Annotated in this window: 60 protein-coding genes, 1 tRNA gene and 4 pseudogenes (2 of these 65 cut by a window edge); 38 read left to right on the top strand and 27 right to left on the bottom strand. The window is 61.5% G+C overall.

What is annotated here, in order from left to right; all coding sequences use genetic code 11:
- Positions 1-682, bottom strand: partial view of a sugar phosphate isomerase/epimerase family protein gene (locus ACSHT2_RS10115; protein ID WP_440641435.1) — the 5' portion only. The gene continues 149 nt to the left of window position 1, outside the view; only the first 682 of its 831 coding nucleotides appear in the window; its start codon is at positions 680-682; its stop codon lies beyond the left edge, outside the window.
- Here ACSHT2_RS10115 and ACSHT2_RS10110 point away from each other — a divergent pair.
- The 7 genes from ACSHT2_RS10110 (at position 681) to ACSHT2_RS10080 (ending at position 6,712) form a co-directional block, all read left to right on the top strand.
- A complete protein-coding gene (locus ACSHT2_RS10110) occupies positions 681-872 on the top strand; it encodes a hypothetical protein (RefSeq protein ID WP_440641434.1) in 192 nt (63 codons plus the stop codon). The two genes, ACSHT2_RS10115 and ACSHT2_RS10110, sit on opposite strands and share 2 nt — an antisense overlap.
- 396 nt (positions 873-1,268) lie before the next feature.
- On the top strand, positions 1,269-2,528 hold the full coding sequence (locus ACSHT2_RS10105) for an aromatic ring-hydroxylating oxygenase subunit alpha (protein ID WP_440641433.1): 1,260 nt from the start codon (positions 1,269-1,271) through the stop codon (positions 2,526-2,528).
- Complete coding sequence (locus ACSHT2_RS10100; RefSeq protein ID WP_440641432.1) at positions 2,525-3,019, top strand: aromatic-ring-hydroxylating dioxygenase subunit beta; 495 nt, start codon at positions 2,525-2,527, stop codon at positions 3,017-3,019. The genes ACSHT2_RS10105 and ACSHT2_RS10100 overlap by 4 nt, the downstream gene beginning before the upstream one ends.
- Positions 3,020-3,031: 12 nt before the next feature.
- Positions 3,032-3,826: an enoyl-CoA hydratase/isomerase family protein gene (locus tag ACSHT2_RS10095; RefSeq protein ID WP_440641431.1), complete on the top strand. Its 795-nt coding sequence runs from the start codon at positions 3,032-3,034 to the stop codon at positions 3,824-3,826.
- A 9-nt stretch (positions 3,827-3,835) separates the two neighbouring features.
- Positions 3,836-4,588 carry an SDR family NAD(P)-dependent oxidoreductase gene (locus ACSHT2_RS10090; RefSeq protein ID WP_440642810.1) on the top strand — a complete coding sequence of 251 codons (753 nt, stop codon included), beginning with the start codon at positions 3,836-3,838 and terminating at the stop codon, positions 4,586-4,588.
- 1 nt (position 4,589) lies between these two features.
- Positions 4,590-5,522 (top strand): alpha/beta hydrolase, encoded by a 933-nt coding sequence (locus ACSHT2_RS10085; RefSeq protein ID WP_440641430.1) that lies wholly within the window; start codon positions 4,590-4,592, stop codon positions 5,520-5,522.
- On the top strand, positions 5,519-6,712 hold the full coding sequence (locus ACSHT2_RS10080; RefSeq protein WP_440641429.1) for an acyl-CoA dehydrogenase family protein: 1,194 nt from the start codon (positions 5,519-5,521) through the stop codon (positions 6,710-6,712). Before ACSHT2_RS10085 ends, ACSHT2_RS10080 begins: the two co-directional genes overlap by 4 nt.
- A gap of 49 nt (positions 6,713-6,761) precedes the next feature.
- On the opposite strand, the gene ACSHT2_RS10075 is transcribed toward ACSHT2_RS10080, so the two are convergent.
- The 7 genes from ACSHT2_RS10075 to ACSHT2_RS10045 are packed head-to-tail and all read right to left on the bottom strand — an operon-like array spanning position 6,762 to position 14,765.
- Positions 6,762-7,919: an ABC transporter substrate-binding protein gene (locus tag ACSHT2_RS10075; RefSeq protein WP_440641428.1), complete on the bottom strand. Its 1,158-nt coding sequence runs from the start codon at positions 7,917-7,919 to the stop codon at positions 6,762-6,764.
- A 36-nt stretch (positions 7,920-7,955) separates the two neighbouring features.
- Positions 7,956-9,002, bottom strand: a complete 1,047-nt coding sequence (locus ACSHT2_RS10070; RefSeq protein ID WP_440641427.1) for a branched-chain amino acid ABC transporter permease — start codon at positions 9,000-9,002, stop codon at positions 7,956-7,958.
- 4 nt (positions 9,003-9,006) lie between these two features.
- On the bottom strand, positions 9,007-9,879 hold the full coding sequence (locus tag ACSHT2_RS10065; RefSeq protein WP_440641426.1) for a branched-chain amino acid ABC transporter permease: 873 nt from the start codon (positions 9,877-9,879) through the stop codon (positions 9,007-9,009).
- Positions 9,879-11,810 (bottom strand): AMP-dependent synthetase/ligase, encoded by a 1,932-nt coding sequence (locus ACSHT2_RS10060; RefSeq protein ID WP_440641425.1) that lies wholly within the window; start codon positions 11,808-11,810, stop codon positions 9,879-9,881. Before ACSHT2_RS10060 ends, ACSHT2_RS10065 begins: the two co-directional genes overlap by 1 nt.
- A complete protein-coding gene (locus tag ACSHT2_RS10055) occupies positions 11,810-12,604 on the bottom strand; it encodes an ABC transporter ATP-binding protein (RefSeq protein ID WP_440641424.1) in 795 nt (264 codons plus the stop codon). Before ACSHT2_RS10055 ends, ACSHT2_RS10060 begins: the two co-directional genes overlap by 1 nt.
- Positions 12,601-13,449 carry an ABC transporter ATP-binding protein gene (locus ACSHT2_RS10050; protein WP_440641423.1) on the bottom strand — a complete coding sequence of 283 codons (849 nt, stop codon included), beginning with the start codon at positions 13,447-13,449 and terminating at the stop codon, positions 12,601-12,603. The genes ACSHT2_RS10055 and ACSHT2_RS10050 overlap by 4 nt, the downstream gene beginning before the upstream one ends.
- Positions 13,450-13,454: 5 nt before the next feature.
- On the bottom strand, positions 13,455-14,765 hold the full coding sequence (locus ACSHT2_RS10045) for a phytoene desaturase family protein (RefSeq protein ID WP_440641422.1): 1,311 nt from the start codon (positions 14,763-14,765) through the stop codon (positions 13,455-13,457).
- A gap of 223 nt (positions 14,766-14,988) precedes the next feature.
- On the opposite strand from ACSHT2_RS10045, the gene ACSHT2_RS10040 reads away from it, so the two are divergent.
- From ACSHT2_RS10040 to ACSHT2_RS10030, 3 genes are read left to right on the top strand one after another with little or no spacing between them, the layout of a single operon-like run.
- Entirely contained in the window at positions 14,989-15,624 is a 636-nt protein-coding gene (locus ACSHT2_RS10040) for a TetR/AcrR family transcriptional regulator (protein WP_440641421.1), read from the top strand.
- A gap of 3 nt (positions 15,625-15,627) precedes the next feature.
- Positions 15,628-15,795, top strand: coding sequence for a hypothetical protein (locus ACSHT2_RS10035; RefSeq protein ID WP_440641420.1), 168 nt, complete (start codon positions 15,628-15,630; stop codon positions 15,793-15,795).
- 19 nt (positions 15,796-15,814) lie between these two features.
- Positions 15,815-16,321: a cation transporting ATPase C-terminal domain-containing protein gene (locus tag ACSHT2_RS10030; protein ID WP_440641419.1), complete on the top strand. Its 507-nt coding sequence runs from the start codon at positions 15,815-15,817 to the stop codon at positions 16,319-16,321.
- Positions 16,322-16,717: 396 nt separating this feature from the next.
- On the opposite strand, the gene ACSHT2_RS10025 is transcribed toward ACSHT2_RS10030, so the two are convergent.
- From ACSHT2_RS10025 to ACSHT2_RS10005, 5 genes are all read right to left on the bottom strand, one after another.
- On the bottom strand, positions 16,718-17,089 hold the full coding sequence (locus tag ACSHT2_RS10025; RefSeq protein ID WP_440641418.1) for a hypothetical protein: 372 nt from the start codon (positions 17,087-17,089) through the stop codon (positions 16,718-16,720).
- Positions 17,090-17,934: 845 nt separating this feature from the next.
- Complete coding sequence (locus tag ACSHT2_RS10020) at positions 17,935-19,230, bottom strand: glycoside hydrolase family 130 protein (protein ID WP_440641417.1); 1,296 nt, start codon at positions 19,228-19,230, stop codon at positions 17,935-17,937.
- A 34-nt stretch (positions 19,231-19,264) separates the two neighbouring features.
- Positions 19,265-21,547: a glycosyltransferase family 4 protein gene (locus ACSHT2_RS10015; RefSeq protein WP_440641416.1), complete on the bottom strand. Its 2,283-nt coding sequence runs from the start codon at positions 21,545-21,547 to the stop codon at positions 19,265-19,267.
- Entirely contained in the window at positions 21,544-22,479 is a 936-nt protein-coding gene (locus ACSHT2_RS10010) for a class I mannose-6-phosphate isomerase (protein ID WP_440641415.1), read from the bottom strand. The genes ACSHT2_RS10015 and ACSHT2_RS10010 overlap by 4 nt, the downstream gene beginning before the upstream one ends.
- A gap of 725 nt (positions 22,480-23,204) precedes the next feature.
- Positions 23,205-23,384 (bottom strand): hypothetical protein, encoded by a 180-nt coding sequence (locus ACSHT2_RS10005; protein ID WP_440641414.1) that lies wholly within the window; start codon positions 23,382-23,384, stop codon positions 23,205-23,207.
- Positions 23,385-23,739: 355 nt separating this feature from the next.
- Here ACSHT2_RS10005 and ACSHT2_RS10000 point away from each other — a divergent pair, with 355 nt between their 5' ends.
- Entirely contained in the window at positions 23,740-24,057 is a 318-nt protein-coding gene (locus tag ACSHT2_RS10000; RefSeq protein WP_440641413.1) for a co-chaperone GroES, read from the top strand.
- A 139-nt stretch (positions 24,058-24,196) separates the two neighbouring features.
- Entirely contained in the window at positions 24,197-25,837 is a 1,641-nt protein-coding gene (gene groL / locus ACSHT2_RS09995) for a chaperonin GroEL (protein WP_440641412.1), read from the top strand.
- A gap of 173 nt (positions 25,838-26,010) precedes the next feature.
- Here groL and ACSHT2_RS09990 read toward each other — a convergent pair whose 3' ends face one another.
- Both ACSHT2_RS09990 and ACSHT2_RS09985 read right to left on the bottom strand, forming a co-directional pair.
- On the bottom strand, positions 26,011-26,238 hold the full coding sequence (locus ACSHT2_RS09990; protein WP_440641411.1) for a hypothetical protein: 228 nt from the start codon (positions 26,236-26,238) through the stop codon (positions 26,011-26,013).
- Positions 26,239-26,269: 31 nt separating this feature from the next.
- Positions 26,270-26,455: a hypothetical protein gene (locus ACSHT2_RS09985; protein ID WP_440641410.1), complete on the bottom strand. Its 186-nt coding sequence runs from the start codon at positions 26,453-26,455 to the stop codon at positions 26,270-26,272.
- Between the two features lie 440 nt (positions 26,456-26,895).
- Between ACSHT2_RS09985 and ACSHT2_RS09980 the strand changes: the two genes are divergently transcribed.
- Positions 26,896-27,078: a hypothetical protein gene (locus tag ACSHT2_RS09980; RefSeq protein WP_440642809.1), complete on the top strand. Its 183-nt coding sequence runs from the start codon at positions 26,896-26,898 to the stop codon at positions 27,076-27,078.
- A 38-nt stretch (positions 27,079-27,116) separates the two neighbouring features.
- On the opposite strand, the pseudogene ACSHT2_RS09975 reads toward ACSHT2_RS09980, so the two are convergent.
- Positions 27,117-27,338 (bottom strand): annotated as a pseudogene (locus tag ACSHT2_RS09975) (transposase); the annotation flags it as partial.
- Positions 27,339-27,793: 455 nt separating this feature from the next.
- On the opposite strand from ACSHT2_RS09975, the gene ACSHT2_RS09970 reads away from it, so the two are divergent.
- Positions 27,794-27,898 (top strand) — tRNA-Ser (locus ACSHT2_RS09970).
- A gap of 521 nt (positions 27,899-28,419) precedes the next feature.
- On the opposite strand, the gene ACSHT2_RS09965 is transcribed toward ACSHT2_RS09970, so the two are convergent.
- Complete coding sequence (locus tag ACSHT2_RS09965; RefSeq protein WP_440641409.1) at positions 28,420-28,809, bottom strand: DUF1622 domain-containing protein; 390 nt, start codon at positions 28,807-28,809, stop codon at positions 28,420-28,422.
- Between the two features lie 187 nt (positions 28,810-28,996).
- On the opposite strand from ACSHT2_RS09965, the gene ACSHT2_RS09960 reads away from it, so the two are divergent.
- The 8 genes from ACSHT2_RS09960 to ACSHT2_RS09925 all read left to right on the top strand — a co-directional run bounded on the left by ACSHT2_RS09960 (position 28,997) and on the right by ACSHT2_RS09925 (position 37,615).
- Positions 28,997-30,292, top strand: a complete 1,296-nt coding sequence (locus ACSHT2_RS09960; RefSeq protein ID WP_440641408.1) for a DUF2254 domain-containing protein — start codon at positions 28,997-28,999, stop codon at positions 30,290-30,292.
- Complete coding sequence (locus ACSHT2_RS09955; RefSeq protein WP_440641407.1) at positions 30,289-30,954, top strand: hypothetical protein; 666 nt, start codon at positions 30,289-30,291, stop codon at positions 30,952-30,954. Before ACSHT2_RS09960 ends, ACSHT2_RS09955 begins: the two co-directional genes overlap by 4 nt.
- A gap of 32 nt (positions 30,955-30,986) precedes the next feature.
- Positions 30,987-32,039, top strand: a complete 1,053-nt coding sequence (locus ACSHT2_RS09950; RefSeq protein ID WP_440641406.1) for an AI-2E family transporter — start codon at positions 30,987-30,989, stop codon at positions 32,037-32,039.
- Positions 32,040-32,103: 64 nt separating this feature from the next.
- Positions 32,104-34,323, top strand: a complete 2,220-nt coding sequence (locus ACSHT2_RS09945; protein ID WP_440641405.1) for a DUF3141 domain-containing protein — start codon at positions 32,104-32,106, stop codon at positions 34,321-34,323.
- 29 nt (positions 34,324-34,352) lie between these two features.
- A complete protein-coding gene (locus tag ACSHT2_RS09940) occupies positions 34,353-35,315 on the top strand; it encodes a phosphate acetyltransferase (protein ID WP_440641404.1) in 963 nt (320 codons plus the stop codon).
- A gap of 5 nt (positions 35,316-35,320) precedes the next feature.
- On the top strand, positions 35,321-36,535 hold the full coding sequence (locus tag ACSHT2_RS09935; protein WP_440641403.1) for an acetate/propionate family kinase: 1,215 nt from the start codon (positions 35,321-35,323) through the stop codon (positions 36,533-36,535).
- Positions 36,532-37,320 carry an enoyl-ACP reductase FabI gene (gene fabI, locus ACSHT2_RS09930; protein WP_440641402.1) on the top strand — a complete coding sequence of 263 codons (789 nt, stop codon included), beginning with the start codon at positions 36,532-36,534 and terminating at the stop codon, positions 37,318-37,320. The genes ACSHT2_RS09935 and fabI overlap by 4 nt, the downstream gene beginning before the upstream one ends.
- Positions 37,295-37,615, top strand: a complete 321-nt coding sequence (locus ACSHT2_RS09925; RefSeq protein ID WP_440641401.1) for a DUF3551 domain-containing protein — start codon at positions 37,295-37,297, stop codon at positions 37,613-37,615. Before fabI ends, ACSHT2_RS09925 begins: the two co-directional genes overlap by 26 nt.
- Before the next feature lie 38 nt (positions 37,616-37,653).
- Here the strand turns inward: ACSHT2_RS09925 and ACSHT2_RS09920 are convergent, their stop codons facing one another.
- The 4 genes from ACSHT2_RS09920 to ACSHT2_RS09905 all read right to left on the bottom strand — a co-directional run bounded on the left by ACSHT2_RS09920 (position 37,654) and on the right by ACSHT2_RS09905 (position 39,931).
- On the bottom strand, positions 37,654-38,112 hold the full coding sequence (locus tag ACSHT2_RS09920) for a MaoC family dehydratase (protein WP_440641400.1): 459 nt from the start codon (positions 38,110-38,112) through the stop codon (positions 37,654-37,656).
- Positions 38,113-38,126: 14 nt separating this feature from the next.
- On the bottom strand, positions 38,127-38,777 hold the full coding sequence (locus tag ACSHT2_RS09915) for a 3-oxoacid CoA-transferase subunit B (protein WP_440641399.1): 651 nt from the start codon (positions 38,775-38,777) through the stop codon (positions 38,127-38,129).
- A gap of 4 nt (positions 38,778-38,781) precedes the next feature.
- Positions 38,782-39,435 (bottom strand): CoA transferase subunit A, encoded by a 654-nt coding sequence (locus tag ACSHT2_RS09910; protein ID WP_440641398.1) that lies wholly within the window; start codon positions 39,433-39,435, stop codon positions 38,782-38,784.
- A gap of 79 nt (positions 39,436-39,514) precedes the next feature.
- On the bottom strand, positions 39,515-39,931 hold the full coding sequence (locus ACSHT2_RS09905) for a hypothetical protein (protein WP_440641397.1): 417 nt from the start codon (positions 39,929-39,931) through the stop codon (positions 39,515-39,517).
- Positions 39,932-39,983: 52 nt separating this feature from the next.
- Between ACSHT2_RS09905 and ACSHT2_RS09900 the strand changes: the two genes are divergently transcribed.
- The 5 genes and pseudogenes from ACSHT2_RS09900 (at position 39,984) to ACSHT2_RS09880 (ending at position 41,559) form a co-directional block, all read left to right on the top strand.
- Positions 39,984-40,337 carry a hypothetical protein gene (locus ACSHT2_RS09900; protein ID WP_440641396.1) on the top strand — a complete coding sequence of 118 codons (354 nt, stop codon included), beginning with the start codon at positions 39,984-39,986 and terminating at the stop codon, positions 40,335-40,337.
- 82 nt (positions 40,338-40,419) lie between these two features.
- Positions 40,420-40,653 (top strand): hypothetical protein, encoded by a 234-nt coding sequence (locus ACSHT2_RS09895; protein WP_440641395.1) that lies wholly within the window; start codon positions 40,420-40,422, stop codon positions 40,651-40,653.
- A gap of 10 nt (positions 40,654-40,663) precedes the next feature.
- Positions 40,664-40,818: pseudogene (locus ACSHT2_RS09890) on the top strand (alpha/beta fold hydrolase); the annotation flags it as partial.
- A gap of 92 nt (positions 40,819-40,910) precedes the next feature.
- Positions 40,911-41,087: a hypothetical protein gene (locus ACSHT2_RS09885; RefSeq protein WP_440641394.1), complete on the top strand. Its 177-nt coding sequence runs from the start codon at positions 40,911-40,913 to the stop codon at positions 41,085-41,087.
- A gap of 16 nt (positions 41,088-41,103) precedes the next feature.
- Positions 41,104-41,559: a potassium channel family protein gene (locus ACSHT2_RS09880; protein WP_440641393.1), complete on the top strand. Its 456-nt coding sequence runs from the start codon at positions 41,104-41,106 to the stop codon at positions 41,557-41,559.
- On the opposite strand, the gene ACSHT2_RS09875 is transcribed toward ACSHT2_RS09880, so the two are convergent.
- A complete protein-coding gene (locus ACSHT2_RS09875; RefSeq protein ID WP_440641392.1) occupies positions 41,540-42,223 on the bottom strand; it encodes a helix-turn-helix domain-containing protein in 684 nt (227 codons plus the stop codon). The two genes, ACSHT2_RS09880 and ACSHT2_RS09875, sit on opposite strands and share 20 nt — an antisense overlap.
- Before the next feature lie 307 nt (positions 42,224-42,530).
- Between ACSHT2_RS09875 and ACSHT2_RS09870 the strand changes: the two genes are divergently transcribed.
- From ACSHT2_RS09870 to ACSHT2_RS09855, 4 genes are all read left to right on the top strand, one after another.
- Positions 42,531-43,166 carry a response regulator transcription factor gene (locus ACSHT2_RS09870; protein WP_440642808.1) on the top strand — a complete coding sequence of 212 codons (636 nt, stop codon included), beginning with the start codon at positions 42,531-42,533 and terminating at the stop codon, positions 43,164-43,166.
- A 111-nt stretch (positions 43,167-43,277) separates the two neighbouring features.
- Positions 43,278-43,685, top strand: coding sequence for a response regulator transcription factor (locus ACSHT2_RS09865; protein ID WP_440641391.1), 408 nt, complete (start codon positions 43,278-43,280; stop codon positions 43,683-43,685).
- A gap of 468 nt (positions 43,686-44,153) precedes the next feature.
- The gene (locus tag ACSHT2_RS09860; protein WP_440641390.1) at positions 44,154-44,423 is read left to right on the top strand and encodes a hypothetical protein; all 270 of its coding nucleotides are present in this window, start codon (positions 44,154-44,156) and stop codon (positions 44,421-44,423) included.
- A 224-nt stretch (positions 44,424-44,647) separates the two neighbouring features.
- Positions 44,648-44,974, top strand: a complete 327-nt coding sequence (locus ACSHT2_RS09855; protein ID WP_440641389.1) for a hypothetical protein — start codon at positions 44,648-44,650, stop codon at positions 44,972-44,974.
- Positions 44,975-45,013: 39 nt separating this feature from the next.
- Here the strand turns inward: ACSHT2_RS09855 and ACSHT2_RS09850 are convergent, their stop codons facing one another.
- On the bottom strand, positions 45,014-45,448 hold the full coding sequence (locus ACSHT2_RS09850; protein ID WP_440641388.1) for a L,D-transpeptidase: 435 nt from the start codon (positions 45,446-45,448) through the stop codon (positions 45,014-45,016).
- 361 nt (positions 45,449-45,809) lie between these two features.
- Here ACSHT2_RS09850 and ACSHT2_RS09845 point away from each other — a divergent pair, with 361 nt between their 5' ends.
- The gene (locus ACSHT2_RS09845) at positions 45,810-46,472 is read left to right on the top strand and encodes a helix-turn-helix domain-containing protein (RefSeq protein WP_440641387.1); all 663 of its coding nucleotides are present in this window, start codon (positions 45,810-45,812) and stop codon (positions 46,470-46,472) included.
- 61 nt (positions 46,473-46,533) lie between these two features.
- Here ACSHT2_RS09845 and ACSHT2_RS09840 read toward each other — a convergent pair whose 3' ends face one another.
- Both ACSHT2_RS09840 and ACSHT2_RS09835 read right to left on the bottom strand, forming a co-directional pair.
- Positions 46,534-46,746, bottom strand: a complete 213-nt coding sequence (locus tag ACSHT2_RS09840) for an invasion associated locus B family protein (RefSeq protein ID WP_440641386.1) — start codon at positions 46,744-46,746, stop codon at positions 46,534-46,536.
- Between the two features lie 189 nt (positions 46,747-46,935).
- Positions 46,936-47,333: pseudogene (locus ACSHT2_RS09835) on the bottom strand (transporter); the annotation flags it as partial.
- A gap of 140 nt (positions 47,334-47,473) precedes the next feature.
- Here ACSHT2_RS09835 and ACSHT2_RS09830 point away from each other — a divergent pair.
- The 4 genes and pseudogenes from ACSHT2_RS09830 to ACSHT2_RS09815 all read left to right on the top strand — a co-directional run bounded on the left by ACSHT2_RS09830 (position 47,474) and on the right by ACSHT2_RS09815 (position 51,428).
- Positions 47,474-48,160, top strand: coding sequence for a YoaK family protein (locus ACSHT2_RS09830; RefSeq protein ID WP_440641385.1), 687 nt, complete (start codon positions 47,474-47,476; stop codon positions 48,158-48,160).
- The gene (locus ACSHT2_RS09825) at positions 48,157-49,854 is read left to right on the top strand and encodes a SulP family inorganic anion transporter (RefSeq protein WP_440641384.1); all 1,698 of its coding nucleotides are present in this window, start codon (positions 48,157-48,159) and stop codon (positions 49,852-49,854) included. Before ACSHT2_RS09830 ends, ACSHT2_RS09825 begins: the two co-directional genes overlap by 4 nt.
- 208 nt (positions 49,855-50,062) lie before the next feature.
- Positions 50,063-50,949: pseudogene (locus ACSHT2_RS09820) on the top strand (hypothetical protein); the annotation flags it as partial.
- Between the two features lie 53 nt (positions 50,950-51,002).
- Positions 51,003-51,428, top strand: a complete 426-nt coding sequence (locus tag ACSHT2_RS09815) for a hypothetical protein (protein WP_440641383.1) — start codon at positions 51,003-51,005, stop codon at positions 51,426-51,428.
- A 67-nt stretch (positions 51,429-51,495) separates the two neighbouring features.
- Here ACSHT2_RS09815 and ppk2 read toward each other — a convergent pair whose 3' ends face one another.
- Positions 51,496-52,296: a polyphosphate kinase 2 gene (gene ppk2 / locus ACSHT2_RS09810; protein ID WP_440641382.1), complete on the bottom strand. Its 801-nt coding sequence runs from the start codon at positions 52,294-52,296 to the stop codon at positions 51,496-51,498.
- A gap of 43 nt (positions 52,297-52,339) precedes the next feature.
- A complete protein-coding gene (locus tag ACSHT2_RS09805) occupies positions 52,340-52,795 on the bottom strand; it encodes a hypothetical protein (RefSeq protein ID WP_440641381.1) in 456 nt (151 codons plus the stop codon).
- 146 nt (positions 52,796-52,941) lie between these two features.
- Between ACSHT2_RS09805 and ACSHT2_RS09800 the strand changes: the two genes are divergently transcribed.
- Together ACSHT2_RS09800 and ACSHT2_RS09795 are read left to right on the top strand one after the other, a co-directional pair.
- Entirely contained in the window at positions 52,942-53,400 is a 459-nt protein-coding gene (locus ACSHT2_RS09800; RefSeq protein ID WP_440641380.1) for a hypothetical protein, read from the top strand.
- A protein-coding gene (locus ACSHT2_RS09795) for an HlyD family secretion protein (protein WP_440641379.1) crosses the window boundary here: on the top strand, positions 53,393-53,468 show its start. Its footprint extends 1,160 nt past the window's final position; only the first 76 of its 1,236 coding nucleotides appear in the window; its start codon is at positions 53,393-53,395; its stop codon lies beyond the right edge, outside the window. Before ACSHT2_RS09800 ends, ACSHT2_RS09795 begins: the two co-directional genes overlap by 8 nt.

Raw genomic sequence — 53,468 nt, 5'->3', positions numbered from 1 at the left:
CGACGAGCCCGGCGAGGTCGATGCCGCCGTCGCCCGGGAGAAGCCGGGCACACCGCGCCGTGTGGATCAGCTCGTCGTTAGTGGCGGGAATCTGTGCGGGCGCGTCACAGAGCTGGGCGTAGCTCAGCAATTCCCGGGGCAGGCTTGCGATATCGTCGAGCGTGGTGGCCGAGCGCGCGGCGTGCAACGCGTCCACCAGCACTCGTCCGTTCGGCTCGCCGGCATTGGTCACGATGCGAAGGGCGGCCTTGGCGTTCTTCACCGCGGTCCACGGCATGAATTCGAGATCCGCGGTGAGGCCGTAGGGCGCGGCGGCACGGCAGAATGTCGCGAACGACTCCGTCAGGCGACCCTCATCCGGATCGTTGCCGGCAACGAGGATGGCACGCGCCTTCAACCTGTCCGCGGTTTCGAGGAAGGCAGCGAAGTGGTCCGCATTGAAATCCACACCCAACCGCGCGATCTCGATATCGAATACCGGCACGCCGGTGCCGTCGATCCGGCGGATGGTCTTGCGCAGCATCGCGGCGTCGGTCGCGAGCGGCGAGAAATCGCCGCCGGGCGCCGCGGGCGCGATGCGAACCCCGATCGCCTGGTAGCCGAGCTTGTTTGCCAGGGCCGCTGCTTCCGGCGGCGCCAGCGGTACCGAGGTGAGATAGGCGAGCGAATAGATGTGGCTCATGGCGATCGCCTCGATTCAGGCCAGCGGCGAGATGGCGGTCGGCAGCGCCAAGATCGAGCGCATGTCGCCGGTCAGCCAGTCCGGCCCGCCCTTTCCGGCTTCGATGCCCACGGTGCGCACAAGGAACAAACCGGTCGCCCAAGCCGGCAACGGGGCGGATCGTCAATATCGCGTCCGCTGCGGCATTTGACTGCTCCGGCGTCGGAGCCACATTTTACTCGGTCAGCAAGGCTTCTGTCGTTCGGATATCGAGACGCCCGGCGTGCATCGGCCTGCTCTTCGCGCTCGGAATGAGTCTCATCATGGGTATGCTGATCGCTTATGCGGAAATTCCGTCGCTACTTGCTACGCTTGCCATTGCGACCCTTCATCTACGGCTTTGGGCGCGCCCACCTCATAGCCGGCACTGACCCTCGTCTATCTGCCGTCCGATATTGGCTCAGCCGCCGCGCTCCAGAACCCCAATCAGCCTAAGAAAGACTTGCAGGCACGCCGGCCTGTGGTATTATTAGAACGGCCGGTCGGATTATTATTAGAGCCCCAGCAGTATGAAGCTGCAAGGGAACTTAGATTGGGAGATTGTGCGATGAACGTCGCGTTGCGCGCGTCGCAGTGGGATGAGTTGATACGAGCGGACCGGGTGCACGGGTCGCTCTACAGCGATCCGGGGATCTTCGAGGCCGAGCTCCAGAACATCTGGTATCGCACTTGGGTCTATGTCGGCCACGAGAGCGAGGTGCCGAACGCGAACGACTACGTCGTCAAGTCGATCGGTCCCCAATCGGTCATCATGACCCGAGACGAGCAGGGGAAGGTCAATCTTCTTCTCAACCGCTGTTCGCATCGCGGCAACCAGGTCTGCTCCTTCGACAAGGGCAATGCGCGCTCCTTTACCTGTCCATTCCATGCCTGGACCTTCGCCAACGACGGGCGTCTGGCCGGCTACGCGTTTCCCGACGGCTATGAGGGCCAGGATCGTTCGACCCTTTCACTCGGGCGCGTTACGCGCGTGGAGTCCTATCGTGGATTCGTATTCGGCTCTTTCGCGGCCGAAGGCCCAACGCTGAAAGAGCATCTCGGCGGGGCCGCCGAGACGATCGACCGGTTGGTACGCACCTCTCCGGAAGGTGAGGTCGAGATCACGGCGGGTTTCCTCAAGCACCGCGTGAAGGCGAACTGGAAGTTCATCCTGGAGAACGAATGCGACGGATATCATCCAGCCTTCGTCCACACCTCGATCTTCGGGGTCGCGGATAGCCTGATCGGCAAGCTTTACGGCGGTACCTCGACCGCGCTGACGCGGGACTACGGCAACGGCCATACCGAAATCGACCTGCGCCCGGAATTCCGCAAGCGCGACCAGCCGATGAGCTGGTTCGGCACCTCGGAGGAGCGCTTGCCGGACTACGCGGCGCGGATGAAGGCGGCCTACGGCGACAAGACCGCACGTGAGATCATGATCGACGGCACGCCGCATGTGATGATCTTCCCGAACCTCTTCATCGCGGAAATCCAGATGTTCGTGATTCAGCCGCTCGCGGTCGACGACAGCGTGCAGCATGTCACTGCGCTACAATTCAAGGGTGCGCCTGACCTGAACCGGCGCCTGCGCCAGCAGACCATGGGCTCGGTCGGGCCGGCCGGATTCCTGCTTGCGGACGACTCCGAAATGTATGAGCGCTGCCATCGCGGCGTGCTGGCCCGAAATCCGGAATGGGTCTATCTCGGGCGCGGTGAGAAGCGCGAGCGTCGCGACGAACTCGGCTTCATCGTGGGCCATGTCACCGACGAGGTGCCCTCGCGCGGGATCTGGAGCCACTATCGCAGGCTGATGGAGCCAGCATGATGCTCTTACGCGAAAGCAGCGCCACGGTGTCGGCCGTTACCGCCTTCATCTACCGGGAAGCGCGTTTCCAGGACGAACATCAGTATGAGGCTTGGGAAAAGCTTTGGACAGACGACGGCATTTATTGGGTGCCGGCCAACGGCGCCGACATCGATCCGGAGAGGGAGATGTCGATCATTTACGACAACCGTTCTCGGATTGCGCTGCGCGTCAAGCAGCTGATGAGCGGCAAGCACTTCACGCAAACGCCGCAGTCGAACCTGCGGCGGCTTGTCTCCAATATCGAACTGGCCGACGAGCAGCCGGGCGCCGACATTGCCGTCGCCAGCAACAGTCTGATCTACGAGTCGAGCCTGCGCGACGACACGCTGTGGGCGGCCCGCAACGATTACAGGCTGCGCTATATCGATGGCGAATTGCGGATGGCCTATAAGAAGGTCACACTGGTCAACAACAGCAAGGCGATCTACACCTTGTCGTTCCTGGTTTAGGAATTTCGCGCCATGATCGACAAGGGACCAGTGTTACTTGACATCGCTGACGGCATCGCGCGGCTGCGGCTCAACCGCCCTGACGCCGCAAATGGTATGAGTGTCGAGCTGCTTTCCGCGTTGTGCGACGCCATCATGGTCTGCCATGGCCATCCGGATGTACGCGCGGTGCTGCTGTCGGGTGAGGGGACGAATTTCTGCGCCGGCGGAGACGTCCGAGCCTTCGCTTCCAAGGGCGAGAACCTGCCGGAGTATATCCGCCAGGCCACCGCATACCTGCAGAACGCGGTGACCGGGCTGCTGCGTCTCGAAGCGCCGGTCATTGCCTCGGTGCAAGGCTTTGCCGCGGGCGGTGGAGGTTTTGGTCTGGTCTGCGCGTCGGACATCGTGATCGCTGCGGAGTCGGCCCAGTTCCTTGCGGGCGCTACTCGGGTGGCGATGGCGCCGGACGCCGGCGTCTCGGTCACACTGTCGCGGCTGGTCGGTCTCCGCCGCGCGATGTCGATCTTGCTCACCAATCCGGTGATCCCGGCGGCTGAGGCGCTCTACCTCGGCATCGTCAACAAGGTCGTGCCCGACAACGAGCTTGCCGATGCCTCGCTGACGCTCGCCAGGGAGTTGGCGGCCGGCGCACCGAAGGCGCTCGCCGCCACCAAGCGCCTCGTCTGGGCCGGTACCGGAACCTCGATCGAGCAATGCCTGTCGGAGGAGGCGCGCACGGTGGCCGAATTGTCCGGCATGGCCGACGCCCGGGAGGGCCTTGCGGCGGTGATCGAACGACGCAAGCCGAAGTTCACGGGGCGCTGACGCGTGGCGATGCCGGGCCAGCTTCCATTCGGGCGGCTCGACGGCCGGCGCGCCTTCATTACCGGCGGCGCTCAGGGGATTGGTGCGGCGATCGCACGCGAGTTTGCCGGGGCCGGTGCGAGCGTCGTGATCGCTGATCTCGACATGGCCGCGGCGTCCTCACTGGCGAGAGCTACCGGTGTGGCGGCCGCCAGGCTTGACGTCAGCGATGCCACGGCAGTGCGAGCGGTCATTGCGCAGCACGGGCCCTTCGACATCCTCGTCAACAATGCCGGGATCGACCAGCACGCCTTCTTTACCGAGACGGCGGAAGATGATTGGGCGAGGCTGCTGGGCGTCAATCTTGTCGGCGTGCTGGTTTGCACCAAGGCGGTACTGCCGGAGATGCAGGCCAAGGGCTTTGGTCGCATCATCAACATTACCTCGGAGGCCGCGCGGCTTGGCTCGAAGGGTGGTGCGGTCTATTCGGCCGCCAAAGGCGGTGTCATTGCGTTCACTAAGAGCCTTGCCCGCGAGAATGCCCGCTTCTCTATCACTGCAAATTCCATCGCGCCCGGACCCGTCCGCACGCCGATGCTCGAACAGGCGATCGCAAAGGTTGGAGACAAGCTGCTGCGCGCGATGACGGAGGCGACTCTGTTGCGGCGGCTCGGTGAGCCCGAGGAAATCGCGTCCGCGGCGCTGTTCCTGGCTTCCGACCAGGCGGCCTATATCACCGGCGAGACCCTCGGTGTCTCGGGCGGCATGGGGCTGGGCGGCTGACATGGCGGACAAGGACAATCTTGCTGAGACGCCGGTCGACCGCGCCATCGCGCGGATCCGCTCGATTTACGGAAGCTGGACCCGCGACACGTCGCTCACACAGATGCGCCGCGATTGGGACGCGGCCTTTGCCGGCTATACGGCGCGGGTCGCTCGCCAGCAGATCGCCGCGCGCGGCGTCGATGGCGAATGGATCGTGCCTGCTCGTGCGCCAAGGGATCGAGCAATCCTGTATCTCCATGGCGGCGGGTTTCGCATGGGCTCCATGGCCTCGCATCGTGACTTGATTGCGCGGATGGCCGAGGCCAGCGGCTGCCGCGTGCTCGCGATCGACTATCGTCTGGCACCGGAACATCGTTTTCCGGCGGCGCTTGACGATGCGCTGCAGGCCTTTGGTTTCCTGCTGTATCAGGGCCTGAAGCCGAAGCAGATCGCACTGGCCGGCGACTCCGCAGGCGGCAATCTCGTGCTCGCGACCATGCTGGCCGCGCGCGATCGGGGCCAGCCACTGCCGGCGGCGGGCGTCTTGATGTCCCCCTGGACCGATCTCGCCGCAACAGGCGCGAGCTACGAGAGCCGGGCGGAAGCCGACCCGATTCACCAGCGCAAGATGATCCTGGCGCTTGCTAAGAGCTATCTGGGCGAGGAGGGCGATCCATGCCATCCGCTGGCGTCGCCACTCTACGCCGATCTCACGGGCTTGCCGCCGCTTTTGATCCAGGCGGGAGATCGGGAGATCGTGAGGGATGACGCGGTGATGTTTGCCGACAAGGCGAAGGGCGCAGGCATCGACGTCAGGCTCGAGATCTTCGAAGGCATGATCCACGTATTCCAGATGTTTCCCGACATTCCGCAAACGCAAGAAGCGATTGCCGCGATCGCGGATTTTCTCCGCAAGGAACTTCACATCGAGGCCGGGGAGCCCGCCAAATGAATGTCATGCCTGCCGATCCGTGCAACTTCACCGATGCCGAATTTTGCTTCTCCGATCCGCCCGGCCTATCCGAGGAGATTCGGCTGCTGCGTAGCCAGGTCCGGCGCTTCGTCGAGAAGGAGGTGATCCCCAGCGGCGAACAATGGGAACGCGCCGGCAAGATTCCGCGCGAAGTTTTCCACCAGATGGGCGCGCTCGGCTTCCTCGGCATGCGGCATGAGACCGAATACGGCGGGACCGATATGGGGCCGCTGTCCTCCATGGTGTTCGCGGAAGAGCTGGGACGCTCGACCTTCGGCGGCTTTACGTCGTCGACACTGGTGCATTCCGATATGTCGGCGGTCCACATCACGCTGCGCGGCACGCCCGAACAGAAGCGAAAATATCTGCCGGCCATCATCCGCGGCGAAACCATCTGCTCCATTGCGGTGACCGAGCCCGACGCCGGCTCCGACGTCGCGGGGCTGAAGACCAGAGCGAGGCGCGACGGCGACTCCTGGGTGATCAACGGTTCGAAAATGTTCATCACCAACGCGGTCTATGGCGACATCCTGATCGTTGCCGCGCGCACCGATCCGGAGGCAAAAGGCAGTCGCGGGATCTCGCTGTTTATCGTCGAGCGCAATACGCCGGGCATCTCGGCGACCAAACTCGACAAGCATGGCTGGCTCTGCTCGGACACTGCCGAAATCGCCTTCCAGGACGTCCGCGTGCCCGCCGAGAACCTGCTTGGCGAACAAAACAAGGGCTTTTACGGCATCATGGAGACGTTCCAGAACGAACGCATCTGCATTGGCGGCATCTGTGCCGGTGAGTCCGCGAAGGCAATCGAGCTGACGACAAACTATGTGAAGACACGCTTGGCGTTCGGCGGCCCGCTCTGGAACCAGCAGGCAGTGCGGTTGAAGCTCGCGCAACTCGCGGCCAAGGCCGCCGCCGCGCGCCAGCTCGCCTATCACGCCGCCGAGCTCGCCGAGGCCAGGCAGCCTTGCCTCCGGGAGGTCTCGATGGTGAAGGCGCTGTCGCCGGAGGTGCTGCACGAGGTGGTGCACGGTTGCCTGCAGCTCCATGGCGGCACCGGCTTCATGCGTGGCACGCCGATCGAGCGGATGGCGCGCGACGCGCGGGTGCTCACCATCGGCGGCGGCGCCACCGAGGTCATGCTGGAAGAGGTCGCAAAGCGGATGTGAGAGGCGACCCAGCCGCTCGATCCGGAGGCTGACCGGCTTCCGTCCGGCCTCACTTCACCGGCTTGAAGCTCAGCGTCGCCGCGTCGGACTGCATGATCTGTAGCTTCTGGTTCGAGAATCGCACGCCGGGACCGAAGCTGATCGGGGCCATCACGCCGGTTTCGACGTCCTTGGTCTTTTCCAGCTCGGAGATGGTGCAAGCCCAGGTCAGATCCTTGCCGCAGCGCCCGATGGCCGCGAGCAGCACCTTCGCCGCCGCATAGCCGGTCATGGTATAGCGGTTGATGCCTTTGGACTCGGCCTCGGTGACCAGCGGCTTGGCTTTCTCCAGGAAGGTCTTGCCGGCCTCGCTGGCAAACGGTTCGACATAGTCGACGGCATAGATGCCATTACCGGCCGGACCCATCAGCTTCAACACGGGTTCGATGCGGCCGGGCCAGAAGATACCGGTCACCGGCTTGATGTTGAGCTTCTCCAGTTCCTTCATCATCGCGATGTTCTCGGCGATGATTCCGCCGGCGAGAAACACCTCCGCGCCGGAATCCTTGAGCTGCAGCATGTCCGACGAGAAGTCCTGCTGGCCCTTCTTGTAGTTGCCGCTGTAGACAACCTTCAGCTTCTTGCTCTTGACCACGGAATCGAAGCCATCGCGCACGGTGATGCCGTAGTCGTCGTCCTGCGTGATCAACCCCCACTTTTTGCCCGGGTTCTTGTCGGCCAGGAAGTTCACCAGATGGATGATGCCTTCCTCATAGGACTGGCCGACGACGAAGACGTTTTTGCGGGCGGGCTCCCAGAGCAGCTTGACAGGCGCGACATCGATGACGGTCGGGATGCCGGCCTTCTCCAGCACGGGCATCACCGCGATCGACTGGCCGGAGCCGGAGATGCCAAGCAGGGCGAAGACCTTGTCAACCTCGATCACCTTCTTGACGCCCTGGATGGTGCGAGCGGTGACATAGCCGTCGTCTTCCAGCACATATTTGATCTTGCGGCCATTGATGCCGCCAGCGGCGTTGGCCTCCGCGATCGCGATCTTGTGGCCGATCGAGGCGGCGACTCCGAGCAGGGCTGGCGGCCCGGTCAGCGGTTCAACGTCGCCGATCACGATCTCAGTGTCGGTGACGCCGGGATCGGCGGCCAATGCCGTGCCCGAGAGCAGTGCGCTTGCGAGCAGCATTGAAGCGGTCGCCAGGTGATTCCTCATTGCCTTTTCCTCCCTTGGTCTTGATTGTTCTGTTTGTCAGTAGCGAAGCGGCCAGTGGACCCAGGCTCGCCTGAGGTCGTGCCAGGCGCCGACCAGGCCGCGCGGCTGGAAGCGCAGGAACAGGATGATGACGAGGCCGTAGAGCATGCTCTTGAGCTCCTGCGCGCCGGTCGTGAACATTGCGTCCATCTGCGTACTCATCAGGCTGAAAGCGAGCCGGGTCGCCTCCGGCAGCAGCACGATCAGGACTGTGCCGAGCACAGCGCCCAGCGCCGAGCCCAGTCCGCCGACGATCAGGATCGCCAGCGCCTCGATCGACAGCAGGAAAGGAAAGCCCTCGACACTGACGAAGGAGAGATAGATGCCGTAGAGCGCGCCCGCGAGACCTGTGATGAAGGCTGACGTGACGAAGGCAAACAGCTTGTAGGCGTGCAGGTTGATTCCCATCGCCCGTGCGGCGATGTCGTTGTCGCGGATCGCGACAAAAGCGCGACCCACGCGGCTGCGGCGGATGTTGAGGGTCGCGAACAGGGTCAGCATGGCAAATACGAGGCAAAGCTGCGTGAAGGCGACGTCGCTGTCGAAGCTGATGCCAAAGATCTCCGGCCGTAACACTGCGATGCCGCGGGCGCCGTTGGTGAGCCAGCGCGCCTCGAGGATCACGGTGTTGATGATGAAGGAGAACGCGAGGGTGGTGACCGCGAGGTAAAGGCCTTTCAGCCGCAAGGACGGCGCGCCGACGATGAGGCTCGCCAGCGCCGGCACGATGCCGGCGCCGAGGAAGCCCACCAGCGGTGGCAGATGGTACTTGGAGACCAGGATCGCATATGCATAGGCGCCGGTGACGAGGAAGCCGACATGGCCAAGCGAGATCAGGCCGGTATAGCCCGTCAGGATATTGAGGCCGAGCGCGCCGACCGATGTGATCAGGATGATGGTCAGGAACGACAGGGCGTAGGCGTTCAGGGCGTAGGGTACGACGATCAACGCGAGCACCAGAACCGTCGACCACAGCCAGACCGGCGGTGAATCGATCAGCGCGACGAGCTCGCCATAGCTTTGCTTGTAATCGCCCGTGCGCATGGCGCTAAACCCTCTCGATGTCGCGTTCGCCGAAGATGCCGAAGGGCCGGATCATCAGCACCACGATGATCATGGCGAAGCCCGCGACCTCCTTCATGCCGGAGCCGATATAGCCGCCTGCGAAATTCTCGGTGAGACCGATCAGAAGTCCGCCGACGCCGGAGCCGAGCACCGCATCCAGGCCGCCGAGGATGGTTGCCGGAAAGGCCTTCAGCCCGAGCTGGAACATGGCCGGCGACAAATCGTAGGACAGGGCGAAGAACACGCCGCCGATGCCGGCGATGGCAGAGGATGCTGCCCAGGCCAGCGCGTGGATCCTGGTGGCGCTGATGCCCATCAAGAGCGCGGTGCGATCATCGGCCGCGACCGCGCGCATGGCAACGCCGATCTTGCTGTAGCGGAAGAACGCCCAGATCGCCGCAAGCAAAAGCAGCAGTGTGATGATCACCGCGATCTGACCGGTGCGGACCCCGATGCCCGCGACGCGCACGATGTCGCGCCCCATGCCGATGTCGAGGCCGTGCGGATAGGCATCCCAGATGAAGTTGATCGAGGAGCGCAGGATCACGGCGAGCCCGATCGTCACCATCACGGTTGCGAAGATCGGCTCCCCCAGCATCGGGCGCATCACCACGCGTTCGATCACGAGGCCGAGAACGATAGCGGACAGGATTGCCGCCAGCGAGACGATGACGACGTTGCCGCTGATCGTGGTCGACACCGTCCAGGCGATATAGGCCACGATCATGGTCATCTCGCCCTGGGCGAAATTGACGAGGCCGGTAGACTTGTAGATCACCGCGAAGCCCATCGCGATCAGGCTGTAGATGGCGCCGATCGCCAGCCCGGAAATCAGGAGCTGCACGAAATACTGCATCAGGCCTCCGGCTTGTAGATGATGGCGAGTTCGCGCGAGAACTTCCTCTCGATCATGGCCCGGCGGACCTTCTGCGTGGCCGTGAGCTCTCCGTCGTCATGGTCGAGCTCCTTCTCCAGGATCGCGAAGCGCCTGATGTTCTCGACCCGGGCGAAGCGCTTGTTGGTCTCGTTCACGATGCGCTCGACCAGTTCGTTGACCTCGGGTAGCTGCGACAGCGACTTGTAGTTGGTGTAGGGGAGGGCGTGGTCGCGCGCCCAGCGGCCGACATTGTCGTAGTCGACCTGGATAATGGCGCCGAGATACTTCTTGGCCTCGCCGACCACGATGGCCTCCTTGATGTATTCGGAGTCCTTCAGTGCGTTCTCGATCTCGGACGGCGCGATGTTTTTGCCGCCGGCAGTGATGATGATCGCCTTCTTGCGGTCGACCACCGCGATCTCGCCGTTGTCGAGAAGCTCGATGATATCGCCGGTGCGCAGCCATCCCCCCGGTTCGAGGGAAGCGGTGGAGGCCTTCTCGTCCAGGAAGTAGCCCTTGAAGACACCCGGGTTGCGCAGCAGGATTTCGCCATCGGCATCGAGCTTCCACTCGGTCTGCGCCATCGGCACGCCGCAGCCGCCGATCCGGTGATGGCTCCCGGTCTGGACAAAGGCGACGCCGCCGGACTCGGTGAGGCCGTAGCCCTGCGAGACGGGTCGGCCGATGATGTCAAAGAAGCGCAGGGTTTCCGGTGAGATCGAGGCGCCGGCGCACAGCCGGTGGCGGCTGTACGCGAAGCCGAGGTGGCGTTGGATATTGCGGAACATCAAGAGATAGAGCGCGGCGTAGGCGAGGCGGTCGCGCCAGCCTGCCTTGCCGGCTTCCCGGCGATCCGACAGCTTGCGGCCCAAGGCAAGACAAGCCCTGGTCAATCTCTGCCTGAGCTTCCCGCTCTCGCCAAGCCTGAACAGAAAACCCTGTTGAAGCTTCTCATAGATGCGCGGAACGCCGACGAAGAAGGTTGGCGCAATCTCGCGGATATTGATCGCGACGGTGTCGATCGATTCGGCGAAGCTGACCACGCCGCCGAGTACGAGATGAGTGACCTCGCCGTAGCAGCGTTCCGCCACGTGGCACAGCGGCAGGTAGCTCACGGCCTCGAACGGCCTGTCGGCGATCCCGACGCTTTCCGCATACGCAAAGGCGGCGTAGACCAGGTTGCGGTGCGTGAGCATCGCGCCCTTGGGCGGGCCGGTGGTGCCGGAGGTGTAGACCATGATGCAGACGTCGTCGGGCGAGGCTTGCGCGATCAGCCGATCCAGCGTCGCATCGGCCTCGGGGGTCTTGCGGACATAGGCGTCGCCGAGCTCGCACAGCGATTCGAACGACATCAGGTTTGACCGGCGATAGTGCCGCATACCCTTGATGTCGACGCAGACGATCGCCTCGACGTCAGGCAGTCCGCCATTGTTGGCCATGGCGTCCATGACCTTGTCGGTCTGCTCCTGGTCGCCGGTCACGACGACGCGGGAGCCCGAGTGCTTGACGATGTATTGTAGTTCGACCCAGGGATTGGTCGGGTAAATGCCGACGGCGACGGCGCCGATCATCTGGGCGCCGAGGTCGGCGTAGAACCATTCTGGCGTATTTTCGCTTGCGATTGCGACGCGGTCGCCGGGCTTAATGCCGAGCGAGAGCAGGCCGAGCGCGACCGCGCGAGCCGTGCGGTAATAGTGGTTCCAGGAGTACGGATTCCAGATCCCGTAGTCCTTCTCCCGTAGCGCGATCGCGTCGCCATGCATGGCAGCACACCGCTGGAGTAGCTGCGGAATTGTGATCGTGGCGTCCTTGAGCGCCGACTGCAATGTGTTCGCCTCGGTGCGTACGGCAGGCACGGCATCGGCCGGCGCGGCAGAATGAACGGTTCGCAGCGTGTCGATGGTTGACATCAGGCGCCCACCTTCAGCCCTCGTTCAGCGCGATGGCCGCCAAGATAGGCCTCTTTCACCGCGGGGTTGTCGCGGATCTCGGCCGGCATTCCCTCCGCGATCTTGCGCCCGAAATTGAGCACATGGACGCGGTCCGAAATGTCCATCACGATTCGCATGTCATGCTCGATCATCAGCACCGTGATGCCGAGCTCGTCCCGGATATCCAGCACGAAGCGCGCAATGTCCTCGGTCTCTTCCTGGTTCATGCCTGATACCATTTCGTCGAGCAGGAGAAGTTTCGGCTCGCAGGCCAGTGCGCGGGCGAGCTCGACGCGCTTCTGCTGCCCATAGGAGAGGGTGCCGACGATGGCATCGCGGATGTGCTCGATCTCGAGAAATTCGATGATGTGCTCGACGCGGCGGCGGGCCTCGATCTCTTCCTTCCGGGTGCGGCCGAAGAAGATGACGGCGTCGAGCACGTTTGTGCGCAGATGGGTGTGGCGGCCGGTCAGGATATTCTCCACCACGGTTCCGTGCTTGAACAGCGCCAGGTTCTGGAACGTGCGCCCGATGCCGACGGCGGGAAAGCGGCACGGCGAAAGGGTGACAAGATCGATGTTGTCGAACACCATGCGGCCGCCGCTCGGCCGCAGCACGCCGGAGATCATGTTGAACAGGGTGGTCTTGCCGGCGCCGTTCGGGCCGATAACGCTGCAGATTTCGCCGGGCACCACGGTGAGGCTGATGTCGGCGAGCGCATGCAAGCCCCCGAATCGCTTGCTCAAGTTTTCGACCGTGAGCAACGCCGTCATGACAGCCACCGCTTGCGCCGCTTGTAGTGCTTGACGTCGCGCAGGCTCTTGCGGCCGGAGGCAGAGACGCCAAGATAGAATTCCTGCACGTCCTCGTTCGAGACGAGCTTCTTCGCGATGCCGTCGAGCACGACGCGCCCGGTCTCCAGGATGTAGCCGTAGTCGGCGATCTCGAGAGCGCGCTGCGCGTTCTGCTCGACCAGGAGAACGGTCATCTTCAGCTCGTCCCGCAGGCGTACGATGACCTCGTAGATGCGATCGATGATCAGCGGCGCGAGCCCAAGCGAGGGCTCATCCAGCGCGAGCAGGACCGGATCGGTCATCAGCGCGCGGCCGATTGCCAGCATCTGCTGTTCGCCGCCGGACATGTAGCCTGCGATCTGGTCGCGGCGCTCGAAAAGCCGTGGGAAGAGGGCAAACACCTTGTCGCGCCGCTCGCGCGCTTCGGCTGTCGTCCTGGTATAGCCACCCATCAGCAGGTTCTCGTCGATCGTCAGGGCCGGGAAGATGCGCCGCCCCTCCGGCGCCTGGACGATGCCGCGGCGAACCAGCTCATCCGGCCTGAGGTGGTGGACGTCCTCGTTGCGGAAGCGGATCACGCCGTTCTCGATCACGCCTTCCTCGGTGTAGAGGATGCCGGACATGCCCTTCAGCAGCGTCGACTTGCCGGCACCGTTGGAGCCGAGCAGGGCGACGATGCCGCCTTCGGGCACTGCGATCGAGACGTCGCGCACCGCCTCGATGGCATTGTCATAGACGATCCGGATGTTGCGGAATTCGAGCAGCGCTGCGCGCTCAGGCGTCGCCTGCGAGCTCGTCGTGTCCGCCTGTACTGTGACCGGCATTGATCTCAAATCCCGACAGCCTGCTTCTTCTGGCGTGACGCAAGTATCGCGTCGGTGACCAGTTTCGCCGTCTCGGCGCAGGCTTGCGTTCCGCCATTGCCATATTCCTTCACGGCATCGCCGACGCACCAGAGGCCAGCGATGCCGGTTTCTCGGGGCAAATCGTAGCCGGCACAGCTCCGCTGCGCCGGCCAGTCGTCGCGCATCACTCGAATGGAGAGAATTCTTGCCTGGTCGAAACTGGAAAACTGCTCGCGCAGGTCGGCAAGCGCCAGCTCGACCTCGGCGTCCGAGTCAAAATCGCCGAGCGCCGGGACCGGCACGGCGTAGGCGACATAGAGGTTCCAGCCTGGAGGGGCGAGCTCCGGGCAGGTCGCGGTCAGGTTCGCCATGTTGCACAGGCGCCGGGTCTTGCCGAAGGTGACGATGCCGGGGTGAACCATCAGCGGTTCGCGGCTTGCGATATTGATGACGATGTTGGCGGCCGGGCGCAGGTCGTGACGGACTCTTTCGACGTAGTCGGGCGGGAATGCCGCTTCTCCAGCGAGCGCCACCGTAGCCTTCGGACCGGCATTGCTGATCACGATCTCCGTGTCGATCCGCATCTGTTTTCCATCGCGCGTCACCGTGACGCCATCGACGCGGCCGTCGATGGTGTGGATCTTCACAGCCGGCGTGCCGAGCCAGATTTCGCCATTGCGCGCGATGGCTGTGCCCAGCGCATTCCATACGCCGATCGTGCCTTGCGGGCAGAAGCCGAACCGCTTGAATGCGCCCTTGCTGGTGAAATAGGTTAGAAACGCGCGCGCCGGCAGCTCGGCCGCATTGCAGGCAAAGATCGCCGCACAGAGATTGCGGAAGAGCGCATGCACCGTTGCGTTGTTGGTGTAGCCCTTCAGCCAGTCCTCGGTCGATTGCCGTCCGTCAGGCAGGTTGCCGGAGCGCGCATCGGCGAATTTTTCGAGGATCCGGGAGGCTTGCTTGGTCAGTTGTCCCAACAGCAGCGACCAGCCGCCGCGACCGACATCGACCAGCTTGCCATCGATTAGGAAGGAGCTCGCCGGCTCGGGCGCCCGGATATTGAGAGAGGCACCGACCGTATTGAAGGTTTCCTCGAAAACCCCGCCGAACTCGATCGCGATCGCGCCGATGTTGACCTTGAATCCGTCGATCTCCTCGGTTGAGGCGCGGCCGCCGAGACGCATCTTGTCGTCGACTACAAGCGTGCGCAGTCCGCCATGAGCAAGCCGCGCAGCTGCGCAAAGGCCGCCTGCGCCGGCCCCGACAACGACGGCGTCGAACCGTTGATCAGCCACCAGAAACCTCCCCGTGCGCCGCCGGTTGATCCCAGCGTCCTTGATTGCTGGAGGGAGGATATTATAATCCGACTGTCCGTTCAAATTATTTTTTGATCTGGATCAAACTGATTTGTCCGGAGACCGGCTGGCCCCGCACGGCGCGCGTTGCGCATTGCATTGGTATACAAGGTCTCCTGTCTGCCGGATTCGCTCGGCGGCAGCTGAGAGGCGAGAGACTTGCATGGCGCGGACGCGATCGGAGAACTACGACGACATTCACCGCGGGATCATGAACGCGGCCTGCGATCTGTTTGCCAACCAGGGATACATGCGGGCTTCGATCGGGGAGTTGGCCGATGCGTGCAAATTGTCGCGCGGCGCCCTCTATCACTATTTCGAGTCCAAGGAGGCGATCCTGTTCGCAATCCTCGACGCGCATGTCCGTCAGATGATCGCGGATGTGGAGACGGCGATCGCCGGCAAATCGACGACGCTCGACCAATTCCGCGCCGCGATCCGCGCGATCGTCGAGCTCAATGCCCGTTCGTCGCAGGAACAGCGCCTTATTCTCAATGATCTGTCTTTCCTCAGCGAAGCGGACCAGCAGACCATCAAGACACTCGAACGTCGGATCGTCGAGATGATTTCCGATCTTCTCGTTCAACTCGACAGGCAAGGCAAGATCGTCAAACGGACGAAGAAGATCTACACAATGATGCTCTTCGGTACCCTGAATTTCAGCCACACGTGGTACGATCCGAAAGGCGGCATCGGGCCGGCCGAATTTGCCGACATGGTGGTCGACCAGTTCCTCTACGGAATCACGACCCAGGCATCGCCGTCGGACTTGTCGGCACGACAGCGGCAGCGAGCGTAAGGCTTGGCCGTCAGTCCCGGTCGAGGCTTTCGCGGCGAACTGCGGAAAGATTTCGGCGACGATCGGTCCATCGCTGCGCCAGGAGTGGCAGCCTTCGATGAAGAATGGGCAATCGGTGACGTCGCGCTGATGTTCGGAGGAATCGCGACCTTCCGGCGTCTGGCCGTATGACATTGCCTGAAACAGCGTGGTGACGCCTGGGCTCAACATCACGCCACAAGGGCGCACAGTCTATGACAATATCAAGAAGGTGATCAGTTGGACGTTGCCCACTAATGCCGGGGAAGCGACGACGATAATCGCCGCACTGTTTCTCGGCATGGCCCTGCCCGTCACAGCGGTGCAGATTCTATGGATCAACCTGATCACCGGAATCACTCTCGGCGTCGCGCTCGCGTTCGAGCCGACCGAAGACGACACGATGAAGCGGGCGCCGCGGTCACGGAAAGAGCCGCTGCTTACCGGTGCGCTGATCTGGCATATCATCCTCGTCTCCGCATTGTTCCTTGCGGCAGTCTTCGGTATGTACACCTATGCGACTGACAGAGGACACGCCCCCGCCCCCGACCTCGCCCGAACCATTGCGCTGAACACGCTTGCCTTGTCCTTGGGGAGTGCAACCATCAGATCCAACAGTGTGAGCTCGCGCGCGAGCGGAGACTCTGGATCTGCTTCGCGGGTAGAGACTTGCGAATAGGGCGTTGCGGCTTTGTGTTCAGCTCGAACTTGAGCTTCTTCGGCAGCATCTCGAGATTCTTGGCCGCGATCCGTTTCGCGGTCATGCCACCTTCATGGATCGCGATGTACCGCCAACCGCCTACGGTCGCAGACAAGTTGTAGAGCGGCAGGGAGCCCTCTGGTGTACTTCGGCAGGTGGAGATCACCGTCGATCTCTACGAAGTAGCCAAGCAACACGAGTGCGTTCTTCAAGCCGCTCGACCATGACCGGGGCCGCTCTACACACTTCGTCATCGCCGCCGATCCGCTAAGAAGCCGCGAGTAGGATGACCGCAAGCCATATACAAGATAAGAAAGGCCGTCCGATCCTGTGATCGGTCATTTCGCTGGATCCCTTCTTTGGCGAACCGACCGCTCAGCTTTTTGTGGCCGTTTTCGAGAGCTCAGCTTCCACGCCGACTGCGCACGCCCTGGCGAATGAATGGTCCATACTCGTGGCGGCAACGGTCTTCACGTATTCGCTGATGAGGTTGTCCCTAGAATAGGACCCCGCCGCCTTGAACTTGGCGACGGCGCCCTCGGCCGCTGTGAACTGCGCCACGCATATCGGGACCAGAACAGACATCCGACCATTGGTCTCAGCCGTTGCGGTCATAGTTTTGGCAGTGCCGCCAGTGACCCAGCCGCCCCAGAAAAATCCGATCGTTATCGCACCAACAGCGCCGAAAGCGATTCCCTGGAGAAAGCGTGTCCGCGCCTCACCTTGCAGAATGTCGGGCATTTTCATGATGGTCTCCTTTTTTGCGCACAAGCCGGTTCGCAGCCGCAGACGCCGCTTGCGTCCGTGCTTGGCAAAACATCCGTCTCTGTGAGATTGCGCCTTCCGATGGCACGCTAGCTGCCGCTACGAGGACGAGCAGCGACTTCGGAAGTCACCGCTTCATGGACAGCTTCAAGGCGAACAACTGCCACCTTGTCGTTCAACAGTAGGGCTTTGTCCTGGTGCTGTACAGCACCATCTTGGTCTCAAGTCCAAAGGTTCGCGCGCCATCGTCTCTGGAGTAAGGTCTCAGGTCGTGATCGCAGTTATCAGCGGCTGAACCGAAAATGCTCTCGTCCACTGGTGGCACAATCAAAAAAGCCTCCGTGAGAGCGACTTTCTACATTTGCAATCATTGAGCGCTATGGGAGGGGCGCTTTTCAGATCCAGGATAACAAGATCAAATAAAACATTCGTGCAGAAGACGTTCGACCCAATCACAGCGGTCTTCTGTCTGTCATTAGTGGGACGACACCTGTTTGATTGGACTTGATTGGACATCGGTTCCTGTAGCTAGCTCAAACGTCCCCACGAGCACCCGATGGTGAACCTCTCCGGCCTGTGCTCAGACCCATGAATAGCCGGGATTTTGCTGGCATCCTCTCGAGGCTGGAGAAGCGCCGTCCGTAGTTATTTCGAACGGGCGACGGAGCTTTTTTGCATCGTCCCAATCTGCCGCCGCACCGGGGCGCGAAGCGGACTTGGTCGGGAGCCGCATTATGCGTCCGCTACGGCCAATAATAGACCATTGATGTAGCCCTGGGATACGGCCCAGGCCGCCCCGCTCATAGGGAAGTCGATTGTCCGCGCAATCAGGACATTGCTTGCATCAGGGCTGCGATATGAATCGTCGCAAAATTGGTATAGGTGTCGGAGACGGCGTAGGGCAGAATAATCAGGTCATGGTGCCGCATCGCGCCACACGTATAGACCACGTTGGGAACGTAGCCCTCGCGCTCGGATGGCTCCGGATGCAGCAAAGGTTCACTTGCACGACCCAGCACCTTGGATGGGTCCTTCTTGTCCAGCAGGGCGGCGCCGATCGAATATTTTCGAACGGGGCCGACACCGTGCGTGAGCAACAGCCAGCCTTCATCGAGTTCGATCGGCGAACCGCAGTTTCCAATCTGCACGAACTCCCAGGGAAACTGCGGCTTCAGGATGGCTTGGCCGCCATTCCATTGGTACAGATCGTCTGAATAAATCAGATAAAGGTTCTCGTTGTCCTGGCGCGCGATCATGGCGTATTTGCCGTCAATCTTGCGCGGGAATAGCGCCATGCCCTTGTTGCGCGCCGCGGTCCCTTGCAGCGGCGACATTCGAAATGACAGGAAGTCGCGCGTTTCGATCAACTCCGACTGTATCGCTCTGCCGGTATAGGCGGTGAAGGTCGCGTAGTACGTCTTGCGATCACCATCGATAAATTCGACGAAGCGGGCGTCTTCGATGCCTTGGGATTGTGATTCCGTGACCGGAAATATCACGCGTTCGCTGATGTCCTGTTCTTCTTTGAACGTGATTTCAACCGTTCCGCCTGATGATCCGGGCATGTGGCGTCCGACCCGGGGACTGGAGGCCAATCGCGCGGTCGGATCGACCGCCAGGCTGCCGTCGGCTGCGATGGTGCCACTGCGAAATGTCAGCGAAGATACGTGCCCTTCGCCAACGGCCCGGAGACTGAGAACAAAGCGCAGGCCGTCTTTCGGCGCGCCTGACTGGTCAGGATGCGGTACGATGCTGGGATTGAACAGGGCAGACGCCTCGAACGAATATTCGTTCAGGAAATAGGCCCCGATCAACTGGCGCTGAATGGTCGAAAAAGCGCCGTGAGCCGCCAACGCCCGCTCCATCTCATCGGCGCGGAACTCGAACGTCTCCAGCAGGTTGCGGTGCCGGCCCTGAAAGTTCGCCAATACGTCTGCCAAAAGGTTGGCGGTGACTTCCGGGTCCAGGGCCAAAACCCGTTCTACGATGTGGTTGGCGCGGGTCTTGTCGGTCGGGTTGAGATCGCGCGGTTCAGTTGCCGGCTTGAACGGGCGTACGATCACGCGCGCAGGATCGGGGCGCAGATAGAGCGCTTGCCGATGCAGGAATCTGGCTTGCGACAAGATGTCCTCGGACCGCTGGAGGGGCAACTGAAGTTCAGACGCCGATGACGCGAAGCGCCACCGGCGGTGTCACGCTGACATTGACGCGCGCAAGCTGACGAATATCCGCAAGACCGAGCAAATAGGACACGACGGACTCGCCGCCGCGGTTTTCGTTGGCTCGGTCGGGATGCAATCCATCCCGGCAGCTGCCGGTCTCGGGATCGACGAGTGCGATCGACAAATCGTTGTGGCCAAGAAACCAGGCGAAAACGTTGGTCGCAATCGCTTTCCATTCGGCGTCGCCTTCCGCGCGCCAGGCGGTCAGGCAGGCCGCGATCGTTGCCGCTGCCTCGACCGGCTGCTGGTCGAACGCGCGAGGCGCTTGGCGCGGCTCACCGAAGCCCGCAGTGCCAACGGGGCGGAAATGTCCGGCCGAAGCCGTTTGCTGCGTCATCAGCCAACGCAAGGATCGCAATCCGGCAGCGAGGTAGTCGGGTGCTTGCGTGGCCATGCCCGTAATAATCAGGGCTTGCGACAGGCGAGCATTGTCATACGCCAGGCCTTCCTCGAACCACGTCCAGCCCGGCGTCTCGACGGAAGCGAAGGCCACCATCAACCTGTCGGCCAGAGCATGCCGGATCTCCCGGGCGCGCGCATCATCGCGAACGACGGCGCAATAGCCGTCCAGACCCAGCAGGGTGAATGCCAATGCGCGGGGCGAACCAAAGGCCTCGACGACAGGCAGTGCCTCGGCAAACAATCCGGCAGCCCATCGGCGTCGTGACGGGCTTGCATCCCTGCGTGCGCACTCACCCAGGGCCCATAATGTTCGCCCGTGGCTGTCCTCGGAGCCGCGGTCTTCGAGCCAGCTTCGATCAAAGCCCATGAAATTGCGAAACCGTCTGGTGTCGGGATTCCACGCATGCTGAACGAACGCGGCAAAACGAGCCGTCAACACTTCGGACAGACGCGTCTCGCCGGGATTGTTGAGGGCGCACGCCAGCAGCAAGGCACGGGCATTGTCATCCACGCAATAGCCGTGAGCCCGATCTGGCACCGAATGGACGGCGTGCTGGAACAGGCCGGTATCGTCGCACATCGAAAGAAAGTGATCCAATTGCATGTCGGATACCGCCGGGCTGTACGCGACCGCGACCGGCCCGGGACGTGCCGCCACCTTGAGCCAGTCACCACGACGCGCATTTTCGAATGAAGCCATGTAACGCTCGGCCGTGCGCTCCCATGTCATCGAGCGGCTGATGGCGTAGGCACGCTCGCGCATCGCCTGCCGGCGAGGGGCATCGGTGAGCAATTGAGCGATTTCCTTGCCGATTGCCACCGCGTTGCCGAAGGGAACAATCACACCACGGCCATCGTTCAGCAACTCAAGCGCGTGCCAGTACGGAGTCGAGACGACCGGCTTGCCCAATCCAAAGCTGTAGGCCAGCGTCCCCGACGTCATCTGCGCTTCATTGAGATAGGGCGTGACGTAGATGTCGCTCATCGAAATGAATTCCAGCAACGTCGCCTGATTGACGAATTGGTCGAGGAATACGACATGGTCCTCGATGCCAAGCTCCCGTACGCGCGTCATCAGACCGTGGCGATAGGCCTCGCCCTGGTCGCGCACGAGATTGGGATGGGTCGCGCCGAGCACGACATAAACCGCGTCCGCACAGCGTTCCAGGATCAGAGGCATCGCGTCGATCATGACCTCGATGCCCTTGCTGGGGGACAGAAGCCCGAACGTCAGAATGACGGAACGGCCGCTGAATCCGAGCTTGGTCTTAGCTGCGTCTGGTTCGACAAACGGAAAATCGGGAATGCCGTGCGCAATAACCTCGATTTTGTCGTCAGGCACGCGATAGACGCTCCGTAACGTCTCGCGTCCCTTGTTGGCCATCACGATGATCTTCGAAGATGTCCCGACGAGGCGCTCCATCACCGCACGCTGGGCGGTAGTTGGTTTGGCCAGCACCGTGTGCAGCGTCGTGATGACGGGCATGCTGAGGCCTGAAAGCAGTTCAAGGATGTGAGCGCCGGCTTCACCGCCGAAGATCCCGAATTCATGTTGCAGGCAAACGACGTCGAACCGGCCCGCGTTCAGGAAGGCCGCGGCGCGGACATAATCTTCAATGGTGTCATCCTTGATCTGCAAGGCGACCGAAGCGGGATAGTCATAGGCCTGTCCGTGGTCGTTCATTGCAACGATGCTGACCTCCAGGTCCGGCCGTGAATTCGAAATCGCCCTTTCCAGATCAGTCGTAAAAGTCGCGATGCCGCAACGGCGAGGCAGCGAATTGCCGATGACGGCGATGCGGCGAAGCGGTGTCAAGTTCGGGCCTCGGCGCTGCCCGCGAATTGCGGAACTGAATGCGTGGCTGGATGAGTAAGCTTGCCCGGTTGCTCATCCAGACTCTGCAACAGAGAATCGATCGGGCGGCTGGCGGGATACGCAATCAACGCGCTCAAGCCATTGTGGCCAACCTCGATGCTGTTGCGGCCGCCGCCAATGAAGATGGCTTCCCCCGTCGATGCCGCGGCCAAACCGATTGCAGCGTGTCCGTTGAGAATGAGCATCCAGGTCTCCGGTTCGGCAAGCAGTGCCCAGCTTGAACCTTCGGGAAGTTCAACGCGCTCAAGCACGAAATGCTTGCTCGCGACGAGAGTCGTCCGGTTGGCGGCGACGGCCGCCGAATTGCCAAGCGTTCGAAGCGGCCATGGATGGGCAACCGCGACGCCATTGTCCTCGTGCAACTCACGCTGCCGACCATAGTCATACAGGCGGAAGGTTGCGTCGCTGCGTTGCTGAATTTCTGCGAGCACGATGCCGGCGCCGATGGCGTGGATGGTGCCGGCCGGGATGTAGATCACATCGCCTGCGGCAACCGATTGCCAGTGAAGGAGTTCAGCGATCGAACCGTCCTGGATCGACGTACGCAATTGCTGCGCCGTTACCTGATGTTTTAATCCAGCGCCGATCTGCGCGTCGGGCTGGGCCGCGAGGATGTACCATGCCTCGCTCTTGCCGTTCGGCATCCCCATCGCGCGCGCGAACGTGTCGTCTGGATGAACCTGGATGGACAACGGTTGACTGGTGAACAGCAGCTTGAGCAGCAAGGCGGGCGTGGGCGCGCTCTCGTCGGCGCGCTCGAACCACAACTCGCCGACGGCACCACGAGACCCGTCAATATTGCTCCATGGTCTGAGATCGCCGACGCCCCAGGGCTTTTGGACGACCCGCACGGCGGCATGTTCGATAGGCATAAGTGATCCTGACCCGTGACGCACACGTCGGGGCGACGTGCCGTTGACCGATTTCGTCGATAGGATTTGGCCTGGCTAAGGCGTCGCGAATCCAGATAGGCGCTCAAGGCGGTCGGATGCCGAGTTGTTACGTGGCTACTCCACCACTCGAGTACAACCTCCCGCAGGGCGTTTTACTTGCTTCTTCTTAGTCAGCAGCGTCCGTCTCATTTGCTGCATAGCGTGCCCCGGCGCATCCAAGGGGCCAAAAAGTACCTGGCTTCCGGAATAGAAAACCGCACGCGACCGCAAGGTTCGAGCCGGGCTGTTGAGCAGGTATCGATTTGCCGACGCCATCTAACGGTCGAACAGCAAGACAGTCATGTTTGGGCGAGGGTGGATGTTCGGGCGTCGGACTTCGGTCCCCAAGATGGGCGAGCCTCAGTCCATGCGGCGCATCCCATTCGATCTCTCGCATACGGCGGTCCTCATCTCCAACCCTGACAAAGACGACGGCCGCGTCATCAAGCAAGACAGGTCCTGTACTCCTGTTCGATGGTTGATCACTATCGCTCCGCAACAGCGGTGAGCACGACGCAAATTGTAAATTGAAGCCTCTCCCGGTCCCCGCAAGCGGGCACATAGTGCCTCACACCGCGGCCACTGAGATGATGCCGGCGGGATTGCCGTCGATCATCGCCGCTCGCCTCCGTCCATTTCCGGTACGGGCAGCTCCAGAGATCGGGTCATTTCCGCTTGGCCGCCGGCGGAGGATTAATCTCCGCGATCTTGCGAAGGCAATCGGCCTCCGATTCATGAGGACCGGACACAAACGTTCCACTGACTTTGGTCGAATACCATCCGGACACCACGCCGAGCCGAACGGACTCTTCCAACCTGACGTGCCGCGGTGAGAGATTCTGCATGAAGTGCTTTCTGTTGAGAGCCCGGAAGTGGGCTCCTATTCCTTAGACACCAGCTCGTGCTCGCCCAGCTCTCGCCGGCTTGCGGCGTGAAATCCGCAAGTAGCGGGGCGGGCAGATGCCGTCATGACATCCGCGAGCGACAGCACGACCGTACAGGAGGAGTAAGCCGCTTTTCGGCCCTTGAGCGACCGTGCGCGCTTTCCTGGTAAATAGCTATCGGTTTCTCACGCAGACACGGTCACCGGCGAATATCGCTCCGGCAATACCTTGTATGTCGCTCGCGCGGACATAGTTGCAGAAGGTTGGCAGTCTCGAGAGACGACTGCTAGGACCGAAAATAGAAACAGAGGGCACCATGAAGTTCCGTCCGCTCCACGACCGAGTGGTGGTCAAGCGCATCGAAGCCGAAGCAAAGAGCAAAGGCGGCATCATCATTCCTGACAATGCCAAGGAGAAGCCCTCACAGGGCGAGATCGTGGCCGTCGGTGCGGGAGGCCGCGACGAAGCGGGTAAGCTCATCCCGATCGACCTCAAGACCGGTGACCGCGTGTTGTTCGGCAAATGGTCGGGCACCGAAGTCGTGCTCGATGGCGAAGACCTCCTGATCATGAAGGAGAGCGACATCATGGGCGTTCTCACCGTTGTTTCGCACGTCGCGAAGAAGGTCGCGTAATCTGCCGTTGTCCGATCCCGTCCTGAGCAGCCGGCGCAGCCGTCATCTCGCAGGACGAGGTTCAAGCCTACCTGATGATCTCATTGCCCAGACGCCCTCCGGGCCAGTCGCATGAGCATCGGTCCCAAGGGAGATCACAATGTCCGCCAAGGAAGTCAAATTCGGCGTCGACGCGCGCGATCGCATGCTTCGCGGTGTCGACATTCTCGCGAACGCCGTCAGGGTGACACTTGGTCCGAAGGGCCGCAACGTCGTGCTCGACAAGTCGTTTGGCGCACCCCGCATCACCAAGGACGGTGTCACCGTCGCCAAGGAGATCGAGCTCGACGACAAGTTCGAGAATATGGGCGCCCAGATGGTGCGCGAAGTCGCCTCCAAGTCCGCTGACGCGGCCGGCGACGGTACCACCACCGCGACTGTTCTAGCGGCTGCGATTGTCCGCGAGGGCGCCAAGTCGGTTGCGGCCGGCATGAACCCGATGGACCTCAAGCGCGGTATCGACCTCGCGGTCGAAGCCGTCGTGGCAGATCTTCAGAAGAACTCCAAGAAGGTCACCTCGAACGACGAGATCGCCCAGGTCGGCACTATCTCCTCGAATGGAGACGCCGAGATCGGAAAATTCCTGGCCGATGCCATGAAGAAGGTCGGCAACGAGGGCGTGATCACCGTCGAGGAAGCCAAGTCGCTGGAGACCGAGCTCGAGGTGGTCGAAGGCATGCAGTTCGATCGCGGCTACATCTCGCCGTACTTCATCACCAACGCCGACAAGATGCGCGTTGAAATGGAGGATGCCTACGTCCTCATCAACGAAAAGAAGCTGTCTCAGCTCAACGAGCTTCTCCCGCTGCTCGAAGCAGTCGTTCAGAGCGGCAAGCCGCTGGTCATCATCGCCGAGGACGTCGAAGGCGAAGCCCTCGCGACCCTCGTCGTGAACCGCCTGCGCGGCGGTCTGAAAGTCGCGGCCGTCAAGGCTCCGGGCTTCGGCGATCGCCGCAAGGCCATGCTGCAGGACATCGCGATCCTGACCGGCGGCCAGGCGATCTCGGAAGATCTCGGCATCAAGCTCGAGAACGTCACGCTCAACATGCTCGGTCGCGCCAAGAAGGTGATGATCGACAAGGAGAACACCACGATCGTCAGTGGCGCCGGCAAGAAGGCTGACATCGAGGCGCGCGTCAATCAAATCAAGGCGCAGATCGAGGAAACCACCTCGGACTACGATCGCGAGAAGCTCCAGGAGCGTCTCGCCAAGCTCGCGGGCGGCGTCGCAGTGATCCGCGTCGGCGGCGCGACCGAGGTCGAGGTCAAGGAGCGCAAGGACCGCGTTGACGACGCGATGCATGCAACCCGTGCTGCTGTCGAGGAAGGCATCGTCCCCGGCGGCGGCGTCGCCCTGCTGCGTGCCTCCGAGCAGCTCAAGGGCCTGCGCACCAAGAACGACGACCAGAAGACCGGCGTCGAGATCGTGCGCAAGGCATTGTCTTATCCAGCCCGCCAGATCGCGATCAATGCCGGCGAAGACGGCTCGGTGATCGTTGGCAAGATCCTGGAGAGCAAAACCTACGCCTACGGCTTCGACTCTCAGACAGGCGAGTACGTCAATCTTATTTCGAAGGGTATCATCGACCCGACAAAGGTGGTGCGTGTGGCGATCCAGAACGCCGCGTCTGTTGCGGCGCTCCTGATCACTACCGAAGCGATGGTTGCCGAAATCCCAAAGAAGAACGCGGCTGGCGGCATGCCTCCTGGCGGAGGCGGCATGGGAGGCATGGACTTCTAAGTCCAACCCTCAGCGCGCACACAGAGGCCCGGCCGCAATGTCCGGGCCCTTGCTGTATTAATCGGTAACTTTCCAACATTCGCCCGGGGGTACTCGGATGCCATCGGGCCGATAGCCGAAGGCGTCAAGCGCGACTTCGGCAAAGGCCAGTCTGCGCACCTGTCCGTGCGGGTTCACCTCTTCTTCGCCCTGGGTTGCTTCTTTGGCACCGGGCCCGCTGCGGCTTCCCGGGCCAGCCGCTCTGCCCTCAGCCGCTCTCGATTCTGAGCAAAAGCCTTCTCGGCGAGCGCGTGCTCGGACAGGGCTTTCTCCGCGTCGACTTGGCGGAAGGCCTTGCGTGCTTCACGCTCCGCTTTACTGATTGGTTTCGGCGGTTCGTATTCACTAACTGTTTTCGTCATCTTTTCCGATCTGATGCTTCGCTCGAGCGAGTCAATTCTTGCTGTTGAACTCGGCATCTCTCGCCAGGCGCTCGGCTCTGAGACGTTTATGGTTTTCCTGGAACTCTGGATCGGCGTGGCTGTCCGCTATCGTTTGCCGCGCTCCAACGGGGTTTTGGGCCTTTCGGTCCGCTTCGTCCGCGACCTGTTGCTCGGCGGAGCGCTTCCGTTTGGTCATTGCCAGATCCTTGCACCCAAGATTGATCCAAGCCTACCAATATCATTGGCTACAAATCATCGTGGAGCCTATGATATGTCTGACAGGCGACGACTTGAAGAGTGCCTGCGTCCAGACCAAGGCTGCAGCGCCCGGATCAATTGCGTCACAGCATGCCTCACGCTAAAGCAGCCGTAGATGATTTCAGAGGTGAACTTATGTCATATGCTTATAAGCTGAATGAAGACGTTCGCCACCAGCCCCAGGGTCCCCAGGGACGTGCAGCAACTGATCCGCCGATGATCTACACCATCATTCAATGTATGCCCATCGAGTCGGATGGACGTCTTAGATACCGTATCAAGAGCAAGTCGGAGAATATCGAGCGAATCGTAACGGAAGATCAACTGTCGTACTCTCAGTGATCTAGCTCGCGTGACAACGGAAGGGGTTTTGTCGTGCTGAATGATCGAGAGAAAATCCTGAATGCGCTCAGAGAGAAGCCGCTCAAGGTCTACGAGGTGATGAAGCGCGCCAATGTCATGAATCAGGAAGCTTGCCAGTCCCTCCTGTTGAAAATGCGGGACGAAGGGCTGGTGAAATTCGATATTCACAAGGGGCGATGGCTGATCGGATCATTGTGAAATGCGGCGAGCGTCTAAGCATCTCTTCGAGTTTTACCGACGCGCCGCCCGCTCTTGCCGGCATGGGCCAGAGCGTTGCGCATGAAGTGGACGCGGCAACGTTGCCAGCTAGCGTTGAGCACCTTGGCCACGGTGGCCTTGATGCCCTCGTCGGCGTCGGACACCACCAGCTTGACACCGCGCAGGCCGCGGCGGGCGAGCTTGCGCAAGAACGCCGTCCAGAACGTCTCGGCCTCGGAGCGGCCGATGTCCACGCCGAGACCTCGCGCCGGCCGTTGAAGACCACCTTGGAGTTGCCTCAGAGCTGAGCATTCGGCAGATCGCCAAGAGACTTAGGAACAGCGGTGACGGCAAAAGGTGGTGTCGGGAGTTTGAGTGGCTCAACTGACTATTCCCCGGACGGATGTGCGAAGTTGCCAATGAATGAAAGGCGCACACAGTCCTATTCGCGTGGCTCGAGCCGTGGCCGTGGGCCACCGGTGATCCTGAAGCGGGAGAGCAGGTCAACGCGGATGGCTCCGCGAAGAACCTTGCCAATTCCATCTCGAGGAAGCTCGTCAAGCGCGATCATGAGGCGAGGGCGTTTGTAGTCCGTCATGGTCTTTGCCACGGCCCGGAGACGTTCCTCCCAGTCAGCGGGAGGATTCTCGACGGCGGCAAGAATGACCTCACCCCGATAGTCCGATGGAATTCCGTGCGCCGAATGCCCATTTTCGGTCGAATAGGTCCATAGGGGCAACCAGTAAGTCATTGATTGTGCTCAGCCCGTAGCTGACTCTTAATCAGCGGGTCCCAGGTTCGAGCCCTGGTGCGCCCACCATTGGAAAATCCTTATTTTCCAAGCCCTTCGCGCAGAAGTCGCCGAGAACAAAATGGATCTCGCGCGATGCTTTTTGTGGACGGACGTGGCACGATCAGATTGCTGTGCGACTTATCCGTTGCTTCCGTGTCTCCACCCATTCGATACAACGCACAAATCCGATGAGACAGGTCGCTTACGTGCTCGTCGTGGAATGGGATACTGGGGCGCGCAAAACGACAGCCGCTTGCAACCGAACAGTCAGTGGCAATTTAGTATGCTTCTCAATAGAGCCCATCGGCCGTGCGGTATCTTTCATCGAGGCCTTAGCCACGGTCATGTGCATCATTGAAAGCGGCGCTTCGACCCGGGCAAAGGTGTCTTCTGCAGCCGTGCCTACAGCCAGGTTCTGCGCCCGGACCGAAGCGTCGAATATGGGAGTGTTCGTTGACCGCGGAAACGGTGACATACCGGACGGTGTCATCGGTCTGATTTGAATGCAGGGCTAGGGAGGCTGCGACCGCCCCACCTCGGGCGCAAGCTCAATGACCTTCTCTGGCGCTCTCGGGCTGATCCGGCTGCCAGGGCCAGCGGCCTTCGATCTCCAGCGTCAGTGTCCAGCTCAGGAAGGTGCGGACCACGACCAGGCCGGCCAGCAGGCCGAGGCTGACGAAGGTCAGCTCGATCGCGATCGTTTTCACGATATCTGCGGCGACCAGCACCTCGAGGCCGAGCAACAGCGATCGTCCGATGCTGATCTTGTAGCTGTCGTAGCGGGACGCGGCGTTTCGCCCAAAGAGGTAGCGGGCCGACCAGATGATCCCGACGACGATAATGAACACGCCGAAGATCTCGATGCCGACGCCGACGAGGAGAATCCACTGGCTGGCGGCAGTCTCGAATGCGGGCGCGTGATCGGCGGCGGAGTTCATGATCAGAGTCTTCTTTGCGCGCACGGCGCTCCGTCGCGATGAGCGTTGCGTCCGCCAGTGAGCCTCATTGATCCAACGCACGCGCCACGCACCCTTGATCAAGATCAACAAACCGTGGGCAATCGCGAAGATGCTGAGCCGACGGAGCCCAGCGCGGCGGAATTCGTGCATTGTGAAAGGAAGTGGCATGCAGCTTTGGCTCATACCCACGCTCTACGCGATTGCAAGTGTCGCCGCCGGCTTTCTGGTGCCGCGCCTGGAATCCACGTTTCTGGCCGCCAGCCTCAATCTGTCGACGTCATCGGCCCAGGCTTACCTGTCGGCGGTGGCCTCGGGCATGATGGCGCTGACCGGCATCGTGTTCTCGATCGCTTTCGTGCTCGTTCAGTTCAATGCGGTGGTCTATTCGCCCCGCCTCGTGGTCTGGTTTGCGCGCGACCGGCTGCTGTTCCACTCGCTCGGCATGTTCGTCGCGACCTTCATGTACAGCCTCTCCACGCTGGCCTGGGTCGATCGCCAGGGGGCGCAGGGCGTGCCATTTCTGTCTGCCGCGATCGTCGCAGCCATGCTGGTAGCCAGCGTGTTGATGCTTGCGCAGCTCGTTCAGCGCTTGAACAATCTCCAGATCATGCGCGTCCTGCAGGCGCTCGGCGATACGGGCCGGCAGGTCATCGTCAGCACGTACCAGGCGGTCCCGTGGCGCACGTCCGGCAATGCCGCGCGAGCGCAAGATTTCCAAGGTACGCCGGAGCTGACGGTCAAGCATGCCGGCAATCCGCAATCGGTGACGTCGATCGATATTGCAAGGCTGGTCGGCCATGCCCGCCGCATGGACGGTCTCATCATGATGGAGTGCGGCGTCGGGGACACGCTGCTCGAAGATAGTGTCATCATGCGCGCCCACGGGACGACCACTCTCGTCCCAGAGAAGGAGCTGAGTGCATGCGTTCATCTCGACGAGCAGCGGACTTTCGAGCAGGACCCGAAATATGCAATGCGGCTTCTCGTCGATGTCGCGATCAAGGCGCTGTCCCCGGCCATCAATGACCCCACCACCGCCGTGCAGGCCATCGACCAGATCGAGGATATGCTGCGGCGGCTTGCCAAATGTGATCTGGAGGCGTGCCTGGCGTTCGACGAGGCCGGCGATCTCAGGGTGATCTATCGGATGCCGACCTGGGAGGACTACCTCGCGCTGGCGTTCGACGAGATCCGGCAGTTCGGATCGACCTCCATCCAGGTGATGCGCCGGCTGCGCGCCGCGCTGGTTGAACTCGCGGCGTGCGTTGATGGCGAGCGGGCGAGACTCGTTCGCGACTACCTCATTCACCTCGATTCCGGGATTGAGCGCTCGGGCTTCGATCCGCAGGACCGCGCGGCGGCCCGCATCGAGGACCGGCAGGGTCTCGGCCTCTCGCACCATCAGGGGGGCGGAGCGGCAAGCCGGGCGCCCTCGGAAGAAATGGGACGGGCGGTCTCGTGATCACGCAAGCAACCGTATGGACGCGTGCGAAATTGCGTGCCCCGCGCGTGGCGGCCGCGGCGGGGATCCTGTTTTCGGTGCTGCTTCTCGCCGTGTTCTGGTTGATGCGGCGGTCAGTGCCGGCCGATCCGCTCGAACCGGGTGCATGGCTCCAGGGCGGCACCGGCAACGTCGCCTTGGCATTGAACCTCGTGCCCTTCGCGGGCGTGGCATTCCTGTGGTTCGTCGGCTTTCTACGCGACCGGCTCGGTACGCGCGAGGATCAGTTCTTTGCGACGGTCTTCTTCGGCAGCGCCATCCTGATGCTGGCCATGTTGTTCGCCGCCGCCGCGGTGATCGGCGCCGTCATTCTGGCCTTCCACGCTGCGCCGAACGTGCTGATCAACTCCGCGACGTTCCATTTCGGCCGCGGCCTGGCATACGGAATGGTCAACATTTATCTCGTCAAGACCGCCTCCGTGTTCATGATGACGACGTCGACGATCGCCCTCTACACGGGTCTCACGCCGCGTTGGCTGGCCTATGGCGGGCATGCAGTCGCCGCCGTCCTTCTCATCGGAAGCTACTACATCGACTGGAGTCTCGTCGTCTTTCCGTTCTGGGTACTCCTGGTAAGCGTCAACATCTGGCTAAAGAAAGACGAGGGCGAGGTGCGCCCGTGAGGTCGTTGCGCCAGCTTTTCCTGGGAGAAGAGTTGATCCGCCTCGTCATCCGCCTCGGGCTATTGGTGCTGCTGATCGTCTGGACGTTCGTTCTGATACGCCCCTTTGGAACGATCCTAGCCTGGGCCATCGTGCTCGCCGTCGCGTTCAACCCCGTCTTCGTCAGGCTCGCAAAGATGCTGGGTGGCCGACCGAAGCTCGCGGCCGTTTTCATCACCGCTATCAATCTCGCGATCCTCATCGGGCCGGCGGCGTGGCTCGGCATCGGCGCGGTGGAGGGGATCAAGGATTTTGCCGGGCAGTTGTCGGCCGGAGAGTTCAAGGTTCCGTCGCTGCCAGAGGCGATCAAGCGCTGGCCGCTGGTGGGATCGCAGCTCTACGAGTTCTGGGACCAGGCATCGTCCAACATTCGCTCGGTGCTGCGCCAGGTGACCCCTTACCTAAAGCCGTTGGCCGGAACGCTGCTGGGGTTTGCGGGCGATGCCGGCATTGGCGCGATCAAGTTTCTGCTGTCTGTCGCAGTCGCCGGATTGATGCTGCCGTACGGACAGCTGCTTGTGGCCGCTGGACGGCGATTCCTGTCGCGGATCGTCCCTGAGCAAAGCGAACACTTCCTGGATCTGGCAGGTGCGACCATCCGCGCGGTGGCTCAGGGCGTGATAGGTATCGCGGTCATCCAGGCTCTGCTCGCCGGTATCGGCTTCAAGCTGGGAGGCATTCCGGTCGCCGGCCTTCTGGCATTCATCGTGCTGCTGCTCTCAATCGTGCAGGTCGGTGCCGCGATCGTCATGCTGCCCGTGATCGTCTGGATCTGGACTGACAAGGACGTCACCACGGCAGTTCTGCTGACGCTGTTTCTGATCGTCGTCGGTCTGCTCGACAACGTCTTGAAACCGCTGCTGATGGGCCGAGGACTCACCACCCCGACGCTGGTGATTCTGGTCGGCGTGATCGGCGGGACCTTCGCGCATGGGATTATCGGACTGTTCATCGGACCGATCGTCTTGTCGGTGGCTTGGGAGCTGACGGTGGCTTGGATTGCCACCGAGCGTTCCGGCGCGGCCCGCAATGCGTCCGACCGTTGACCTAAGTCAACGTATCTCCTCGCCACGGCCTCTCAATGAAGATGCGGACAACAGAGGTCGGAACATGTCGATGGAAACTCCAAATCTCCCAGGTGGTCCCATGTCCGGGCTCGTCGCCTCGGCCGTCGAATATCTGGTCGATGCCGGGCAGCGCAGTGTGCTCTTCCTGGACATCATGCGCCGACGCGGCGATCAGTATCGCGAGCATGTCGCGCAGACGGCGCCCCATGTCCTGCAGTATGCCGCCGAACTGATCATCGACGGCCGCAGGCTCGATGAACCGGTCAATTACGCGCTGGTCCGCATCATTCCGCCGAAGGGGGTCGAAATCGATCCCGAGCGGCGGCCGTTCATCGTGGTCGATCCACGCGCCGGACACGGCCCCGGCATCGGCGGCTTCAAGGCTGACAGCGAGATCGGCGTTGCGATGAAGGCGGGTCACCCCTGCTATTTCGTCGGCTTCCTGCCGGAGCCGATGCCGGGACAGACGATCGAGCGCATCGCCCGCGCCGAGGCGCTGTTCATCGAGAAAGTCATCAGCCTGCATCCGAAAGCCGACGGCAAACCCTGCGTGATCGGCAACTGCCAGGCCGGCTGGGCCGTGATGATCCTGGCATCGTTGCGGCCCGAGCTGTTCGGGCCGATCATCATCGCCGGCGCGCCGCTCGCCTATTGGGCGGGTGTGCACGGCAAATATCCGATGCGCTATTCGGGCGGGCTCCTGGGCGGAAGCTGGCTGACGGCGCTCGCCAGCGATCTCGGCGCGGGCAGGTTCGACGGCGCCTGGCTAGTGCAGAATTTCGAGAACCAGAATCCGTCGAACACGTTGTGGACCAAGCAATACAACGTCTATTCGAAGGTCGACACCGAAGCGGACCGTTATCTCGAATTCGAGCGCTGGTGGGGCGGTCACGTCAATCTGAACGCCGAGGAAATCCAGTTCATCGTCGACGAACTGTTCATCGGCAACAACCTCGCCGCCGGCAAGATCGAGATGTCGAATGGCGAGAGGGTCGATCTTCGAAACATTCGATCGCCCATTCTGGTATTCTGTTCCGAGGGCGACAACGTCACGCCCCCACAACAGGCGCTGGACTGGATTCTCGATTGCTACGCGGACGTCGACGAGATCAGGGCCTATGGGCAGACGATCGTCTATACGGTTCATCAGAGCGTCGGCCATCTCGGCATTTTCGTCTCCGGAGGCGTCGCCAAGAAGGAGCATGCGGAATTCTCCGAGAACATCGATTTGATCGATGTGCTGCCGCCGGGGCTCTATGAGGCAACATTCGAGGCCAAGGACGAGGAGACGACGAGCTCGGATCTGGTCGTGGGTAAATGGGTCATGCGTTGCGAGGCGCGCACGCTCGATGACATCCGGGCCATGGGCGGCAATTCGCCGGAGGACGAGCGGCGGTTCGCCACCGCAAAGCGCGTCTCCGAGCTCAATCTGGCGGCTTACCGGAAGTTCGTTCAGCCCTGGATCAAGAAGGTCGTGAGCCCGCAAGTGGCGGAAACGATGCGCAACCTGCATCCGCTGCGGCTGCAGTATGAGCTCTTTAGCAGTCGGAATCCGCTGATGGCGACGGTCAAGTCGGTCGCGGAGGAGATCGAGGACAAGCGCAAGCCGGTGTCGAAGGACAATCCGTTCCTGGCCTTCCAGGAGCAAATGTCCAAGCAGATCGTCCACGCGCTCGATAGCTGGCGCGACGCAACCGAGGCGCTGAGCGAAACGGTCTTCCTCAACGTCTACGGATCGCCGGCCTTGCAGGCGGCGCTGGGGATCGATCCGAAGTCGGAAGTCTCGCGCCGGCGCGAGATGTCGGCCGAGCACCGGGCAATGCTCGAGAAGCGGATTGCCGAACTGAAATCAAGGGTCGGCGAGGGTGGTCCTCGTGAGGCAGCCATTCGAAGCATGCTCTACATCGGCTCGGCACGCGGAATGGTCGACGAGCGCAGCATCGAGGCGCTCCGCCGAGTGCGGCAGGACTACAGCGGGCCTCGCCTATCGCTCTTCGAGTTCAAGACGCTGGTTCGAGAGCAGTTCTTCGTGCTGCTCCTGGATCAGGAGGGAGCCCTCGCAGCGATCCCTAAAATGCTGCCTGATGACATCAATCAGCGCCGGGCTCTGTTCGAGTCGATGCGGGACGTGCTCTCCGCCAGCGGCGAGCTTGTCGGTGAGCCCGCAAGGCGCCTTCAGCGTATTGCGGCGCTTCTAGGCGTTGAGGCGGGAGAGGGAAGCAAGAGCAACGTTGCCTCTTTCGACCAGGCGAAGGCATCGTAACGGCCGTTCAAAGGATCGGGAACAGCATCATGGCAGCCGAAAGCGGGCAATCGCAATACTCCAGCAAGTATGATCGGCTGATCGCGACAGCAAAGGCCGTCCCTGCGGTCCCAACCGTCGTGGTGCATCCCTGCGACGAGACTTCGCTGCGTGGGGCCGTCGACAGCGCACAAGCCGGGATCATCCGGCCGATCCTGGTCGGTCCCGAAGGCAGGGTCAGAGACACGGCCAGAAAGTGCGCTCTCGACATTTCGGGGTTCGACGTCGTCGATGCCGCGCACAGCGAGGACGCTGCCGCCAAGGGGGTCGAGCTGATCCACGCTGCCAAAGGCGAAATGCTGATGAAGGGCAGCCTGCACACTGACGAACTGATGCGGGCCGTCACCGCGAAGGCCGGAGGCCTGCGAACCGATCGCCGGATCAGCCACGTCTTCGTCATGGACGTGCCGGCCTACGCGGAAACCTTGTTCGTGACGGACGCTGCCATCAACATCTTTCCTGACCTCGACGCCAAGCGCGACATCATCCAGAATGCGATCGATCTTTACACGCAGGCTGGGTTCGGCAAGGAGCCGCGGGTCGCCATCCTGTCAGCGGTCGAAACCGTCACCTCCAAGATTCCATCGACCATCGAGGCGGCTGCGCTCTGCAAAATGGCTGACCGCGGCCAGATCACCGGCGGTGTGCTCGATGGGCCGCTGGCGTTCGACAATGCAATCGACCCTGAGGCGGCGCGCATCAAGGGCATCAAGTCCGAGGTCGCAGGCCGGGCGCAGATCCTCGTCGTTCCCGATCTCGAGGCCGGCAACATGCTGGCGAAGAATCTCGCCTACTTTGCCAGGGCCGATGGCGCCGGCATCGTGCTCGGCGCACGGGTGCCGGTCGTCCTGACCTCGCGGGCTGATACGCCGCGTGCGCGAATGGCTTCTTGCGCGGTGGCTTCGCTTTACGCGAATGCGCGTCGCCAGCATGCTCCAACGATAGCCGCGTAATCCCCATGGATACGATCCTCGTCGTCAACGCCGGCTCTTCGAGTGTCAAATTCCAGATCTTCTCGGTCGAGGGCGAGGGCCGGCTGCGGCGGCAGATCAAGGGCCAGATGGATGGCATCGGCAGCCGTCCACGGCTAAAGGCACGCGGCGCGGCGGGTGATCCCTTGGCCGACCGCGCTTACCCGATCGAGGCGGTGCCGGATGTATCGATTGCAATGGGCGTGGCTGGCGAGTGGCTGCGCGAGGAGCTCAGCATTCACCCGATTGCGGTCGGGCATCGGGTGGTGCATGGAGGTCCGAACTACGATAAGCCGGTCCTGATCGATCATGGCGTGGTGGCTCGGCTGGAGCGCTTCATCAATCTTGCACCGCTGCACCAACCGCATAATCTGTCGCCGATCCGCTCGATCCTGACAAATTTCCCGGCTCTGCCGCAGGTCGCCTGCTTCGACACCGCATTTCATCGCACGCATGGTGCCCTGGCGGACTACTATGCGATCCCGCATCAGCTCCATGCGGAAGGCGTGCGGCGCTACGGCTTTCATGGCCTGTCCTACGAGTACATCGCCAGGACGCTGCCGAGCGTTGCGGTCGAAATCGCAAAGCGTCGAGTGATCGTTGCTCACCTCGGCAGCGGCGCCTCAATGTGCGCAATGAAGGACGGACGGAGCGTCGAGAGCACCATGGGTTTCACCGCGCTGGACGGTCTGCCGATGGGAACACGGCCGGGCCAGCTTGATCCCGGCGTCGTGCTCTACCTCATGGCCGAGAAGGGCATGTCGGCCGTGGGCGTGCAGGACTTCCTTTATCGCCAATGCGGCCTGAAGGGCCTTTCCGGTGTCAGCAACGACATGCGCGAGCTGGAAAAGAGCGAGGATCCCAAAGCAAAGCTCGCGATCGACTATTTCGCCTATCGGGTCGGCCTCAACGCCGGGATGCTGGCAGCCGCTCTGCAAGGTCTCGATGCCTTCGTCTTCACGGCCGGGATCGGCGAGAATTCCGCAACCATTCGCGCCCGCGTAGTCGAGCAGCTCGGTTGGCTCGGAGTCGCGCTCGATCCCGTCCAAAACTCGCGCCACGCGCGGCTGATTTCGCAGCCGAGCAGTCTCATTCCAGTCTACGTGGTGCCGACGGATGAAGAGCTGATGATTGCGCAGCATACACTGTCGCTGCTGATGAACACATCATCGAGCAACCCCAGACAAGAGAGGGTGTCATGATTCCCGTGTATCCGGAGACCAAGGTTGCCCTCAAGGGCAAGAAGGGGCTCGTCGTCGGTATCGCAAACGACCAATCCATCGCCTGGGGTTGCGCCAGGGCGTTTCGCGCGCTCGGGGCCGAGCTGGCGGTCACCTATCTGAATGACCGTGCCAAGAAGCACGTCGAGCCGCTTGCACAGGCGCTGGAAGCACCGATCTTCATGCCGCTCGACGTCATGGTCGAAGGCCAGACGGAACAGGTGTTTGGCAGAATCACGAAGGAGTGGGGACAGCTCGATTTCCTGCTGCACTCGATCGCATTCTCGCCCAAGGAGGCACTGCACGGCCGTGTCGTCGACGTTGGCCGCGAGGGCTTCCTCAAGACCATGGAGGTCTCCTGCTGGTCCTTCCTTCGGATGGCTCATTTGGCCGAGCCGTTGATGAAGAACGGCGGCACGATGTTCACAATGACCTACTATGGCAGCCAGATGGTTGTCGAGAACTACAACATCATGGGTGTGGCGAAGGCGGCACTGGAATCGGCGGTTCGTTACGCGGCAGCCGAATTGGGTCCGAAGGGGATCCGCGTGCATGCAATCTCGCCGGGACCGCTGGCCACCCGTGCGGCCTCGGGCATTCCCGAGTTTGATGAGCTAATGGACAAGGCGCAATCGAAAGCGCCGGCGCGGAGCCTGGTGAGCATCGACGATGTCGGCAACGCTACCGCATTCCTGGCGCTCGACGGCGCCAAGCTCATGACCGGTGGAGTCCTCTACATCGATGGCGGATACCACATCATCGATTGAGCGCGGGCCTGGCCGAGGGATGGATGTAGCATGCGTATCGCCCTTGCTGAGCATGGTGTTGCTGGTCATCGGTTCTGTGGCAGGGCATGCCCAGACCTATGACCCTCGATATCTCGTCATGAAGGTCTACGAAGGATCTCTGGGCGGTGGGGAGTGGATCGATTGCAGCTACACATCGATCCCGCAATGTCGGGCTTCAGCATCCGGCCGCGCGGCCACCTGTGAGATAAACCCGTACTTTGCCCAGACGCAAAGGCCTGCTTTGGGTTATCCCGGCTACCGACGCTCTTACTGACCGGCTTGTGAGGCGAAGGCTCTGGTGCCGATCGTGTCTCAGCGATAATGCAGCGCGATCAGCTCGGCGACACAGGCCGGCTTCGAGCCGCCTTCCATCTCGATCACGAGGTGATAGTTCACGCGCAGGCCATCGGGCGGTACATCCTCGGCTTCCGCGATTGTCACGCGTCCTCGCAGTTTGGATCCTGCCGGCACGGGCGCGAGGTAGCGGATCCGGTCCGCACCATAGTTCAGTGTATTGCGCAAGCCCTTCAGGCCGACCACGGATCGAATGAACAGTGGCGCGAGCGCGAGCGACAACAGCCCGTGGGCGATGGTCTTGCCGCCCGGCATCTCTTTCCTGGCGCGCTCCTGATCGACGTGAATCCATTGCTCGTCACAGGTCGCCTCGGCAAACTGGTTGATCCGTTCCTGGGAGATCTCGATCCAGTCGCTCACCCCGATTTCGGTGCCGACGGCCGCTTTGATGTCCTTGAAGTCGCTGAATATCCGCATGCTGCTCCGCCCGCTCATATCTTCATTTCAGGGACACGGTCGCCGACTATGAGCTCGGCCTCGGTGACTGCCATGACCTCGCCGACGCTGACGCCGGGGGCGGTCTCGAGCAGGGTCGCCTTGCCGTTCGGAAAGCCGATCACGGCGAGGTCGGTGACCACCAGGCTCACCGGCCGGCTGGACGTCAGGGGCAGGTTGCACTGATTGACGATTTTCGATTTGCCCTTCGCCGCGTGCTGCATGGCGACGATGACCCGCTTGGCGCCACTGACCAGATCCATCGCGCCACCCATGCCGGGCACCATCTTGCCGGGGATCATCCAGTTGGCGAGGTGTCCGCGTGCATCGACTTGCAGGCCGCCGAGCACTGTGACGTCGACATGGCCGCCGCGGATCAATGCGAAGGACATCGCGCTGTCAAATGTGCTTGCGCCCGGCAGGGCACTGATCGGTCGGCCGCCAGCATCGGTGAGCAGGGGGTGCTCCAGTCCCTGTTCTGGAATGGGGCCGGTGCCGATCAGCCCGTTCTCGGACTGGAAGAACACCTTCAAGTCGGGCGAGACATAGTTGGCGACGAGGGTCGGAATGCCGATGCCGAGATTGACGAGGTTGCCGGCCTTGAGCTCTCGTGCAACCCGCCGGGCGATGATCTCCTGTGCATCCATGATGTCATCCGTTCGGGTTCGTAATGAGATAGTCCACCAGCGGTGCCGGTGTCACGACGTGGTCGGGCGCGATGACACCCACGGGCACGATGTGCTCCGCGGTCACGATCACGGTATCGGCCGCCATTGCCATCACCGGATTGAAATTCCGGGAGGTCAACGCATAGGAGAGATTGCCGAGGTAGTCTGCGAGGAAGGCGTGCACCAGAGCGAATTGGGCGCGCAGCGCGGTTTCGAGCAGATACGGCCTGCCGTCGACTTCGATTTGGCGCTTGCCTTCCGCGACCAGCGTGCCGACTCCGGTCGGCGTGAGCACACCGCCCAAGCCGCTGCCGCCGGCGCGGATACGCTCGGCAAAAGTGCCCTGCGGAATGAGATCAACCGCGATCTGGTTCGTCAGCATTTGCTGCTGCGCCTTCGGATTGAGACCGATGTGGGAGGCGGACAGCCGCGACACCAGCATTGCGTCAAACAGCTTGCCGACCCCTTTACCGGGCGTGGCCGCGTCGTTGCTGATGATCGTGAGATTGCTCTTCTTCTGTCGGACCAGCTCGTCAAGCAAACGCTCCGGCGTCCCGACGCCCAGGAAGCCGCCGACCATGACGCTCGCGCCGGTCGGGATCATCGCGACGGCTTCTTCGACGGATACGGCCCTCATGATGGAACTCCGATCGGTTCGTCCGCGGAATGTTGGCGGGCGGTAGGCGCAATCCTTTGATTTGGGTCAAGGCCTCGCGTCATTCTCGTTGCGCGAAGTAATGCCGATACTCTCCAGCATCTCGTGCCATAGCTTGCGCAACCCGGCGTGGCGTCGTTCGAGCGCGGCGCTTACGGCATCGCGAAACGGCACGAGGCCTTCGCCTTTCAGGAACATGATTTGCGCTTGCAGCAGCCGTCAGCGGCTGGAAATCGAGGAAAGACTCCATCAGGTTCTGCAGGGCATAGGCATCGTTCACCAGCCAGCCCTGACGTTTCACGCTGTCGAGTTTGTCCAGCACCGGCGCCAGCCATCGATCGGAGACATTCATCGGCAACAACAGATCCTGCAGGTAGCTGGTGCCGCCGAGTATCAGGCCGGTGCGTAGCGCGTTGCCGAGCAGGAAAAGTTGCGGCGGCAGCTCCGCAAAGCAGCTCATCGGCACAAGTTCGGCCAATCGCTCGCCGTGTGCAATGGCATAGCATAGCGCGATTAGACCGCCGAAGCTGATGCCGCTCAGGAAACACGGGCCCGCTGCCGAGCTCCTGGATCAGAAGGTGCAGGGCCGCAACCTGATCGTCCTGGCTGATGAAGAGGGCGGGCTTGTCGGAATCGCCTTGACCGAGCAGATCAAACGTTGCGAGGCGGAATCGCCGTGCGATGAGCGCATCGCGATATGCGGTCCACAGCTCGGCATACTGCGTCAGGCCGTTGACCAGCACATAAGCCGGCGCGTCGGCAGGACCGTCAAGCTCGTAGCGGATCCGATACGAGCCGTGGCTGAGGAAGGCATTGCGGCGATCCCGCGGGCAATTTGGTGCCGAAGCATCCTCGGTCAGAACGTCCTCAATCCATTGAGTTAAGTCAAAGGATGCCGCGCAGCCCCTCTTAGCCTTCGATCAGAGAACAATCGCGGAGGAATTCGCCATGAAAGGGAGTGAGGCCATGCCTCGCGGCAATCGGCCGCTTCTGAAGATCTATCCGGAGACTGGGCACTTCATCCATACCGACAATCCGGTGGAACTCCCGGCCGACGTCGTGGACTTCGTGACGAGGGGAACGGTCGATACCTCATCACCGCTCGGCACGGACCGGATGATCAAGGGTGCCGTGATCTCTGCCTTGCCGGTGGCACCGACGCCTCCGGGCGCAGCGCCTACCGCCGGCCTGAACAAGTAGGGTCGGGACCATGTCAAGAGTGCAGGCGGGCGATATCCAGTTGGGTTGGCGGGAGTGGGGCAGAGGCGACGTCACGGTCGTCTTCATCCATGCAATCTCGCCAGCAAGGACTGGATCGAGCTCGCTGCACCGTTGTTTCCCTCGGGGCTCCGCGTGATCGGCATCCGGCGCTGTATGCGGGCTATTTCGGCGCCTGGTTCGGAGGACTGTCGCGGTAGGCGCATCGTTATCGACAGCAACTGTATGAGGAGGATATCATGGCCGGCACGACAAAGCTCTCGGTTGAGAAGGCGCTCGAAAAGCTGCGCGGCGACGAGCCACAGAAAACCAGAACTGAGCAGCGGGACGAGAAGACCGAGGCGCTCAACAAAGAGATAAAGCGCATGAAAGCACAAAGACTGCGTCTCGATCCGACCTCACGCAAGCGCAGCTGAACTCCGTTCAGTCCGGATGGCACTTCAAATCCTGGCAGGCGCTCTCGTCAGCGCGATCAACATCATGATCCACGCGATTGTGACGGTAGGTGCCATCAGCATTGCGCGAGCGGCGGGCCTGAAGCACACCGCGCGACCGAAACTGCACTTAATGGCCGTGATGGTCGCAACGGCAGCGGTGCTCATGCTCGCACACACGCTCGAAATTCTGGTCTGGTCGCTTGCCTACCTGATCCTCGACGCGGCGCCCGCAGGATCCGATCTGCTCTATTTTGCCTTTGTCAATTACACCACGCTGGGTTACGGCGACATCACGCCGCAGCAAGCGTGGCGGTTGACCGGGCCGATGACGGCCATGAACGGCATCCTTCTGTTCGGCTGGTCGACCGCCGTGCTGTTCGAAGTCTTGCGCAAGACGCTTGAGCACCTCGCCGCGATCGGCGCTTCCGGGTTCAGCCCTGCAGATCGATAGTGGCGAGCCTCTGACGGTCCGACAATGCGATCTGGCGTTGCGTGTTACCGATGAAATGAATGATGCCAAGCTCATGCAGCCGCGATAATGCGCGCGAAACAGTTTCAAGCGTCAGGCCGAGATAATCGGCGATATCGCGGCGCGACATCGGGAGGGCGATGACCTCGGCTCCGGTCAGGCGCTGGTCCATCTCAAGCACGAAGGCCGCTACACGCTCCAGCGATGTCTTGCGTCCCAATAGCAGCATGTGGTCTTCGGCGTGCTGAAGGTTATTCGTCGTCATGTTGAGCAGGTTGTTGGCTACGAGCGGGTCGCTATCGGCAACCAACTCCAGCGTTTGTCGGCGGATCAGCCGGACTGTTGTGTCGACGATCGCCTCCGCCGTGAAACGGTGCGAACTTCCGTTCTCCAGTCCGAAGATATCGCCGACAAGGTGAAACGCACCGATCTGGCGCCGTCCGTCTGAGAGCAGCTTGTAGCTTCGCACCGCGCCCGCCTTGACCTGATACACGTAGTCGGCGGACTCCTTCTCGCCGTAGATCTCGGTTCCCTTCTTGTAGAAAAATTCGCCTAAATTGACGCGCGGATTCGAACCGCTGGTCATTCCGAGGTCGCGAAGTGAGTTTGGACGGTGCCTGGGATCGGTTGTGGTGCGCACAAACATGGCCAAATCCTCAACGAATCGCTGAATTGAGCTCAGATCAGATGTTCATTGGGAGGAATGCGCCGCGCTATCCCACTCCCGCCGGGGTTGATTTACGGCTAAAGAGGATATCCTCGTCCATTGTCTCTAGGGACATTGTACCTTGGGACAGTGTCGAAGGATACATGGAATGAAAAGGATCAGGGAGCCTGTCGTTTAATCTGAAATGCGGCGCGCTCAATCGCCGAAGTTGATCTCTCATCCAACCGAATTATGAGAGCGTTCAATGCAGGGCGCTCTGCAAGAATATCGCGACTAAGAGGTGGAATTGCCTGGCTTGGTTCATGTGGTGGACGACGATGCTTCGTTCCGGACGGCAATTGAACGCCGGCTGAAGCTGGCGGGTTACGACGTCGAAACCCATTCATCTGCAGAGGAACTGCTGGGACGTCTGCCGAACGTCGAGCAGCCTGCTTGCGTGCTGCTCGACGTGAAGATACCGGGCCTGAGCGGTCCCGATCTGCAAGCCCGGTTGATCGAGATTGGTTCGACGCTGCCGATTATCTTCGTCACCGGTTACGCCGATACTGCAACGACCGTGCGCACGATCAAGGCTGGCGCGGAGGATTTCCTGACGAAGCCGGTATCTTCAGAACAGTTGATCCATGCCATAGAGCGTGCATTGGCGCGTCACAGTGCCGCGCAGAGCCAGAGAAACAGGCTCGATGCGTTTCGCGCTCTCCTGTCGGGCCTGACGCCGCGAGAACGCCAAGTCTTTGATCTTGTCGTCCGCGGCAAGATCAACAAGCAAATCGCACACGAGCTCGGAACGACGGAGCGCACGATCAAGGCGCATCGTCATCAGGTCATGGACAAGATGCGTGTCCATTCCTTTGCAGAATTGGTCTCGATTGCGGAGCGACTCGGGTTGATTGATGCGAACGTGCCTAGAGATCAGGCATAGGGCATGCAACCACCGCCGTGTGGCCAGTGCTGCATTAAGACATATTACAGGTTATTGACACGCCGAGTTTCGGAGCGCGCAATGCAACGATCAGGACGGAGCTAGGGGGGGGTGCTCGCTTGTCTCGAACGAAAGCCGGGCATCTTGCGCGCCGATAGATCAGTTTATGTGGTCGACGATGATCCGTCGTTCCGAAGGAGCATGAGGCGGCTCCTCCGCGAGTATGGTTACGACGCCACGCTATTCGAATCGGCGGGGGCGCTGCTTGAGCACGGAAAGTTTGATCGGGCTCTTTGTATCGTTCTGGATATTGATCTGGCTGGCCACTCCGGAATCGATCTGCGTCGTCAGCTTGCGGCCATGGGTATTGTAACGCCCATCATCTTCGTCACCGGCAATGAGAGCGAAGTCTGCCGGTCGACCGCGATGACCTCCGGGTGCGCAGCTTATTTGAACAAGCCTTTCGAGTCCGGTTTGTTCATCGTCTCGGTCGACGCGGTGTGCGGGCGAACGCACTAGAGAGGAATGGGCTTAGGCTGAATCAGGCGGCCGCGGGCTCGGTGCACCTCTCCCGCTCGCGGGAGAGGTCGGCGCAACGCGCCGGGTGAGGGCTCTCACCTCTTGAGGGCTCTCGATTGTGGAGAATACCCTCTCCCCAACCCTTCCATGCAAGCCGGGGAGGGAGCGCACCTCCCTCGTTGCTGCAACCGAACCTGATCTCATCGTGCTCTAGCCGGACGTGCTGTTTCCCGATGAGCTTGATAAGCTTGATGCGCTTTCCCGCTGTTCAAAGCGCAGTTCTGTTGATTTGTATCAACGGTCCGGCGACGGATGAGCCCACGTTAGGCTTTGATCACGACCACATTTGGGAGGGAAGAGCATGACGGGAATTGCCAGGCGTGAGGCTCGCCGCCTGCATGTCCATCGATGGACATGTGCGCTGAGCCCCACTTCGTGCCGTTTGGAGTCGCGAAACAGGAGGTGCTCATGAAGTTGACATCCAAGGCCTTCGGACCCGTCACCCTCAGCGCAATGGCGTTGAGTGCGTCACTGGCCACTCTAGGGCTCTCGGTCAGCAGTGGCCCGGCAGCCGCAGTGGTGTACTGCCAGTACATCGACTATCCGCCGAGTTGCATCGCCAGACCGGGCGTCGTGCTCAGGCCGCGTCCGGTCGCCCGTGCGGCCGCTCGCGAAGCGGTGCGGCCCGGAACGCCGATGAATCGCGGCGGACCGGTCAACCGGGTCGGCCGCCGCTGAGTGCGGTGCTCGAGCCCGCGCGAGATAGCAGGGCCCCGGCTTTCAGGCCGGGGTTTTGCTTGACGGGACGCCGCCAGAAAGCTCGTGCGACCGTAGGGCTGGAGAGGAGGGCGCCACGGAGAGTCCCGTAGGTTGGCCAAGCTTGCGGCAGATCAAATTTCCTTGCCCGACCTCTACTAGCATTTGTCACTCGTGCGGCGATGTCCAGAACGGACACAAGTGGAATGAGCGGCATCATGCTTTTCAAGACACTCACGTTGCATTCGCTGATCTACCTCGCGGGCATGACGACCTCGATGGCCGTCCACCATACGATTTCGTTGCCCGGCATGTCGGCAGGACGTCCGCCCTTCGTCGGACAAACCGCAAATCGCTCGGGGAAGGGCGACAGGTTGCCGGTAGTCCAATCGAAGCGGAAGGTGCCCGATAAGGAGCCGGCCCGCGTACAGCCGCGAAACCTGCTCAAGTCAGGCAAAGCGGTTTGCAAGCCTCCAATCGACGTGCCTGGTCGATGCTTTGCGGCGGCTGCGCCGATCCAGAGGTCGGTCTAGCCTTTGCAGCGCGACCGAAGCGGTCGCCGCTGCTCTGCATCAGGGAAAGATCTCGATCGACGTATTCCGATGTCCCTGAGTTTGGATCAATTCGAACAGCGATTGCGCGTGATCCGGTGCCAGCCGAATGCACCCGTGCGACACCGGACGCCCCAGGTTGCGGATCTCATATGTGCCGTGGATTGCATACCCGCGGTGGAAGAAGACCGAGTAGGGCATCGGCGTGAAGTCGTAGAGCCTCGAGTAATGCATGCGCTGGAGAGAATATGGCCGGTATGTGCCGGTGGGCGTGCGGTATCCACGCCGCGCGGTCGAAACAGGCCAATTCGCAAAGCCGGCTCCGTCGACGCTGACCAGCATGGTTTGGGTGGAAAGCTGAACGCGGACCGTGACGGCTGAGTGAGCGCTTCGACCAGTGAGGCCGAGGACCAGCACTATGGTCAAAATCAGGATTGAAGACGACCTTGAAGTCATTGCGTTTCTTCTCAGGCTTTCGCTGACACAGCAGGATGGCTGGGAATTAGTGCGGTCAGGCTGGTCACCTTCAGCGTCGAGCGCACCGATGCTAGTGAGCTGTCCGCCAAGGTTGCTGCAGGCTAGGCGAGTCTGGGCGTGCACTGTTGATCCGACGCAAGTCGACGCCTTGTAGCTTGGTATCGGTTTTTGCGATCCGGCGCTTCTGAGGTGCTTTCATACTAAATTCGCAAGCGCACCTGGCCGAGCTCCGCTTCCGGGCAAATACGGAGGTCAAGCTGAATTTGCTGCAGATCAAGTTCGTTTGGCTACGGCCTGCCTAGCATTCATGCATTGTTAAGTTCGGTCGGATTTTTTTACGATGCTGCTCAGGAACACCTCCAGCAGCCGTCCGGTTGACGGGCATCTCGCAGCACTCGCCGGCGAGTGTGTGCTCTGCAGTGAATTTCGATATCGCAGAGGGACGGAAGACTTCGGCGAAGGTGAGGAGACGGAGTACGTCTACCAGATCACTTCCGGCGCGGTACGCACCTACAAGCTGCTCGCGGACGGCCGTCGCCAGATCAATTCGTTCCACTTGCCTGGTGACATGTTCGGGCTCGAGAATGGCGCAATCCATCGCTTCACGGCTGAAGCGATAGTTGAAACGAGAGTTCGCATAACGAGGCGGCGAAGCCTTCTGGACACGATGAGAGATCGTGAGCGCGGCGTCGCCAAGGTCATCAGCCTCGTTACGCAAAATCTTCAACACGCCGAGAATCATATGCTCCTGCTCGGGCGCAAAACGGCTCTCGAAAGGGTGGCTGCATTCCTCCTAGAAATGGACGAGCGTCTATCTCAGCCGGATGTAATGATTTTGCCCATGAGTCGTCGCGACATTGCCGACTATCTCGGTCTTACATTGGAGACAGTCTCGCGCGCGTTTTCCATCCTCCGAGACGAAAGGATGCTGCAGTTCGACGGACCAACACAGCGGCGTATTGCACTGACAGATCGAGGGCGTCTTGGGGGCCTAAATGTATGATCCTGGTGCGAAAACCGTAAGCTCAGCAAGATGGTTGTTCAACCTGGCGAGAGACCCATGCTCACTCGTCAATGTCCTGTTCGTACGTACGCGCCGATGATCCCTTACGTACCGGTCCAAATTGCGCAAGTGGTAGCGACGTTGTGACCGACAGGAGTTTGTTGTCGACGACCTCGAGATCTAGCGTCTTCCCGGCCTCCATTTCCTTGATGAGCTTTGGGTTCGCGGCGTCGCCTGCAATGCAGGCATTGCCGAGGCACCAAGTGTACGGCACGCGGTAGGGCGCCCCTTATCGACCCTGAGCTTGACGGGAGCTTGGAGATACATGCCCACGGGCACAACAATTGCAGCCGCGCAGTCTTCTCGCCTTCGCGCTCGATCAAATCGACGCGGACGGCAGTCTGGCCCGTCTCATAAGTCCCGGAGATCGACGTCCGGCAAAGTATCTGAGCGCCGCCGGCCTTGAAGCAGAGCTTCTCGCCCCCGCGGCGAGGCCGGACGCGGTGCCTGGGTCGAGCCCGACCGTAAAGGCAAACGCGAGCACGATGATCAAGCCTGTGCCGCCCGGCACGAGCGCCATCGCGACTTGGGCAGGGTGCGGAGGCTCAAGGAGGCGAAGAACTCAGGCGCTGACTTGTAGCCGATCGCGAACACGAACAGGCTGAACAGGATGACCCGCAGCACCGACGGAAACGCGAAGCTGCCGAGTTGCCCGATGAGCACGGCGACGATGAGTGTGCAGGCCGTGGTGCCGATCGAGAAGCCCCGGATCCTGACCCGGCCCAAGATCGTGCCGACCGCAACGGCAATCAGCAGAAAGATTTCCGGAGCGGTGGAGATGATCCACCTGACGGTGTCCATGGTCGTTGTTCCCCAGCGCATTGTTCGGATCGATTTGAATCCTCAAGGCCGCTCGGAGGCTTGATTCAAGTCAAGCCTTTTCCTCGCTCGCGCGGCGTCAATAGGTGCTTGTCAGATTGGCGACACACGGCGTCTCGGATATGAGCTCACAGGGCATTGCCGCCACTTCATTGCTGCGCCGCGACGAGACGGTCGCCGTGGCACTGCTGTTGGCGTTCGCGGGGGGCTGTCTTAATGCCTATACCTGGATCATCCACGGCGTGTTGGCCAACGCTCAGACGGCAAATCTCGTCTTTCTCTGCGTCCACGGGGGCGTCGGTGACTGGGCGAGGGCGCTGCAATTCGTCCCGCCGATCATGGCGTTCGCGGTTGGCATTGTGGTCGCCGTGTGGCTGCGCCGCGCTGCCGGAGAGAGAGCCAGTGCCATCAGCACGCTGGTCGAGATCCTCTTGTTGATCGCCATCGGCGTACTGCACAACCGGCTGCCTGAGATAGCCGGCAAGCTGGGGATTTCACTCGTCGCCGCGATGCAGGCCGCGATCTTCACCAAGGTCGACGGTGCGACCTACAGCACGGTGATGATCACCGGTAACATGCGACAGGCGATCGAGGGCATCTTCGCTTTGGCTTCAGGCAGCGGCGGGGCGACGGGGACGTTGCGGCGATCCGACATCTTTGCGGCGGTGTGCGGCACCTTCGGCATCGGCGCGGCACTCGGCGCGCTGATCACAAAGGCAACGCCGGACCTCGCGCTGGGGCTTCCCGTGGTCGCACTGCCAATCGTGCTGCTGCGGTGCGAAGTCGTGGGTTCGGAGGCGAGCGCATGAAGCCGCCGTCTCAACCGCGGATCGGGTGGACGCGTCTGTTTCCGCCCTTTAACTGGGTCTCCGAATATCGGATGGCATGGCTGCCCTCCGATACGGTGGCAGGCGTGACGCTGGCTGCGTACGCAATTCCGGTTTCGCTCGCCTATGCCGCCCTTGCGGGCTTGCCGCCGCAAATCGGGGTCTACGGCTATATTCTGGGCGGGATCGGTTATGCGCTGCTCGGATCCTCGCGCCAGCTGGCCATCGGACCGACTTCGGCCATCTCGCTGATGATTGCGGGCACAGTCGGATCTCTCGCCGCAGGTGATCCGGTTCGCTATGCGCAGATTGCAAGTCTCGTCGCCTGTGTAGTGGCTCTACTTTGTCTCATCGCCTGGCTGTTCAAGCTCTCTACTCTCGTTCGTCTCGTCAGCGACAGCATCCTGGTCGGCTTCAAGGCGGGCGCCGGGCTCACGATCATCGTGAGCCAGCTGCCGAGCCTATTCGGCATTCCCGGCGGCGGCCGCAATTTCTTTGATCGGGCATTTCACATAGTTGCCCAGCTTGGCGATACAAATCTGCTGGTGTTGACGGTCGGCGCTGTTGCGCTCGTGCTTCTCCTGCTCGGTGAACGGCTACTGCCCGGTCGACCAGTTGGCATCAGCATTGTGGCGCTGTCGATCGTAGCCGCTACGTTGCTGGGGCTGCCGACCATAGGAGTTCCCGTCACCGGTGAGATACCCGAGGGCTTGCCCACCCTTGCCGCTCCGACGTTCGGACTGGTTGAGCCCGAAGAGCTGTTTCCCATTGCCGCCGGCTGCCTGCTATTGGCCTATATCGAAGGCGTATCCGCCGCGCGCAGCTTCGCTGCCAAGCACGGATATGCACTCGACGTTCGACAGGAATTTCTCGGCTTGGGCGCGGCCAATCTCGCGGCGGCGTTCGGCCAAGGTTATCCCGTCGCCGGTGGGCTGTCCCAATCAGCCGTGAACGACAATGCCGGAGCACGGACACCGCTGGCACTGGTGATCTGCTCCGTCGCGCTGGCGATATGCCTGCTGTTCTTCACTGGGCTGCTGACCAACCTACCCAAGGCGGTGCTGTCCGCTATCGTCTTTGCCGCGGTCTACAGGCTGGTGGACATTCCTGCGCTGCTGCGCATGTGGAAGATCAGCCGCATTGACTTCTACGCCGCGGCTATCGCCCTGATTGCGGTGCTGCTCCTGGGAATCCTTCAAGGCGTGCTGCTCGCTGCGATCGCGTCGATCTTCCTGCTGCTGGCGCGGGCGTCGCAGCCGAACATCGCATTTCTCGGGCGGCTACCGGGAAGTGGCCGCTTTTCCGATAGCGCCAGGCACGAGGGCGTGGAGCCTCTGCTCGGCGTGATAGCATTTCGTCCCGAGGCCTCGCTGCTCTACATCAATGCCGAGACGATCCTCGGGGCAGTGCTGAGCGCGCTGCAAAAATCAGCCGATATCAGGCTGGTCGTCTGCGATCTCTCGGCGTCGCCCTATATCGATCTCGCCGGCGCAAGCATGCTGCACGATCTCCATGACGAACTGGCGTCCCGTCATGTTGCCCTCTGTATCGTCGGCGCACACGCGCAGGTGCGCGACCTCCTGCGGGCGGAAGGGCTGGCCGAAAAGACCGACAGCACACAATGGCTGCGGACGCTCGACAGTGTACTGGGCGGCAGCGACGCGAAGGGCGGCTAGCGGTCATTTTGCGGTGCGACATCCACGTGCCTGCCAAAGCCGTTCGAGATTATTCAGACCGTTGACTTGGATCAATGGAGCACAGGGCCGTGAGGCCACGATCCTGCATCACAATTGCCCTGGGATCGGGAGAGAGACATGTCCAAGGATGCCAAATCCGTCGAGAAGCGTATCGATCGATTCTTTTCCGGGCCCGGAGCGCGGGCGGAAGTCGATCTTCAAGTCGGACTGAATCCGCGACATGGGCGAGTTCTACGGCCCGAACCTGTTCCTGGCCGAGAGCAGCGCCACCACGGGCGGCCTCGACGGCATGCTTGAGCCGAAGCGTTCCCGATGACGGAATATTCGATGTATGGCGCGGTGCCGCTGAAGACGATCAAGCAGGCGCTGCTGAGCGCCAAGGCCGACGGCCGGCTCGACCGCGTCAAGATGATCGATCTCACCAACGGCACCTTCGACGGCCACATCTACAACACACGCCGCGTGATGGAGGAATGCCTCGCCATCAAGCCGGACCTGATCTTCCTGTGGGGCGAGGCCCGGTTCGGGTTCACGCGCTTCTCGCCGTTCCTGCGTCGGCGCACGGCCATGGGTGCCGCCAACGAGATCGAGGCGTGGATGCACGATCCAAAATCGGTCGCGGCCTATGAGAAGCAGCAGGCCGAACTCGGCAAGAACCCGTCGGACGAGGTGTTGCTCAAGACCAAGCTCATCCCCAACCCGCGGCAGATCCGCCTTCGCGTCTACCAGACCAACGCGACCCGCAAGTCGATGTCGGCGATCCGGCAAGGCTCCATGCTCTCGGGGAAGGACGTCGAATTCCACACCGTCGAGCAGCAGTTCAAGGAAGCGGTGTTCACGCACGCCTCCACCAGTCCGAACCAGCAGCTCATCGCCAGCCTCGACATTTCGCGGCGGCAGATGGAGCTTGAAGGTTACGGCCTCGTCGCCAATGCGATCGAGATCGCGTTCGCCATCCGCCACGCGGTCAACAACAATCCGCTGATCTCAAAGTACTTCCGCGTGCTGGGTGCAGACGCCATGGTGCCGGCGCAGTACCGCCAGAGCGGCTTCACCGACTATCTTGCGGTCGGGGCTACTTCGCGATGCTTCTGGCCCAATAGGCCAGCCAAACTCAGGGGAAAGTCATGAAGAAACTACTTGCTGTTGCTGCTCTGGTCCTCGGTGTCGCCGGTTTCAGCGAGCCCTCGCGCGCCGAGACCGGCAGCGTTGTCGTGGTCTTCACCAAGGGTGGCTTCATTGTCGGAGTGGGAGGCGGCGAGGGCGTGCTGCGCCTGCGCGGCAAGAATTATCCGTTCACCGTATCCGGCATGAGCGTCGGTTTGACCGTGGGTGCTTCGACGACAAAATTTGTCGGTCGTGCGTTGAACTTGCGGGGTCCGTCATCAATCGAAGGCTCCTACGCGGTGGGCGGAGCCGGCGGCGCCGTCGCGGTCGGTGCGGGAGCGGTCCAACTGCAAAACGCCAACGGCGTGATCCTGCAGCTCAGCGGTCCCAAGGTCGGCGCCGAAGTGTCGGCAGCCGTCGGCGGGGTCACGATCCGGCTGAAATAGACCATAAGCGAAAATGAAACGGGCCGTGCACTGCGCGGCCCATTTTCTTATCGATCTGAATCCTTGTTCAGTACCGCTCTTCCACGAACTTCATGCCACGCAGGCTCACTTGGTCGTTGTAACGCCCTTTCTCCGTGCGCGGCGGCAGCTTGACCTTATCCTTCTTGATCCGCTTGTACGGGATCGAATCCAGGAGATGCGCGATGCAGTTGAGCCGCGCCCGCCGCTTGTCATCGGACCGGACGATGGTCCAGGGCGCATGCTTGGAGTTCGTTGCCTCGAACATCAGGTCCCGGGCCTTGGAATAATCGTACCAGCGCCGGTAGGACTCGGTGTCCATCGGGCTCAGTTTCCACTGCCGCAAAGGGTCGTCGATCCTGGCCCGAAACCGCCGTTCCTGCTCCTCCATCCCGACCTCGAGCCAGATCTTGATGAGGATGATTCCGCTCTCGACGAGATGCTTCTCCATCTGCGGGCACAGCGTAAGGAAGCGCCTGTGGTCCTCGGGTGAGCAGAAGCCCATGACATACTCCACCCCAGCCCGATTGTACCAACTCCGGTCGAAGATCACGACCTCGCCGCCCGCCGGGAAATGCTGCATATAGCGTTGGATGAAGAGCTGCGACTTTTCACGGTCGGATGGCGCGGGAAGGGCGACCACGCGGAACACACGGGGACTTACCTTGTCCGTGATCGCCTTGATCGTGCCACCCTTACCAGCGGCATCGCGACCTTCGAAGAACACAACGACCCGCAGCTTTTGCTCTTTAACCCAGTCCTGCAAATGACAGAGCTGGACCTGGAGCTTTTCCAGCTCCTTTTCATAGGTCTTGCGCTTCATCCGCGCCCCGGCTTCGTCCTTTGCCATTCTCTGCCTTTCGCTTTGTCGCATCGGATCCAGAGGGCGAGGATCAGTCCCCCCAGGAAATCGTTACGCCGATATCGCCCGGGATGCCGCCCGGGAAATCGATGATCTGGTAACTGATGCGATAGCCACGCGGCTTCAGATAATCGGTCCAGAGTTGGAAGATCTCCTTCGGAATGCCGGTCAAGGTGTTCTCCCAGCCGGCTTCCTGCTGGTTGATGGCGCGACCCCTGTCGGTGCACAGCGTGTTGGGAAAGCGATACACCTGCACCTCGGTCAGCCCGTTGCGCACCGCACGCTGGATGACGGTCGCGGCAAGCTGGATCTTCTCTTCCTCGGTCTTGCCCGACGGTTTGCTCAGTCGCTCGATCAAGGCGTGCTTTTCGGCCTCTGCCGCGGCGGCCAGCCGGGCATATTCCTCCGCCTTTTCGGCCTCCTTGAGGGCCGCTTCCTTGCGGATTTGCGTGGCATTCGGGATCAGACTGTCGAGATTGGCGGCCATTGCCGATGTCTCCTGCTGCTCTGTTTCAGTGCTCGAGCAAGGCTAGGTCGGACGGACGCCATTCCGTTGATTCAAATCAAGCAACGGAAACCCTGCCGTCGCCAAACTGTGACCCGCGGCAGCCGGGTCCCGATCAGGAGAGCACGTTGAGCGAGCAGCTTCACCCGAAGGCACCACACCATCTGCCATTCTACATCACCTCGCCTGGCGAAACAGACGGGTTGATGATCGTGACGGGTATCATCCTGATCGCGGCCGTTTTCGCGGTGGGGCTTTTGTACTGGCATTTGCACAGCCTGCCCGAGCGCATGGCCCACAAGACCCAGAAACTGCAGTTCGAGATCGTGGCCGTGCTGGGGCTTCTCGCCCTGTTCACGCACGAGCATCTGTACTGGATCGCGGCCTTGATGCTTGCTTTGATCGAACTGCCGGATTTCGGAACGCCGCTTCGCAGCATCGCCGGGTCGGTAGAGAGGATCGCAGACGGTACATCGCCGAACAGTGCGGACGAGACATCGCAACCCGGTACGGTGGCGGCCACGGCAGCGATCAGTCGGAACGATCAGGACGTGGACACCGACCAAAAGATGCGCAGCCATGCTTGAACTCATCATCTGCTCGCTCCTGACCATTCTTCCGGACTACCTCTATCGGCGCTTCGTCCAAGGCAAGC

The organism is Bradyrhizobium sp. PUT101, from assembly GCF_052043945.1.
Lineage (GTDB): Bacteria > Pseudomonadota > Alphaproteobacteria > Rhizobiales > Xanthobacteraceae > Bradyrhizobium.
The sequence above is the reverse complement of the archived record's forward strand: the minus strand, read 5'-3'. Positions and strand labels throughout refer to the sequence as shown.

Bases quoted from the DNA above. Each gene is read 5' to 3' on its own strand.
- ACSHT2_RS10090 (WP_440642810.1), top strand. From the start codon at position 3,836: ATGCCGGGCCAGCTTCCATTCGGGCGGCTCGACGGCCGGCGCGCCTTC.
- ppk2 (WP_440641382.1), bottom strand. From the start codon at position 52,296: ATGGCAAAGGACGAAGCCGGGGCGCGGATGAAGCGCAAGACCTATGAA.
- ACSHT2_RS10005 (WP_440641414.1), bottom strand. From the start codon at position 23,384: ATGCAGAATCTCTCACCGCGGCACGTCAGGTTGGAAGAGTCCGTTCGG.
- ACSHT2_RS09875 (WP_440641392.1), bottom strand. From the start codon at position 42,223: ATGTTTGTGCGCACCACAACCGATCCCAGGCACCGTCCAAACTCACTT.
- ACSHT2_RS09990 (WP_440641411.1), bottom strand. From the start codon at position 26,238: ATGACGAAAACAGTTAGTGAATACGAACCGCCGAAACCAATCAGTAAA.
- ACSHT2_RS10065 (WP_440641426.1), bottom strand. From the start codon at position 9,879: ATGCAGTATTTCGTGCAGCTCCTGATTTCCGGGCTGGCGATCGGCGCC.
- ACSHT2_RS10070 (WP_440641427.1), bottom strand. From the start codon at position 9,002: ATGCGCACGGGCGATTACAAGCAAAGCTATGGCGAGCTCGTCGCGCTG.
- ACSHT2_RS09945 (WP_440641405.1), top strand. From the start codon at position 32,104: ATGTCGATGGAAACTCCAAATCTCCCAGGTGGTCCCATGTCCGGGCTC.
- ACSHT2_RS10000 (WP_440641413.1), top strand. From the start codon at position 23,740: ATGAAGTTCCGTCCGCTCCACGACCGAGTGGTGGTCAAGCGCATCGAA.
- ACSHT2_RS09960 (WP_440641408.1), top strand. From the start codon at position 28,997: ATGCAGCTTTGGCTCATACCCACGCTCTACGCGATTGCAAGTGTCGCC.
- ACSHT2_RS09805 (WP_440641381.1), bottom strand. From the start codon at position 52,795: ATGGCCGCCAATCTCGACAGTCTGATCCCGAATGCCACGCAAATCCGC.
- ACSHT2_RS09920 (WP_440641400.1), bottom strand. From the start codon at position 38,112: ATGCGGATATTCAGCGACTTCAAGGACATCAAAGCGGCCGTCGGCACC.
- ACSHT2_RS10025 (WP_440641418.1), bottom strand. From the start codon at position 17,089: ATGAAAATGCCCGACATTCTGCAAGGTGAGGCGCGGACACGCTTTCTC.
- ACSHT2_RS09985 (WP_440641410.1), bottom strand. From the start codon at position 26,455: ATGACCAAACGGAAGCGCTCCGCCGAGCAACAGGTCGCGGACGAAGCG.
- ACSHT2_RS09925 (WP_440641401.1), top strand. From the start codon at position 37,295: ATGGCGGATACCACATCATCGATTGAGCGCGGGCCTGGCCGAGGGATG.
- ACSHT2_RS10110 (WP_440641434.1), top strand. From the start codon at position 681: ATGGCGATCGCCTCGATTCAGGCCAGCGGCGAGATGGCGGTCGGCAGC.
- ACSHT2_RS09935 (WP_440641403.1), top strand. From the start codon at position 35,321: ATGGATACGATCCTCGTCGTCAACGCCGGCTCTTCGAGTGTCAAATTC.
- ACSHT2_RS10080 (WP_440641429.1), top strand. From the start codon at position 5,519: ATGAATGTCATGCCTGCCGATCCGTGCAACTTCACCGATGCCGAATTT.
- ACSHT2_RS10010 (WP_440641415.1), bottom strand. From the start codon at position 22,479: ATGCCTATCGAACATGCCGCCGTGCGGGTCGTCCAAAAGCCCTGGGGC.
- ACSHT2_RS10100 (WP_440641432.1), top strand. From the start codon at position 2,525: ATGATGCTCTTACGCGAAAGCAGCGCCACGGTGTCGGCCGTTACCGCC.
- ACSHT2_RS09900 (WP_440641396.1), top strand. From the start codon at position 39,984: ATGCCGCTCAGGAAACACGGGCCCGCTGCCGAGCTCCTGGATCAGAAG.
- ACSHT2_RS09915 (WP_440641399.1), bottom strand. From the start codon at position 38,777: ATGGATGCACAGGAGATCATCGCCCGGCGGGTTGCACGAGAGCTCAAG.
- ACSHT2_RS10060 (WP_440641425.1), bottom strand. From the start codon at position 11,810: ATGTCAACCATCGACACGCTGCGAACCGTTCATTCTGCCGCGCCGGCC.
- ACSHT2_RS10055 (WP_440641424.1), bottom strand. From the start codon at position 12,604: ATGACGGCGTTGCTCACGGTCGAAAACTTGAGCAAGCGATTCGGGGGC.
- ACSHT2_RS09855 (WP_440641389.1), top strand. From the start codon at position 44,648: ATGAGCGGCATCATGCTTTTCAAGACACTCACGTTGCATTCGCTGATC.
- ACSHT2_RS09880 (WP_440641393.1), top strand. From the start codon at position 41,104: ATGGCACTTCAAATCCTGGCAGGCGCTCTCGTCAGCGCGATCAACATC.
- ACSHT2_RS10085 (WP_440641430.1), top strand. From the start codon at position 4,590: ATGGCGGACAAGGACAATCTTGCTGAGACGCCGGTCGACCGCGCCATC.
- ACSHT2_RS09850 (WP_440641388.1), bottom strand. From the start codon at position 45,448: ATGACTTCAAGGTCGTCTTCAATCCTGATTTTGACCATAGTGCTGGTC.
- ACSHT2_RS09830 (WP_440641385.1), top strand. From the start codon at position 47,474: ATGAGCTCACAGGGCATTGCCGCCACTTCATTGCTGCGCCGCGACGAG.
- ACSHT2_RS10105 (WP_440641433.1), top strand. From the start codon at position 1,269: ATGAACGTCGCGTTGCGCGCGTCGCAGTGGGATGAGTTGATACGAGCG.
- ACSHT2_RS09895 (WP_440641395.1), top strand. From the start codon at position 40,420: ATGCCTCGCGGCAATCGGCCGCTTCTGAAGATCTATCCGGAGACTGGG.
- ACSHT2_RS10075 (WP_440641428.1), bottom strand. From the start codon at position 7,919: ATGAGGAATCACCTGGCGACCGCTTCAATGCTGCTCGCAAGCGCACTG.
- ACSHT2_RS09845 (WP_440641387.1), top strand. From the start codon at position 45,810: ATGCTGCTCAGGAACACCTCCAGCAGCCGTCCGGTTGACGGGCATCTC.
- ACSHT2_RS09825 (WP_440641384.1), top strand. From the start codon at position 48,157: ATGAAGCCGCCGTCTCAACCGCGGATCGGGTGGACGCGTCTGTTTCCG.
- ACSHT2_RS09885 (WP_440641394.1), top strand. From the start codon at position 40,911: ATGGCCGGCACGACAAAGCTCTCGGTTGAGAAGGCGCTCGAAAAGCTG.
- ACSHT2_RS09940 (WP_440641404.1), top strand. From the start codon at position 34,353: ATGGCAGCCGAAAGCGGGCAATCGCAATACTCCAGCAAGTATGATCGG.
- ACSHT2_RS10050 (WP_440641423.1), bottom strand. From the start codon at position 13,449: ATGCCGGTCACAGTACAGGCGGACACGACGAGCTCGCAGGCGACGCCT.
- ACSHT2_RS10040 (WP_440641421.1), top strand. From the start codon at position 14,989: ATGGCGCGGACGCGATCGGAGAACTACGACGACATTCACCGCGGGATC.
- ACSHT2_RS09815 (WP_440641383.1), top strand. From the start codon at position 51,003: ATGAAGAAACTACTTGCTGTTGCTGCTCTGGTCCTCGGTGTCGCCGGT.
- ACSHT2_RS09860 (WP_440641390.1), top strand. From the start codon at position 44,154: ATGAAGTTGACATCCAAGGCCTTCGGACCCGTCACCCTCAGCGCAATG.
- groL (WP_440641412.1), top strand. From the start codon at position 24,197: ATGTCCGCCAAGGAAGTCAAATTCGGCGTCGACGCGCGCGATCGCATG.
- ACSHT2_RS09965 (WP_440641409.1), bottom strand. From the start codon at position 28,809: ATGAACTCCGCCGCCGATCACGCGCCCGCATTCGAGACTGCCGCCAGC.
- ACSHT2_RS09910 (WP_440641398.1), bottom strand. From the start codon at position 39,435: ATGAGGGCCGTATCCGTCGAAGAAGCCGTCGCGATGATCCCGACCGGC.
- fabI (WP_440641402.1), top strand. From the start codon at position 36,532: ATGATTCCCGTGTATCCGGAGACCAAGGTTGCCCTCAAGGGCAAGAAG.
- ACSHT2_RS10095 (WP_440641431.1), top strand. From the start codon at position 3,032: ATGATCGACAAGGGACCAGTGTTACTTGACATCGCTGACGGCATCGCG.